We start from the raw sequence: 52,595 nt of genomic DNA, 5'->3' as shown, positions 1-52,595 counted from the left end.
TCCTCCGGCGCTTCGACGACCTCTTCGCGGGTGACCTCGTGGTCATCGAGACGCTTTTGCCAGTACGGCGACCAGTCGCCGGTCCAGCCTTCGTCGGTAAGGAGCACGCCGCCCTGATCCGGATTGCGGACCTTGGCGCCGGGCGTCGGTTTGATCAGATACTGCGGCACTCAGGCCTCCTCTTGCGGTAGGGTGATGGTCTGGGTCATTTCGGCGACACCGTCGGGCTGGCCGTCGGCTTCGGGCAAATCCCACGTGACTTTCATGGTGGTGAAGTCGTCGGTGAACTCGGCTTCCGGCTCGAAGTAGTCCGTCTCCAGCAGGAACGACGTCGAGAAGTGGATCGCCCAGACCGACGCCTTGTTCTCGACCATGAGGGCGGTCGGGCGAACCTGACGGATGCCTTCGAGCTGGAGCGGCGCGATCGACAGACCCAGTTGGTGATTGGACAGCAGCGCGATCGCGTCGCGGACCAGCTGATAGGCCCCGATCTCGCCGGGGATGCCGCCGACGCGCTGCGCCTGCTGGTTACGGCGGTTCTTGGCCGCCACGACCAGGATGAACGACGCGTTGAGCGATTCGCCGCGTCCCTGGACGAAGCCTTCGGAATCCCCGCTGGCGAAATAGGCCCAACACGCCGGAAACTTCCGGACGTTCTCATTGATCCATGAATCGAAGTCGGCCGGATAGGTAATGGCCGACTTGTATTCGTAGCCCAGCACCTTGGTGTTACCGGCGGCCTTCAGACGGTTGATGATCGCTTCTTCGACTTCCCTGAACATCAGGCACCGCCCGGTGCGAGGTAGTCCTCGGTCAGATCGTAGATGGTCGACTGGTCGCGCTTGCTCAAGCCGAGGAACGGCCGGGCGATGACCTGAATATTGTACGCTCCGGACTCGAAGGCCACCGACCGGGCGCGTTTGTGATTGGCACGGGCAAAGCGCGCGAGGTTCTTGTTCCTGGACTGGCGCATCAAGGTGCCGTCGGCATTTTCGCGCAGGCGAACGTTCCCCTTGCGAGAGGGCATCTTGATCGTGCCGCCCGTCTGAAACAGCCGCGCCTGGACGGCATTGGTGCCCCAGCGCGCCTCCTTATCCGTGGCCTCGGCCGAGAAGGTGTTGTCGCGCATGTGGTGCGTATCGAGCAGGGTCTTGCGCTTGGCAGCCTTGGCGGCCTTCGACGGCACCCACGGTGTGCCGTCGGGAGCCTGCTGTTCGTCAAAGCGATCCTTGGTCGACTCCAGCATCGTCTGGGCGATCGCCAGATTGAGCGGGCCGAGGTGATTGGCGCGCTCGACCATATATTCGATCAGGCGCTGCGCTTCAGGGAGGTTGCGGGTGTCCGTCGTGATCGAGACCATCAAAAGCCTCGCATCGACTGGCGGCTGAAGACACGCTCCGGGCCGTCGAACAGGATGGTGTTTTCAGCAGCGGGGGCCTCGGTGACCACGTCCGTGCCGTTGATCTGGAGCGTGACCTTGCCGGTGGACAGTTTGGTCAGCCAGTCCTTGGCGTCGTCATAGGCGGTCTGAACGCGCTCCGGCGCCGAGCCCTTGTAGAGAAAGTACCGGGCGATCTCGCAGCAATACCGGCGCAATACCTGCGGGGTTTCGGGCAGCGGCAGCTTGTAACGACCGAGATAGGAGTCGATCTCATAGGACGCGTCCGACAGCGCGGCTTCGACGATGGCCTGACCGATCGTGCCCGCGCCGTCGGGATCGGAGAGCTCAAGAAGCTCTTCGGCGTCGAAACGCGTGATCATGTCGGCAACGGTGGCGTACATCGGGGTTTAACGGGCTCTTAGAGGGCGGTTAAGACGGTGGAAAACAAAAGGGCGGCGACGGATCGCCGCCCCTTACTTTTCAATAGTCGGTCAAAATCAGGCGGCGTAGGCTTTGGCCTGTCGCTCGGCTTGGAAGGCGACGGCGTAGACCTTAGCCAGTACATTGGAACGATAGACGGCGGCGGCGATCGACAGGCCGATGAGGACGGCGACTGCGATCAGATAGGCCAGCACCGACATCGGATGTTCACTGACCGGTGTGGCGACCAGGCGCGGCAGGAACAGCGGGGACGACACGACGGCGAAGGCCAGAGCGGCGAAGGTGAAAAGGAAAGTGAAGAGTTTCATGTGGCCTCAAAAAAACCGGGTGGCGGCTCGAACGCCACCCGCAGTTACAGGGAGGAAAACCCGGCCCAGAGTGCCGGGATACGCTTACTGCCCCTTGCGGGGTTTGGTCGCGGGCGGCGGTTCTCCCTCCGCCGCCTCCGGTACCGGAACGCTCCCGTCCGTACCGGCCGCGCCACTTTCGGACGCGGGCGTATCGATCACCGCTGACGATGCGGTGGCGGCAGCCTTGAGCAGGTCCGCCGTGAAGCTGTTGAGGCGCTCGATCTCGGCCTTGAGGTCGGTGATTTCGCGCTCCGATTCCTTGCGGCCTTCGGCCAGACCTTCGGCGTTGCCTTCGATATAGCCACGCTGATAGGCCTCGTTACCGGCTGCGACCGAGGACGACAGGAGGCTTGCCGTTAGGCCGCCCGGCTCGCCTGTCGTCAGGCTGTCACGGAAGCGGCGGATGTCGTCGATCGACGGGCCGATGACCCATTCTTCGGTACGCGGGTCCAGAAACTGAACCTGCGTGAACGGGTCTTCCATCGCCTTGACCAGTTCGGCGACTTCTTCCGGGCCATCGCGCAGATCGCGCTCGGACCACTCGGCCCCGGCGACGCCCGAAAGGCGGACGCGATAAAGATAGCTGTGCATGTGCGAGGCTCCTTAAGCCAGACGGGTGGAACCATCGATCAGATTGACGTCTTTCCAGTAGATATTGGACGCGCCGCCGTCCTTGTTCTGCGCGTCGATCATCGTCTTCGCCGCCGCGCGGTTGGAGGCGCCGTAAACCAGATCGGTCGGCTTGAAGCCCAGCGGACGGCCTTCGGCGTCGGTCAGACTGGTGATGGCCGCATAGGCGGCCGCGTAGTTGGCCGCATTGATCGGGCCGTCGCAGCGGTGAGCGAAGTGTGGGAAGGTATAGCCCGCAACACCGCGCGCGAAGGAGCCCATCGGCAGCTTGCGGTTCTTGTGGACGTAGGAGTCGTTGAGGTTCGTGACCATCGTGAACTCAGGCTTCTTGCGCTCCTGGTACATGAAGGGTTTGATCGCGGCGTTCTGGACGAGCAGGAACCACGGCTGACCGGAACCATCGCCGGAGCGGTTGGAGAAGACGGCGTCGCCGTCGCCGACCGGATGGTTGGCGCTGAAGAAAGGCTGCCCGTCGTAGCAGAGGTTGACGTGGCCGTTCTTCATGGCTTCGGCGATCTGGATCTCGATCAGCTCGCTGGAACCACCGTTGCCCCACGCGGAGACGATATTGCGCCAGATGCCGAGATTATCGTCCTCGATCTGGTCGATCGGCAGTTCAGCGCTCTTTTCCCAGGGCTTGTTGATCAGGACGTAGACGAGTTCAGAAAGCGCCTTGTAGCGGCGCTCGCCGAGGAATTCGCGCCACTGCGGCAGCGCGGCCATCCACGCATAGGTATTGGTGGCCGTGGACGACGGCACGATTTCCGCCAGCGCGGCGAAGGGTGTAGGTGCGCCTTGCAGGGCATTCGCGAACAGGGTGCTGAACCCGGTGCGCAAAGCATCGACAAGGGCCTGAGTTACGACTTGAGACATGTTCGTTCCTTGACGGGCTTAACGGAAATCGACCCACGGGCCGCGATCATCGAGATCGAACAGCTTCCCGGCGACGATGCGGGCATTGGTGTCGGAGGTTTTGGCGACGGTCTGATCGTCCACGAGGTAGACCTCGTTGCCGATGTCGGCGATCGTCAGGGCGTCGGCCGAAGCCGAGTTGCCGAGATTGGCAACGGTCTTGCGCACGGTGATGCGCTTGTCGCCGTTCGAGCCCGACGTGTTATCGACCGTCTCCTGCGCAATCCCTAGCACCTTATCGGTGGTGCTGGTGCGGCCCGGACGGGCGTAACCGGCCGAGGTGCGGACAACGACCGTGCCCTTGTAGATTTTGACACCAGCAGCCATAGGCGGCTTCAGATATCCGCCGTCGCGGATGTCGGTTTTGCGTTCTTTGGTGGCGGCAGCCATTACTTCTTCCCCTTTGCGTATTCTTCCGGGGTCATGTTCAGTGCCGACGCAGCGACCAGTTCGTCAGCCGATAGGCCGAGCGCCGGGTCACCGGCCGGGATTTTGCCGGGCAGGTTCGAGCTGGCCGGAACAACTTCCACAGCCGTCTCCAGCCATTTGCTGAAGGCCTTGAAGTCTGCCTTCGCCCAATCCAGCATGGACTGCTCTGACTGCGGCGGGATCTTGCCCGCCTTCCGGCCAGCGGCGACCACCTCGACGATCTTGTCGTGTTCGAGCTGCGTCAGACGCGCGGCCATGTCGTTGAAGGCCGACGCCGCGACGATGATCTGACCGTCACCGGCGACCTTGGCCTGATCGACCGGCTTGAGGGTGGCGGCAGCGGCAACGACCGATTCATGGGGGTCACCGTCCTTGGCGCCGATGGCAGTGCGCAGATCCGCGATTTGTCGGGTCTGCGCCGTGGCAGCAGCGATCACCTCGTCCTCGGTCGCGGTCGCGCCAAGGCCGGGGAACACCGCCGCGATACGGGCGAAGCTCATTTTGGATTCCTGTTGGTGTTGGAAAAAGCGCGAAGCGGCAATGGCGGTCAGGCCGCCGATCGCCGGGTCGTTGGTCAGGCCGCCACCGTAAAGATTGGTGATGTCGCCCGTTTTCGAGGCCCCGAAGAGAGGGCTGAAATAGAGATATTCTTTGTCGACAATGGCCTGAGCGGCAGCCGCCGTCCATTCGACATCGTTGGCGTAGATGCCGTCGGGCTCCGCCGTGATCTTGGCCGGATCGATCCAGGCCGACGCCTTGGCCGTGCCTTCGTACTTCTTGGCGCTAAGGGTCTGGTGGTCGTAATCATACGACATCCGCTCGGCATTCCAGTAGCGGATCGCCGCCGCCACGATCTCGGCGGCATGGGCGACATCGCGAACGCGGTAAGGGCCGCGCCCGTCCTTCAGGCGAAACTCACCCATCGGCACCATGCGGATACGCGTCAGAGGCCGACCGCCCTCGGCGACCGGGATCGCCGAGGCGCAAATGATCAGTTCTTCATGGGAAGCCCCCTTGGACACGAACCTGAAACCTCAAAGCGAAGCGGCCCACATCGGGCCGTCTGGAGAGATTTCAGATTAGAGGGGGAAGCTAAGGCCTATCAGGCGGAACTATTTCCGCGTCAGGAGGCAGGAACGGGCTGGACGTCGAAGGTCCACGTGTCGCCGCTAAAATCCACAGTGACGATCTTGTCGTCAAGCCTCAATGTGTATCGCCTGACCAGACGCATCTTAGGTGCCGCGGGCGGTGGCTTGATCGACTGGCTGACATCGATTATCTTCAGGGTGTAACCGCCATCGTGCTTCAGGACGTTTGGATCGGCGGTCTGCATAGCTTTGCGGACATCGATCGTGGCGGCCCCTCGGAACAGGGTCACGGCCATCAACTGGCGGCGGCGCAGCTCTTCCACATAAATATATGTGCCAAGCATGTCGCGCTTCGCGTAAACGACCACGTCTAGGTTCTTCGCATTTCGCGAGCCAAGGCCCACAAAGTCCGGTGCCGAAACGATACGACCGACCTGTCCCACCATCGCCGGAGTAATCGCGATCTGACCGCGCAACGATTCCACAGCCGGATCGCCGTGGCTCTTCAGAATATGATTCACCGCGTACTGGTCGATCGCGTGCGAAGCCTTTTCGAGCTTCAGCCCGGCCTCACGCGCCGCCAGTTCGGCCAACCAGGGCCGCACCGGCTGATAGGTCACCTGCGTTGCTCGGCCCGTAACGACGTCGCCGATCGCCGCGACCGGGTCGGGCGGGTACATCGTCGGCACACGCGGATCGGCGGCCCATAACCATTCCAGCTCGTCGGGTTTTTTCAGCGCCTGGACGACGGCGGGCAGATGCTCGATCAGGTCCGGACGCGGTAACGCGTCACGGCCGTCGGGATCTCGGAACAGGTCGCGCCCGGCCACGATCGGCCAGCCGTCACGATCCTGCATGACACGCGCCTTCGACCCGCCAAGCTGATCGAGCGCCGCATTGATCCGGTCGTTGACCTCTTCTTCGGTCAGCTTCGTCGTCGCGCCGGGCGGCGGCGGCAAGGGGCGCGCGGTCAGAGGCCGGAGCGGCGCCTTGCCGACATTGTAGTTCCACGACGGGTCGATACCCGTCTCGACCTCGGTGACTTCCCCAGTGCGCGGGTTGATATAGGTCTTGAGCGGAAACTTCGGCGGGGTTTTGGTGACCTCGATCTTACGATCTTCCAGCATCCTCTGGCTGAAGGAGCGCGTATCGCAGCGGCAGCCCCAGCCGCAGGGCGGGAAGTGCGTGTCCCACCACGGATCATCGACGCTCAGGCAGACCAGATGCCACGCCGCGTGTTCCGGCCGGACGCGTTCGTCTTCTTTCGTCCAGTAGACTAGCCACGGCAGCGCGACCTTATTGCGCTCGATGCGCGACCAGTTGCCTGCGGCATAGGCCACGCGGGCATTGGTGTTGAAGATGGTGCGCAGCCGCCGATCGGAGCCCAACTGGACAAGCTTGATTTCGCCGGTCGCCGGATCGCCCATCAGCTGCTTGCCCCACCAGCCCGCCGCCTGAAGTTTCGGCTTTAGCGCTCGGCGGAACTGGTCGTAAGTCCAGCCCTCGGCGATGGACTGATCGTTGATGGCCCGCGTCTCCTCGAGGAGATCGCGGTTCATCATCTTGGCGACGGTGTAGGCGCGAGCGTGTTCGGCCTGCCAGACGTCGCGATAGTCAAACGACGTCTGAAACCCCTTCGACCGGAAGAAGGCCAGTGCGTCCTTCGGCGCAAGAGGTTCCAGATCGAGCGGCATGGTTACAGACTGGCCGTGTAGTTGATCCACGCAGCGATCGGCTCGACCACCTGCTGGCGCGTTACCCCAAGGCCATCCTCTGCCTCAGACGCCGGGTGGATATTGTCTGCGCCGCCCGCCGCTAGATCAGCCGATTTGAGACCGGTGACCGGGTCGGTGGCCGTGTAGGCGAGCGGATAGCCCGTTTGGTCGTTCATATGACCGACCGCCACGATGACATCGACCTTCGTGTCGCCACCTGCTTGCGCGCCGGCAACCAGAGCTTCGATCGCCAGCATGGACTGGTAACGATACTGCGGCCACAACGACTCGATGTAGCCGCTGAACTGATCCGTGCCGATAACGAACGAAATGTACGCATCGGGACAGGCCCGGCGACACTGCGTGTAGAAGACATTTACGCCATGCTCGATGCTGGCGAGTGTCGCGCTGAAGCCACCCACAACGCGCCACCAGTCGTTGCGGTCGAGGTCGATAGTGATGTGCGTAGGGTCCGGGAATCCGAAGCGATCGAGATAGAACCGAAGATCGACGATGTAACCGTTGTGAATGAAATGGTTCCGGTTGGCGATATCATCCGCGTCCGGCACCTTCAGCATCGGGTTGATGCCCGTTTTGGCTTCGTCGCTCATGGCCCGGTACGCGGCTTCGTCACCAGGTGTCAGCGGGACCATATAGTCGGTCAGCACATTGAGAAAGTCGGCGTAGGCGCGGCCTTCACGACCTTCGCCAGCGTAAGCTGGAGCCGTGTTCGTGCCACCGCCCGTGTTTTTCATCGTGCCGATCATTTCGACCGTGTGACCGCGCGCTTCCAGAATTTGTGCGGTTAGCATGGGTCGCTGGCGGTGAGTCAGGCTGTTACCCAAAAACAGCAGCCTGAGCAGCTCGCTACCGTTCTCCGGCCCGACGCAGGCCGTGATCTCCCGGCGCGAGCGATAGTCGCGGCCATCGTCACCCCGACGACGGATTGTCAGGTTGATGCGAGTGCCGACACGCACCGGATCGATTTCATAATAGTCCTCGAACCGCGCGCTGAGCGGCAAGGCTTCATCTGCTTTCGATTCGAGATGAAAGACCTGAGCCAGACCTTCGTTCAAATCCGGCATCAACTGCGTCGGATAGAAAGCCAGAGGGCGGCCCGGCATCAGGAACATACGTTTCGGATAATAGAAACCGAAACTTGCCGGTGCATCGATGACGCCTTTCTTGATTTTGGCGATATCGGTCTGCGCCGCCGTCATGTCGGTCGTACTGGCCTTGAACGGCAGCTGATCGAAGATGGCGCCGATGTCGTTCTCCGCGCTGGTCAGGTCGGTTTGCAGCGCGGGTACCTTTGCGGCCAGAGCCTCCGGTACCGCCTGAGGCAGGTCGTTACGACCGATCCACCACGCGGCCTGACCGCTGTTGTGGAATTGCGGTGCAGTGACGCGCAGATCGTGACCGGCCTCTTTTTGAGCGCCGATCAGAAAGTAACCGATATCGTCGGTCAGTGGCAGCTCGGTCGAGATTCCGTAATAGGCCACGTACGCATTGACCTTTTCCTCCAGCTCCAGACCGATGTTGGCCAGCAGCGCGCCGGATTTACCCCAGATAAAAATGCGCGGATCGGCGAAGTTATCGGCGGTGGCCGTTTCAAAGGCCGCGCGGAAATAGGCGCGCTGCCCCCCACGGGTGTCGGGGAAATCGAAACCGCAATAGACCTGACCGTTGGCCGCATCCGCAACACCGCGCACGATGCCTCGACCCGTCAGCGCCGCCTGTGTGAGATTGACGATGGCAGCTGTCTGCCACAAGCGCGGAACACCCCGAATATCGAGGCTGTGAGCGCACTGGTTGGAGACCAGCCCGCCCGGCACCGAACCGCCGACGATGGGGTGCGAGGTTTTCACCTGCCCGTTGCAGCTGGTGGCGAATACGACCCGGCCAAAGCCATCGACCATCCCTGCACCACCACCAACCGTAGTTTTGATGACCTGCGCATCGCCTCGGGCGGCTGCCAGAGCGTCGAAGTAATGCGTCGCCACAACGCTTGGCCCGGTAGAGATATCGATCTTCACCCATGCGGCGTTGTGCAGCGTGAAGCCATTCTGACCGCTGTAAGTGTAATGGGGCGGAATCCACAGCTTGCCACCCTCGACCACAAGCGGGCGGCGCAGGGTCAGGCTGACATCGGCCCGGTTTTCGAGATCGACAACCGGCCAGTAGCCTTTCGCATTATCGCCCCAGCCCGTGTAAATGACTTCGGTGGTCGCATTGGCCGCGTCCTCAAGGTCGATATCGCCGGTGAATTCGACCTTGCGATATTCGATCGCGTCGGGATCTGAGAAATCGAGCACCACACCGACGCCGGAGCCGCCGATGACGATTTCGACACAGCCGGGCATGACATCCGACTCGTCGTTCTCGACCGTGACGCCTTCGTTGAAAGCGCCGCGCGTGATGCGCAGGCTTCGCGGCAGGTAGAGCGTCCCGGCAGCTCCTCCGGCCACGCCGGTCATATCGCGCAGGATGACGCGGTTTTCGGCCACGACGAACGACCGCGCCAGACGCGCATCGACATCCGTCTTGTCGGCCTTGAGTAAGACCTGACCACCCGCATCATCGACGATCTCGACCCAGTTGCCGCCGACCCACAGCCCGTCTTTGCCCTGATTGGGATCGAAGACGGCGCCCTGAAGCTCGAATGTTTTACCGGTATCCTTTACCTTGACGCGAATACGATCCGACAGGATGTAGGCCGGGATATTCGCGATATCGGCATAGGTCGCGACGGTTTGTTGAGCGCCGCGAATTTGCGACACGTCGGCCGCGCGGAAATCGGCCGTGCGAATGGCTGAACCAAGTTGCGTCATGCGAAGGATACCCCTGCCTGAATGCCATAAATGTATTTTGAGATGAGACGCCAGCACGGCTTTGTGCCTGCGCCGGTGTTCGGCGCGGTGACCTCCGAGACCGTGAATACGTCGGTCAGAGCGTTAGGCAGGCCGAACATCGTCACCGACGTCGGCAGCTCAGCGTAAAGAGCCTTCGACACGATGATGCACAAGACCTTATTGGCCGCGAAGTCGTGAGCAAACCCGCGTCCAGCAACCAGTTCGGACAAAAGACCATTCGGGAAAACACCCTCGGCAGGTTCAGCGTTCAGAGCGCCCCAGTACTGGCGATGCTTCATAGTGAAGGCCGCCGCTGCCGCGATCGGCCTGAAGACGCCCGAGGCCTGATAGGTGAACTCGGTCGTTGCTGTGATTCCGGCAAAAACCTTCGACCGCTCCGATGCCGTCAAGGCGACAGGCTGAGCAGCGCCTTTCCGCAGTGAATGGGTGACCGGGTCTTTGGTCAGCGACTCGACCGACGCCGTGACGGCCACCGTCGCGCCGATCTCGGCTTCGTGCGGTGTCAGGATCAGCCCTGCGGGAAGATCGAACCGTGTGGTCAGTTCACCCTCGATGGCGGAGGCCCGGTCTGGTAGCCCGGCGATAACGTCAGGCAGTTCGGCTTCCGGGCCGACCGGTCCCTGAATGCCAGGGACGATAACTTTGACTGTCTTGATAATCTGATCGACCATCAACGACCTCCCACGACTTTGAACGGCCCGTAAGCCAGTGTTTCCATGTTGTCCCCGATCAGGCGCGCCAACTCGTAGCGGTTCGTTCCGGCCGGGATCGCATCGCCCTGTGCGACCGTGAGCGGAAAGCGGACGATGTTGTCGCTGTCGGGATCGACCTCGGTCGAAAGACACAGCCCACCGACCGCGTCGTAAACGACCAGGCGAAACCGCGAGCCGGTCATGTCGAGCGCTTCATCGGCATTGACGCCGGTGAAAAAGCCGAAGTGCAGCGGATTGACCTGACCTTTGAAGATTTCGAGCGGATAGGCGTTGGGGATCATCGGTTATCCTCCGAATGCAGCGCGCCGGTCTCTCCGGCCAGACGCGCGGTGAACAGCGTCCGACCCAGCAGATCGCGGACCTTGGCCGGGTCGCCGTCGGCCAGAACGCTCAAACCGTCCATAAATTCTTCGTAGCTCGATGATGCCGCCGCCAGCGCCTCGATCGGGTCGATCTGGGGTGCCATGACCTCGGTCCACTCATCGGCGGCGGCGTCGATCAGATCGTCGATATCGTCGCGCAACGTACCCGGCTGAAGGTGGGCAGCACTCAAAGCCGCCGCCGCGACCGCGCCTTCGTCCTTTAAGCGCGTTTTAGCGGCTTTTAGTGGCGTTAGCGGGGCCTTCGGACCCTGTTTCGGTACATCGGGGGCGGTCGGGTCTTCTCCCGGGTTTTCTGCGGCAGGATTTTCAGGCGCCTTGGATCGCGGCTTCAGCAGCTTGATCGGCTTGTCGCCGGGCTTCGCCTCGGGCGGTTCGGGGAGGTTGAGGCGGTCGCCGACGACGGTCGCTTCAACTTCGCCGCCCATCTCGACGAACATGGCGTACATTTCCATGTCCTCTTTAGTGATGCGCAGCTTCTGGCCGATGATGATGCGCGGATAGTTGCCGTCAGCAGGGACGCCGTGGTTCACATCGATGATCGGTCGGACGAGGTCGCGGTTCAGCGTCGCCGCCAGCATGACCGCGTCGAACAGTTGGATATCGCGGCGGACCTCGTTATGGACCTGACCCGAAGAGCCGAACCCGCCCGTCGTCGCGTCGGTCGTTCCGGTCTGACCCAGAACCGCCTTCGAGATCTGCATGTCCAGATAGGCGCAGAGTTCCGAGAAGACCTTGGCGTCACCCGCCACACCGGCCTTGATGAACTCGATGATCATGCTGTCGGGGATGATCCCCGCCATGTCGGTGCCGATCGACTGCACCGCGCGCATCAGGATGCGCTTCTGTTCCTCGGTCGCTTCTGGGCCGTATTTGCCGAGTCGCACGGGATGGCCGTAGACCTCGGCGAAGATCACCCAGTCTTTGAGGCTGAAGTTTTTGAACAGGTACGCCCACGCGATACCACGCGCCAGACCGCCGCGCAGCGGCAGGCCGGTCTTGGCCGGATGGTTGTGGTAGATGAAGGCCCGCAAGGGCAGCGGCGTGGCTTCAGCGCTTGTGCCGTCCTTGCCGCCCTTCAGCAGCGGGATTTCCTGAGTGACCCGGTCGAACTCGAAGAATCGCTGGTCGCGGCGCTTCAGCACAACGGGCAGCCACGGCAGGCGCGAATGGTCCCATTCGATTTCGGTGAAGGACACGCCCTTGCCGATCGCATCGAGAATGTCGAACAGCTCCAGCTGGAGTGTGTCGCGCTTTAGCCAGGAGCGGATCAGATCCGCGTCCTTCTTCTTCTCCGGCGTGTCGTCGAACGCTTCGACGCTGATATCCAGCCCGGCGACCGCGCGTTTACGCACGCCCAGCACGGCCTGATAATGGAGGTCTTTCTCCTCCATCGCCTCGGCCAGCTCGAAATAGGCGTCGGCATTGCCGTCGGCCGCCGCGTTCATGATGCTCAGGACGCGCTGCGGCGTCAGGCCGTTGGTCGGGTCAGGCGATAGCGCCTGACGCACACCGGCCACCGTCGGCGCGGCAATCTCGCCGTTAAGGCTCTTGATGTCGGCGGCGCTGAAGGCCAGCTTCTTGCGGTCTACCATCCACCACCTCCCTGAGACATACCGTGGCGGGTCATGCCGCCGTCGTGGTGGCCGTGGCCGAAGGCGTTGGTGTCCTTATCGGCGTTAGAGTTATGAACGGGCGTGTAATCGTAAAGCGCTTCACCGGCTTCGGCAGCTTCACAGGCCAGCGCCAGCGCCCAGAAGCGATCCGGGTGCATCTCTTTGCCTTCGACCAGAGCAAGGCCATCCTTGCCTGCGCGCTTCAGCGCCATGAGATCACGGCGCAGAATCGAGTCGCGCGGGATGCGGATGGTGCCGTTTTCAAACCGGTCGCGTAGTATTGTCGCCAGCCTGAGCCGTTGCGGCCCGGTCAGCAGTCGGCCCTGACATTTCGTGGCGCCGTACTTCTCTTGCTGAGTTTCGACGACGGCTTCGCCCATACCCGTCTGGTCGATCCGGATGGCCGTCACACGATAGCGCTTATCCATCGCGGCTAATGCGTCGGATTGTTCCTTGAACTTCTTGTTGACCTCTTCCCAACGCTCTCGGAGCCAGAGGATGATGCCGACTTTTTCCAAGGCGTGGATGATGATGCCATCATTCCGGCGAGCCACGTCGTAACCGACATAGGTCAGTCCGCCCTGGTACAGCGTCGGGATCGCAGCATCAGCGTGTTCACAGGCCGTGATGTCGGCGGCATTGATCCACGAACCTGAGCCCTGTGACGGAATGCAGTCGAGTTCTTCAGCGGCGTTGTCACCGTAGAAGCTGCGGACATCGGCAATATAGTCTTCCTTCGACAGCTTGGTCTGGCCGCACAGAAGCACCCGCTCATACAGACCATCGGCGATCGCGTCGTCAAACGTGATCGTCAGAACTTCGCCGCGCTGTGTACCTGCCTTGATCTTCTCCAACATTACATTGAAGGGGTTATCGATACCCAGATGCGTGCTGACAACGATAACGCGACCGCCCCAGATGATGAAGGCCATTGCCGCCTTCAGAACGCCTTCGAGGTCGTTATGGAACGCAGCTTCGTCGATGAAGAGAATGCCCTGCTTACCGCGCAGAACACGCGGCACGGAGGGCAAAGCCAGTACATAAAAGCCGGAAGAGAACGTAATCCGATAGATCGTAATATCTTTGTCGGGTTTGTCCGGATCGCGGAAAATCTCCTCACCGACTTCACCGGCCAGCAGGTTGAAAGCTTTCGCCCACATGGCCACGTAGTTGATAAACTCGCGGGCCATCTCCTGCGTATAGCCCATATAGAGAAAGTTATTTCCACTGGCCGCTTTCGACGACGATGCCGTGAGAGCTGCCTCTGAGGCTATCCCAAAGGTCAAACCGATACGGCGCGACTTATCAACGAAGAGCAGGCTGGTGCGCCAAATTGCCGTCAATGTCCGGCTCTGATAACCGAGCAGGATATTCTCCAGCGCTTCACCTTCAAGCGCCTCCGGAAGCTCGGCCTTATTTTCGATGGCGAAGGTCATGGTTTCACCACGCCGAGAACAGCCTCACGGAACATGCGGGCGCTTTCAGGCGTCAGGCCCTGGCTGCGCGATACGGTATCGACGGCCTTCGCCGCCTCCTTCGCCAGTTCCGCCTTGATCTTGAACATCCGGTCTTCGTCGGTCTTTTGCGCGGAGGTCAGCGAGCGCAGCGCGGAGGCCAAATAGTTGACCTGCTCCGGATCGAGCGTGACGGGCATGGGCTCGCCTTCCTCGTCCGTCGTCTCGGCGGTCATGACATCGAGGATGAGCGTATGCATCATCTCAAGGTTCATGCGAGCGACCTTGTTGTCCGGCTGATCGCCAAAGCGATCGACCAGGGAAGCAGCCATATCGCGGCTACGGCGCATCCGTTCGCCCAAAACGGCCAGCTTCTTCACATGCCGCCCCAGTGCCGAACGCGACACCTCAACGTCCATCGATTTCAGATGGTCGTTGATTTCGTCGATCGTCCGCCCCTGAAGACGCAGCTTCCCGATAAGCGCTTTAGTGTCTTCGGGCAGGATATCGATGCTGGACGGCTGGCTGCGCTTGGTCACAATCAGCCCTTCTTCGTCGGGCTTTCGACGCCCGTCGCCGTCGCGAACCCTCTGGCAACGTCCTCGCCATAGGCCGTAAGTGTGGCCATGACGACGCTGGTGCTCAGTTCTTCGCGTTCGACCAGACCGCGTTGATGCAGCCAGTCGAGATAGCCGACGATCTCTTCCCGAGAGGCGCGGACGCCGGAGTGGCTACGCAAGCCGATCTGAATGACAGACTGGTTAGCGGTCTTGTTCGACGCCTCGGTCAGGACGCGCAGGATGCAGAGACGAATGTTTTGCTTTTCGTATTCAGCGAAGGGAATCATTTTCCACCTCTTAGGTAGGTTTCAAGGCGGTTGACGGCGGCATCGACGTTCTCGGTCGCGCGGATACCTTCCGACGCACGAATGTTGACGATCTTTTCCAGACCCTCGACTTCTGCTTTCAGACGGGAGATGTCGGCCTTTGTGGCCAAGCTTTTTTGCTCGGCCGCGATTTCAGCCAGACGCCGGTCATGGTCGCTGAATTTTGCAGCGACGCTCTTGCCGTCGTCGGTATCCTTCCAGCGGCCCGCGCGCATGAATGTCGCGAAGGCAACGCCTAAAGCCGCCAACGAACAGATCAGCGATGCCGTCGCGAAGAAGATAAGAAACGCTTGTGACATTACGCCCCCCGTCCAAGATGGCCGCGACGCTCGGCGGCTTGCTGACAGATCAGGCAGCGGCGCGCCGACGGCTGCGCTCGGCGACGGGCCTCCTCGATCTCAGAACCGCAGCCGACACAATCGTCGGTGCCGGGCATCGCAGCCGCTACACGGATGCCCGCCAGTTGCGCCGCGACGGCCTCACTGTTCAGCTGCTCGCCCTTAGCCTGAGCGGCGTCCATGTCGTCGATATCAGCCACGGCAGGCCTCCTGCGCGCCGCTCAGGCGATCGCGGAGCCCAGCCGCGTAATCAAGCACCGCCGTCAGCCAGTCCTGACCGGCCAGATTGCCCTTGATCACCGCCGCGTCCGGAACGACCGGCGCATTAGGCAGTTCGGCCTGCACCTCTGGGGGGCAGGCCGTAACCGTGACGATGCGCTCTTTGATGACCGGCTCAGTCGGGACCGGCTTGGGCACGGTCGCGCAGGCACCGAGCGTCACACACAATAAGCCCATCGCCGTCGCGAGGCGCAGTCTGAATGATACGGGCATTCCGGGTCTTTCGTTGTTCGGAGTTACGAGCCCGCGTCTCAGCGCGGGTTATGGCGGCGGCCTGATCGGCCTGAAGGCGCGCGAGGTCATCCAGCGCAACCTTGCGCTCGATCACCACTTGCTGGACGATCCCGGTGCAGTGGATGGAGACTGAATCGGGACCACCGGTAAGGGCGTCGTCACAGGCGTCGGCGGCACGCGCCCGATCAACCAAAGTGACCAGCACCGGATGACAGGTTTTCTTGTCGGTCGGGGCGGGCTGCCCGTAGACCAGAGCGGCGGTGCAGGCATCGCGAGCGGCGAGACCCTTTTTCGCAGCCTGAAGATCGGCGCACTGGCCGACGGCCAGCAAACCACCGACCGCGAGCGTGAGCAGAAGCACCTTGATGATATGACCCTGTGTCGTCACTGGTCACCGCCTTGCGCCCGGGCGGCGATGTGCTTTTCATAGGATTTCGCAAAGATGTAGACCGTGACGGGCGTCGAAAGTGCGACCAGATCGAGCAGCGACAGGCTATGGACCGGGACGCCGAACATGACCGCGATCGGATTGACGATCACCTGAATGGCAATCCCGACAACGATTACCGCGATGAACGCCGTGCGGGCGCCCATAGTTTCGCCCTTAAACATGGCCAAGCCTCCGGGCGCGCTTGACCCAGCCGTCGAGAAAGACGACCTGCGTCGAGTCGAGACGGACGAGCTCGTTGTAACGGGCCTCGGCTTCCTGACGATAATTGAAGATCAGCCGGTTCATCTGCGGCTTTGCCGCGAGGACGCGCTGCTTGGTCTTCGGCCCCAGATTGCCGTCAACGACCAGATCGGCCCCGATCACCAGCCGGTTCAGCGCCTTTTGAAGCATCTTGACAGAGGCGACGATGCCGCCGTTGACCGCTTGGTCCAGCACGGCGCCGTCGATCGGCTGCGGAAGATCAGCCATCTCCGCGCGATTCCAGAAACAGCGATAGAAGAGGTTGCCCGCTTGAACCGGCGTCAGAAGGCGAATATCCGCCCCGTCGATATCGCCGTCGAAGTCGAGATCGAAGTCGGCGAAGCCGTCGCTGTTCAGGTCGATCTTGCCTTCCAGCTTCAGGAAGCGAAGGCTAATACCGTAATTGGTCTCGCCGCCCTTGTCGGCAGCGTGGTTGGCGTGACCGCCCTCGATACCGAGGACGTCCTTAGCCAGCCGCGCAAAACGGCCACCGACCGGATACATCGGCTTATTGAAATTTGAGATATTCGGGGCGGTGTCCATATGCCCACTTTGCGCGGGCGCGGCACTCTAAATCAGGCGGAACTATTTCCGGGGGAGCGGATCACCTACACGGCCAAGTACGACTTGGTCAGGATAGATGCTGCCCGACACAAAATCATGAGCCCGGTCGCGGGGAAGTATTTCTAAGGCTCTCGATTTGAATGCAGCCGCACACCCCATACGCTCGTCCCCATATTTCACACGATCCCAACGAAGTGCAGTCCAGTCCTCTTCTGCAAGGAAGAGGTATAGGTCGTCACCTTCGTTCTCCATTACAAACCAAATGTTTTGGTCGAGATCGTTCACAGCAGCCTCATCTGATCATCGGCTTGGACGGTGCGCGCCTTCAGATAGCGCACATAGCGATCAGAAATATAATACTTACGCGCCACGTCAATAGTGGTCATGCCCGCCGCCACATCACCGAGGATCAGGCCTTGCTTACGGGCCGACGCCGGAAGGGTCAGCGACTCGCCGCCGAAGCGCTGCGACAGCGCCGCCGACGCTTCCGCCCCGATCGCAGCGGTGATGACCGTATGTTGTCCGGCCGACTTCGGTACATAGAGCCGCTTGCCCCCAAGCTCGGACAGCAGAAGGCCATAGGCGGCATCGCCTATGACCTCGCGCACTTCGGCTAGCAGACCGTCATCTGCGGGGATCAGCTCTTTCGTGTCGGCCTTAATCGTTCGGATCATTTCAAACCTGCCCGGCGCATCAGGCGCCCAAAATGCCCCTCGGCCTTAAGGCGCGCTTCGTTGGCCTTTAAGAGCGCTTTAATGCGTTCGGTTTTCCTGCCCGGAGGCGCGCGGCGCACCTCGCGCTGTGCCTTAGCGTGGTCTGCCGAGGCCTGCACCACCGCCGCCCGCGCGTCCTCGATCTCCGCCATGAGGTCACGGCGGGCCTCTTCCTGCTCGCGGCGGGCGTCGGCATCGGCAATGCGGGAGGCGTGAGACATTGTTCAGGCCTCCAGACCGTGAATATCGGCGGCCAGTTCGTCGATCTTCGCATAAAGATCACTCGGACGGTTCCACGTGTAGTAGGCGGCAGGCTTGTCCCGTCCGAGCTTTTTCAACTGCGCCTCATAAAGGCGGGAAACCAGCGCATCGGTGCGCGCCTTCGGGTCTTTCCAGATACCGGTATTGAGAAAGACTTGCGACCAACCGGCGCGCTCAGCCATCGCCTTCAGCGCCTCGATCAGCTTGTACATCTGTTGCTGGTCCGCCCAGATCATCGTCTCGACCTTGAGCTGCTTCTTTGCGAAGGCCTCAAGCGCCTTTTCCGAACGATCGCGGACGACGCCGAGCTGCCACAGTGAAATCCACAGCGCGCGGGCCTTCTTCGCCGTCGGATGCTCGGCGACCGGGCGCGCCTTGCCCTTCGATCCTGCTTTCTTGCCGCCCTGGATAACCGTTGGGGTCCAGCCGTGCTCGCGCTTCAGCACGTCCAGCACTTTGCCGATCTGCGCGTCGGTCAGGCCTTTGGAAGACCGGACGCCGACCGTCCGCTCAAGGATTCCGCGATAGTCGTCGTCGTGAAGCCCGATCTGGCGCTTGGCGATCTGGAGGGTTTGTAAGGCCTTGCTCATAGCGGTGGAAACCTCTTATCGACTCTGATAATCGAGCTGAACTTGCAGCGGTTGCGCACGTAATGAGCGCGATAGGTCAGGGTCAGCTTGTTGACGGTGACGGTGTAGGTTTTGGGCTCTTCGCCGTCCTCAGGCTTAAGAAGCCCTTCGGCCTCGAAGAACAGCCTTGCCTCCGGAGACCACGGACGTCGGATCGTCTTGCCGTGCTTGATGCGTCCGTATTTCATGCCGACGCTCCCGGCTGATAGGTCAGGGCCAAGCGCTGACGCGGTTCGACGCCATAGGCCAGACGATGATGCGCGGTGCAGTAGCTGGAGCGGTAGGCCTTGCCGCCGCCACACAGCCGGTGCGCGGAATAGAGTCGACCGACCGGCCACTGACAGCCGTCTACCTGATCAATGCCAAAGGCGGTCTCAGCGAGACGCTTACGCAGCGCCTGAGTGAGAGACACCTTTTCAGGAACCTTTACGACCGGAGCCGCCTTGGCCGTATCCGCCTTGACAGCGACCTTACGGGTGCGTGGTTCACGCCAAGGGTGGCTGTTGCGGTTGACTTTCTCGACCGGAAGCTTGCAGCCCTTCAACTGGAGGCCCATGCGCGTGGCCTTGCCGATCACGGCATTGCGCGTCACGCCGCCCATGATCTTGGCGATCTGCGACGCCGAATGCCCCTCGGCGACCAACGTCTTCAGCTGCTCGATGCGTTCGTCGATCCAGCCGAGATTACTCGTAGACATCGCCATTACCTCCGGTCGAAAGCAGGTTGCGGATTTGGGTGAAGGTCGATTGCGCGGCGGTCAATTGCCGTTCGAGCTGCGCTACCAGCGCGCTCAGATCGGGCGTATGGGCCGGGAGAGTTTTGCGGTTGACCGCATCGATAAGGGTCGCTGCACCCAAATGGCGCGCGTTTCTGATCATCTGGTCTGTAAGGTCACGAACTGAGGGAAGTTGTTCGCGGCAGCGCGTGGCGAAGTCGATGGCAACCTGAACCGAACGGCGGTCGGCATATCCGAAGGCCTCAGCAAGCGCGGGCTTGCTGAGGTGCGGGCACAAAGCCTTCATCACCCAGACGGCCAGCCACTTCTGCCGGGCGCGGGTTTGGTTGCCGACTTTCGGGGGCAGGTCCGATAGGGCCTCTTCGGTCAGCATTTGAGCGAGTGCGACGGAGGGTTTCATGTCATTCCCCTCAGTAGTCGGTGCCGGGGCGCGGATCGGCGCAGCGGGTCGAGCCGTCACGGCCCTTCACGCAGGTCCAATGCGAGCGGGTGCAGACATAGTCGCTGTGCGATTCCGTCCGCGTCGAGCAGTTGCCGTTCGTGCAGGTGGTCACCGGCACATACTGCGTGTGCCAGTAACCGGCATCGCAGACCGACCGCCACGATGCCCGGCTCGGCCAGATGGCTTCAAACAGAAACCACGCTACGACGATCCAGAAGAGAACCACCAGAACGAGGATGGCCACCGATTGAGCTTTGCTCCAGTCAAGCGCGCGCCTCACGTTCGCACCGCCAGAGGCGTGGACGCCAGTTCTGCGCGCAGGTTGCGGCTCATGATCTCGCCTTCGACAGGCGTGTCCGAGACCGCAAAGCCGCTGCCGCGCAACAGGTCAATGAACGACTGCTGACGGCGCTTCCATTCTTTTTCGAGCAGGCGGTGGCAATCTGAAACGTTCGCCCAATGGGTGGCTCCCAGATTGGCAGTCTGCTCCTCATTGACTGCTTCAGATAACCAGAACAGCGCTTGAAATTGCGCTGTCGTCAGGACGTAGGGAAGCGCCGCGTGCAGGCTCATGGTGCGCAGAAGCAGGTGATGAGCCAGTTCTTTTCCTGGTTGGACCATCACAGCCACCCCTGAAAGCGCGCCAAGCCCAGCGCACTCCCGACGATCATGACGACGGCGACCCAGAACAGCGGCTGGTGAATGAGACGACGCGGCGCCCGGCACACCTCAAAGGTGCCGGGGCCGGTCGAGCGGACATATTGACGGGCCTTGCGCATCAGGCGGCACGCGCCCCAGCTGGATCGAGAACGATCTGCTGGAAGTCCTGGTTGAGGTTGGCGCGGCGGTAGACGCGAACATAGCGCTTCGAGCCGATGATCCGTATCGAGTCGTCGATGGCGACCATAGCCTTCTTCCAGCGCGGATCGTCGATGTTCAGTCGCCGCAGGCTGAGGAGTTCGCCCTGGTTGATCTTGCCTTCCTTATCGACCTGAAAGGCGCGATCGACCAGCGTGCGAAGCTCGGCCCGCGCACCGTCGGTCCATTCGCGCAGGCACTCGTCAACCAGCGCCTTTGCGGCCTCCAGCTCAGGGCCGAACGTGATGCGATCGGCGATCGCGACCTTGACCTGCATCAGGCCATCGACCGTGGTCAGTGTGCGATTGCCCTTCGAGCCGCCGAGCGCGACGCCATACTGCTCGGCGACAATCCCCAGCAGGCTATCGACGTCGTCGAAGGAGTGCTCGCGAAACCGGGCAATCTGAGCCGAGAGCGGTTCGGCATACCCGACGATCTTGCGCACGGTCTGGTCGATCAGCTTGTCGATCGGGCGGACCTGTTCCACCGGGACCAGACGGCCCTTGGTGTCCCGCATATAGGCTACGCCGCCGATGGTCTCGATACCCTCATCCAGCCCGGCCTCGGCGAGCACGTCGTTGACCGCCGCCAGCTCGGCATTGTGGCGGTCGAACTCTTCGGCGGCGCGCTCGAAGACGTTCTTGTCGGTATGGTCGTTCATGGTCTTAAGCTCCGATTTCAGTGTGGGTTACGGGGGGAAGTTCGCCGGGAAAATCGGGGCGGCGCACCCCATAGGTCAGGGCGTCCAGCACGTCGAAGAGGCCGTGCGCAGCGGCATTGATCACGTCGACCGGCACCGGCTCGTTGTTGGCGTTAATGGCCGCGACGGCGAGGCGTTCGGTCAGATTGCTGGCGTTGCGGTAGAGCCGCTCGGCATCGTCAGCCGAGTAGCGCGCGGCGCCTGTCATTTCGACGCCGGGCGCGCGCTCAAGGACGCGCTCGACCATCTCCAACCCCATAGCCGGGACGCGCAGGGCAACGACCCACGTGCGCAGCTGAAGGGCGGTGACAGGCTGGCCAGAAATGGCGGCCTGTTCGATCCAGTCCGCGACGGTGCGGACCTTGTCCGAAGGTTTGTAAGGCTTGGTCATGACTATTTCTTCCGCTTGAGCTGGACGAGAAGGCCGTGGTGCGCGGCCGCGTGTTGAATGAAACCGATATTGAGCGGCTGCTCGGCTTGCCTCGCCATCATGGAGGCGTACTCCAGCACCGTGGTCATGGCGCCGAGCGCGCCGAGCCCCGGCATCAAGCCGATCTCGGCCATAAAGCTGCGCATGGCCGAGTCGGTGACACCCCACGCATCCAGCAGCGCGTTCACGTCGGCGGTGTCCGGCACATCGATCGTCACGCGCGAGGCCGTGCGGCGGCGCAATTGGGCGCCCTTGATCGCCCCCGCACCACCGGCGATGACATCGCGTTGCCCGACTAGGGCGATACCGACGCCGGTTTCGTCATGGATAGCGCGCAGCTCTTCGATCGCCCCGTCCTTTAGGAACTGGATTTCATCGACGATGATCAGCGCACCCTTGTGCTTCACGTAGTCGCGGATCGCGATCGTCATGTTGTCGAGGCCGACGCCATAGGTTCGCACAGGCAGGCGCATGAGCGTGACCAGGCGCTTGAGGATCGCCAGCGTGGTCGAAAGTGCGTCTGAGCCGGTGACGATCCAGACGTTCGTGCGGGTTTCGGCGTAGTTGACCAGGGCAGACGTCTTGCCGACGCCGCTGTCGCCGGCGACCGTGGTCATGTGCCCGGCGTGAGCCCACGCCAGTTGCGTGTGAATCCGGCTGGACACTGTGTTCTTCATGAAGGCGGGCTTCGCCACCTGCATGAAGGTCGCCTTGTCCTCGAGCGTCCGGAAGTAGGTCTCGACCTTGGCGGCGGTCTTGTCGTAATTGCCGAGGTACGTGCCCTTGATCCAGTCGCGCAGAGTGCTTTCGCCAAGGTCCATTAGCTTGGCATAGGCCGCAACTTCCTTGCCGACATGGGCCTCGGCCTTGCTGCGGAGCGCGGCGTAACGCTCGGCGTCGATCGCCTTGGCGTTTTCCGGCTTGTTGATATCGTCAAAACTCATCTAATAAGCTCCTGTAACTGCTGTAACTGTGGTTCGTGGAGGCCGTTGATCGGCCTTCTGACGACCGGCGCGGACGGCAATCCGCGCCGGTCGGTTAATCCGAAGAAGACAATCCCCCTTCGAAAACTTGGAAATTTGGACGCCCGGTCTCGGTGGCCCGCTCGACGGCGGCGGCGAAGAGCGCCTCGTAATCGTGTTCGGGAGCGTCGTTGGCGGGGGCGACTTCGACCAGCTGGACGGCCACCGAGGTATGGCGGTGGCGAACAGGGCGAATGACCTTCGGCTCGCGCTTCGGGGCTTTTTCAGGCGTCTTGATGGGGGCCATGTTCGCCAGCTCATGCGCGCTGAGCAACTCCATCGCCGCGATCATCGCCTTGAGCTTCTTGCGGTGGTCGGAAACCAGACGCGCCTGACGCTGGGCACCCTCCCGATCGAGGAAGCCGACGGCGGCGATCACCGGCACCTTGGCGATAAACTGACCGGCCTGTGTATAGACACGGATGTCTTTGAGCACGTCGTCCGGATCGAAGCGCAACGTCAGGCGCTCACCCTTGTGCGCAATAAGGTCGTCGGACCAGAACCGGTTGCCGAACAGTTCGACCGCGCCGTTGTTCTTGTCGGCTTTGACCTGCTCGGCCACCAGCAGCGCCATCGCCAGTTGCTCCGGCGTAGCCTTGCCGACAACGGCCCCGGCATCGATCGACGCAGCGAACACCGCGTCGAAGCTTTGACCGCCGTTCTTGCGCGACATTTCAGCCGTGCGGCCGGTCTGCGCGTTGTGCTTGGCGATCTGTGCGACCAGCAGCTCCTCGAAGACTTCGAGGTCCACCACCGCCTTGCCCCAGTTCTCCGGCTTGCGGTCGATGTGGTTGCCCGTATAGGCCCCTTCGCAGATCGGATGACGCCCGACCTTCTCTTCGAGATCCCGGAAGGCGCGCTCGATCGGCTTGGCCTGACCGTGTCCCGGCGTCGCCCAGTGGATGCGGATGCCAAGCGAGGTCAGCAGCCCGCAAGGATCGGTGGGCAGCACCTTGCCGCGATATCGATTCTTGACACCGCCTGAGATCATCTTCGACGCGAAGGCCCGACCGTTATCCATCAGCACCGCTGCCGGAATACCGTGCAGTTCCAGAAGATCGGCGAAGGCCATCTGCGTGAGCTCCGAGGTCTCGGAGCGACCCGTGCGGCAGGCCATGATGCGGCGGCTATAGGCGTCCTGAAGAACGACCGAGGTCGGGCGACCGACCCATTCCGGCAGGCCGTTGGCGGCGGGGAACCGCACCATGACGTCCCACTTGTGGCCATCGACGACGATCAGCTCCATCGCTGACATCCCCGCCACCGTGCGTTTCTGGGGCGGCAGCGACTTCATCGCCTCGGCCATGCCGTCGCGCTTGGCGATACGGACTTCGACCGGCACTTCTTTTTCGTAGCGCCGCACTACGGTCTTGATCGGCGGCAGCTCAGGTAATCCGTTCTCTGACGCATAATCGACGGTCTCGCGATAGGCTTCGGCGAAGCCGGACTTGGCGTTGCGCAGCACCCAAGAGCAGAAGAACTTAAACGCGGCGGGGTCGATATCGACCTGAGCGCCGCCGCCCTTACGCCGTGCCGCGATCGCGGGCAGCCGATCGGCGGGCTTCACCCCGTTGATCAGGGTAAACCAGTTGTAGATCGACGCCTTAGAAGCCTTGATAAAGGTCGTTGCCTGCGCGACCCGCGCCACCGCAGCGTCCTTCTTCAGGCCCGCCTCCAGCAGCTGCTCGACGGCCTGAATGACCTTGAGACGGCGAGCGGCTTCATCCTTGACCTTTTGGGTCTGAGCATCAAACCAGCCCCAGCCCGAATCCTGATCGTTGGCGGCCTTGGGCGTCTCTAAGGGCTCGCTAACCGGCGCGTAATCGGCCCCTAACAGGCCGCGCGCGATCAGCTCCAGCCGCGTCGAGATCGGCAACAGCGAGACGTGGTACTCCACCCCGCCACCGCGCCCGGCGCGCGCCCGGCTGAGCGGGTTACCGGCGGCGTCGTGACGATCGCCCCAGCCACTTTCCCGGGCGTAGTGCGCCATCCGCGACCGCTCGACCGGCAGGCCGGGCAGCGCCAGCGCCGCCAGCTCCGAAGGCCCGTACCAGATTTTCTGTGAGACCCCCGTCTCCCCGCAGTACGCCATTACTGAACGCGCCTCCCGTAGGTCGAAAGCTTGGCCGCGAGAACGGCATCCTGCATGTCGGCAATGGCCGTCATGAATGGCTGATCGGCGCAGGCCGTCCGCTCCGCGATATCGCGCGGGGACAGGCCGTTCATGGCGCCGAGCATGACGTGCTTCAGCAGGGCCTTCGCCGCCGCCGTCAGCAGGTCTTTGGTCATCAGGTCGTTGCCGCCGCCGATCAGCTGGAGCGTCAGTACCGAGCCGACATCGTCCATCGTGACGATCAGGTCGAACCACTGGTCTTCGACGAGGACGCGGCGGGAGTCGCGGTTGACGGTCTGCCTCATTTGCCACCGCCGATCAGACCGATCAGAGGGGCCTCTTGCTTCAGGGCCTTGATCTTCTTTTTGTTGATTTCTTCCTGCCGGATCAGGTGCCCCAGATGCGCCGTATGAGCCTCTTCGCCGACCAGTACCGTGGCCCCGATCTTAGCCGTCAGCATCCGCAGGACGTCGTAACGGCCCGTGACCGCGACCAGCACGAGGAAGCGATGGAAGCTGATATTGTAGGTGTCCTTGGCCGGGGCGGCGTAGGCATCGAGCATCGACTTCGTGACGTCGTCGCCATCGAGGACGCGGCTCATCGCCGTTGCGATATCCCACCGGCTGTCGCCTTCCTTGGCGGCATCGACCAGGATCAAACCGACCGCGTCGGCCACAACCCGGTCAAGCCCGCGCAGCGCACCATCCGACGTATAGCCGGTCTCCGGCGCGTCGAACGTGAAGCCGAGCTGCTCAGGATTGAACGATTTCCGGCGCTTACCGTTGCCAGTCTTAGACATGCGGCACCACCGGCACGAACGTTTCGCCCCACATCGTGATCCAGCCTTCGAAGCGGCTCCAGTCACCGTGCGTCTCGCGCCAGAACTGGCGCAGGTCCGCCCAGTCCCCGAACCCATCGGCAACCGCAAAGGCATCCAGACCTTCCACCGAGCTGATGATGCGGGTACCGCCGCTCAGCCTGAGCTTGATCCACGCGTCGTCGAAGAACAGATGCACCGGCCCGCTATCCACGCACTGCGCCGCCCCAAGCCGTATCGGCTTGAAACGCGACCCGTGGAAAAATTGGAGGCTGTCGCCCACGCGCGAGTTACGACGACGGGCATTACGGATGGTCTGGGTCTTGGTGCGCGCTTCGATCAGTGGCACAAACCGGGCCTTGAAATTATAGGCGACCATCACGCACCGCCTTCGCGAAGCGCGTCGTACAGCGCCAGTGCGTTCAAACGACCCTGAACACTATTTGTGCCACGCCCAAGTGCCCGCGCGATTTCTGAAATACGTAGCCCTTGAATGCTGAGTTGCTGAAGCCGCGCGTCTTCCTCAGGGGTAAACGCCCGAACGACACGACCGTTCCGAACGTAGTCTCGACCAACGGTCTGGATACGCCGGGTGCGGGCAGAGATAGCGCCCTCGCGCGTACACCACCAATTGACGGTGCTTTGCTTCAAGCCCACCTCGGCGGCGATAGCGTCCAGTTTCCAACCTTCCTCGCGCAGCGAAACGATACGCTGAGCGATGTCGGGGGTCACCTTACGGCGCGTATTGGTCCTTGGCTTCGACCAGTAGCTGACGGTCCCTAAAGGGAGGTCGAACTCTATGGAAATAGCCTTAAGGGTATGGCCAGCCTTTCGCATTCTAGCGATCCGCGCGCCGGTTTCCGGGTTTACCCTGCTCATACCAGCACCTCAATCAGCAGGGCGACCAGCATCAGCGCACCGATAATCATCTGCGCGACGGCGTCTTTGTCGGATTTCGGGGCAAGCCAGGTCATTGGTCACCGACCTTCTTGGCAGCGGCGACCACATCGCTGACGGTCGGATAGGTCTCGCGCGGCTTGACCTCGCGGACCTCCCAACCCTTCGGCAGATCGGGCTGGATCAGTCGCAGGAACTCAGCCTTCTGAGCCGGGCTCAGGCGCGAGAACATGCTGTGCGCACTGGCGACCTGTTTGACCTCTTTGGGCTCGACCGCCTTCTTATCGACGATGGCCAAAGCCCCTGCGACTGTGGTCGCCTTGCCCGCTTTGAGTTGCCCGGCGCAGAGGAACTGCCTGTCGTCATCCAGCTTGGCGAACGCTCTAAGCTGTGAAGCGTTGTTGGCTATGGCCGACTGCCGCAGCTTCTCGACATAGGAGGGCTTGATCGCAGCCAGCGCCAACTGGCGACCAACTTCCTGCCGGTTCCATCCCAAACGAGCGGCAACTACTTCTTGAAGACCTCCGAACGATTCGCGCAAATTGCGCACATCGTTATCGATCTGTTTTTTATCGAATTTCTGGGAACGATAGTCACCGTTAAGCGCTCGACCATCTTTGCCGTCAGCGATGCCCCGCGCCACGCGCTCGGCCTGTAACATCTCGGCGACAAAGATCGCTTTGTCGATCGGCGACAGTTCGTTGCGGAAGAAGTTCTCGTGGATTTCACGGTCCTTCCGCGCAGCGACCTCATTGGAGCCGATCTTCACGCGGATCGTGGACCACCCACACATGCGAGCCGCCGCCAGACGGTGACCACCGTAAACAAGCTTGAACGGCCTGCCGCTGCCGAGGTTCGGCAACTGGCAGATGTCGATCGCTGTGAGCTGACCGATCTTCATGAAGCTGGCGGCAATTGCCTCAGCATAAGCCGCGTCGATCGGGCGCATTCGCTCGCCATCGTCGATATCGTCCAGGGCGACGTGCCATTCGATATTGACGGTCTCGGCGACCATGTTCGGGGAGGCGCTCTCGGCCACTTTTGCAACAACTGCGGCCATGTCTATTTCGCCCCATCATTTAGACAGTGATTTTCCGAAAAATCGGATATAGACTTTTCGCAAGTCCCGGGTTTCGGACCGGCTTTGATCGAAGTTTCGGAAATGCCGAGGCTTTGTGCGATAACCTTGAGCGTGGATTTGGATTTTCCACGGAGAGCATCGTTAGTGGCGCCACGGTTCAGCCCGTTCGCTTCTTCAAACGCCGTCATGGAGCCGTGGTTAATTCGCAGACGCGCTTTAACTTCTTCGGGATGTAATTTTCTCTTGGCCATAAATTCCGAAATGTCAGAAAATGAGTTCCGTAAATTCGGATAAGATATCAAAAAACACAGAAGGTCAAGCGTCGGATATCCTGAAAAGGGAGTTTTCCACGCGCCTTAATCTGCTTTTGGAAGAGAAGGCTTGGTCTCAGACACGACTTTCCGAAATAACGGGCCTGAGTACGTCCAAAATTTCGGAATATGTAAGAGGCAAGGTCATGCCGAATGCCGAATCGGTCATCTTGATTTCAGAGGCATTGGAGGTTCGTCCAAATTGGCTAGTGCTGGGACGTGGTGCGCGCTCTGAAAGCGCGACTATCATCGCGGCGGCAGAGGCGGCGCCGCGCTTTATAGTGCCACTGCTCGACACCCGACTATCAGCGGGCGCCGGGGTATTGGCCACCGAAAACCAGATAGGCGAAATTATCCTTCCGCCAGAAGTCATGGCGCAATTGCACAGGACGGATACCAAGGGCCTGTACATGTTCGAATCGACGGGCGATTCTATGTATCCGACCATAAGTGATCCGGCTTATGTGCTGGTCGATACGAACCAAAATCGTATGGGCGAAGCCGTTTATGCGTTCCGCATGGTCGACGATTTGAGAATTAAACGTCTGCGTCGTGTTGGATTGGGAGACATCGAAGCCATGAGCGACAATCCAATGTACCCGCCGGAGCGGATCGAAGGGCCAGAGAAAGAGCACTTTGGTTTAATCGGTCGCGTCGTTTGGGCAGGCTCTGTTCTTTAGGGGGAGTTATGAGACTAAAAGTCATTTCTGCTTTATTAGCGGGGGCGATGATGCTCGCCGGGTGTGAACCTCAATTTGACCCACAAGGTAGAATTACGAATGTTGAAGAAGATGCCGATTTGAACGCCACCTTTGTGACGGCCACCGTATTGCCCGACACGGAAGCAGAACGGCAGCTTTCCGAATCGGTAGCGATAATTGCCTATGTTGTTCGTCGTCAACGAGATAGCACGGCATTAGCCGTAGATGTTAATGACCCCTCTGTGGCCGACACACCGTTTCTATGGGTCAATTACAAAGCTGGCCCCCGACAGGGATCAACAGACGCGGCCCTTTTGAATGAGGCTGATATGATTGGTTTTTCGCATAAAGGGCGGTCGGCATTTCTTTCGTGGTGTAATAACCGTCTGAATGAAACCCGTGAAATTTGCGGTCGCGCGCTTCAGACGCCAGCTAGCGGAAAATAATAAGATCGGTCATTAGACCAACCTGAACTACTCGATTTCATAATCCAGTTTGCCGCCGCAACTACCGCGCTCGCATTTCAAACTATCGGTTAAGTCCCAGAGTGTCATTTCGCCAAGCCGCTGTTCCAACAGCGCCGCGATGGATTCCGTGCGCTCTAACCCGCAGTCAGGACATACACCGCGCACTGTAGCCTCTCGCGGGAAGGCCTTTACTAACCGGGCGCCATCGCGCCACCGGTCTTCGAGCGAGGACACCAGCGCCTCGATTTCTGGAAGCTGATCACCCCACAACAGCTCGTTAAACGACTTGGCCGCGCCCATCCCCGTACCCTCCTAAGCAATTTCCGTTCTGGAATGTTCCCATTTTGTTCTTTAACTGAAGCCTGAGTCAAGGTACGAATGCACCGCGCCGTTAACTTTTTAACCAGCGTTATCTCAACCGCTTGATTCATTGAGAAAAGGTGCGATCCATGATCATCGACTTCCTCGGCAGCCACATTGACGCCTCACGGATCGTCTCGATTGGCGAGGTCGCCATCGGCCAGAGCGGGTTTTCGGTAACCTTCGACACCGGGCGAACCTTTGGCTTCGGCGTGCGCGACCACCATCCGAATTACCAGCTTTTGCTGACCGATCCCGACAAGTACGAGGCCCTCAAACCGTTCAACGTCGCCTGCCGCCACCGCAACGATCTGGCCGTCCTGGTCGCAGGCCTGAAACAGATTCGGCGCCCGCCCGCGCCCCATGACTTCAACGGCCGCACGATCGACCTGTCGCAGCTGCTGAAGGTCGGAAATATCGAGGTGAAGGAAAACCTTTTCTGGCGGGCGGGCAAAAAGAGCCTGACCATAACCCGCCACTACTGGGTCCACCTCGAAGACGAAGCCTTTCCCATGAACCATGACCTCGAAATCCCTAAGTTCGTCGATCGCTACACCACCGCCCACGCCAACCTGATCAAGGCATGGACAGAGCTTCATTTAGCGCCCATGCTCGCCGATCAAACCGGAGGCGAGAATGTGTAACCGATACCGCAATGACAGAGCGACGGCCGCCCTGTTCTCAGACTTCGCTAAAATCGAAGAATTCTCGGATCACGGTCGCAACATGCCATTCAAAACGGAACTGTTTCCCAACTACCCGGCGCCGATCATCCGACGCCAGTCTGAAGGCGGCTTAGTCCTGGACGAGGCGCTGTGGGGGATGCCGACGCCGCCTGAGTACCTCGTTACCCCAACCGGCAAGCCGAAAAGCTACGACTCCGGGGTCACGAATATACGCAATCTCAAGTCGCCTCACTGGCGCCGCTGGTTCGGCCTTGAGCATCGTTGCCTTGTGCCGTTTACAGCCTTCTCTGAAAACCACGATGTGACGAAGGCCTATCACTGGTTTGGCTTCACTGCCGAACCACCCGCCACCGCTTGCTTCGCCGGTGTTAGCGACGTGCTGGACCGTCAGATCAAAGCCAAAGACCCGGCCCCGACACAGGGACGCTTCTACGCCTTCCTGACGATGGAGCCGAACGACGTGGTGCGCCCGGTCCACAGGAAGGCCATGCCGCTGATCCTGACAACTCCTGAAGACTGCCGTGCCTGGCTAACCGCACCATGGGCCGAGGTCGCTCAGTTTCAGAAGCGTACAGTAACCTCTGACGTTCTGGTCGAGGTCCCGCCACCCTTCGCCGAGAGTACACTGCTCTAGGGTGTTAATCACCAATTCGAGTGAGCCATTTTTTGACATCATTAAATTTGAAGGACGTTCTGTCGTCGTTGACTGGTTCAACACGTTGGCCGCTGTCGGTCTCCCAATACGATGCCCCTGGTGCTTCCCTAAACTGAGTGCCGCCCTTAAGAGGCGAAAACGGGATTGCTTTACTCGGCTCCCTGACATGGAAGACGGCGACCTTATAACCTTTCTCGTCGGCGAATAATCCCTCTCTTGTCTTCAACGCATTCATGTTATGGCTCCACAAAGACGCGCACAGTTCACGACAGCATGTCGGAATCGCCGCTGAAGACACTATACCACAAAGCTTTATTTTACAAAGAGTTGCAAACTGTGCGCCAATTTGCCCAACTGTGCGAGCTCGCGCACAGAAAGCAAAGGCATTTCAGAGTGGGTATGATACCCGCTTTAGCGCAATCAGCGCCGACGCCGACGCCCTCAAAGTCATGAAATCCTTATTAGCGGCCATTTAAGGGGCCTTTAAGAGCCCCTTAGCACCTTAGCGCCTAAAAACGACGAAGGGCCGCCCGGATCGCCCGAACGGCCCTGAATGATGTCTAAAACGCCATTTACTCTAGACACAGCTTTTTCAGAGTGCGAAAAACCGAAATCGCCGCAAGGCCCAATTTTTTAAGGGTTTCATCCCACCTTGTCCCGGCATATCCCGCGATATCCCACACCAATTAGCACTCTAAACCCTTCTGTCCCCTTACAGCCAATGGTCCCCCTCCCCGCGCAAGCGCAGGGAGGTATGATTTTAGATAGCTAGACTGAGTTGCTGCGGTTCGGGGCGGGCATCGTTCGCCCCTAAGGACGACAGCGTCACCCCCAGCAACCGGATGCCTTTGGCCAGCGGGAAGACGCCGTCGAGCAGGGTGCCCGACACGCGCGACAACTCGTCCTTGTCGCCCACCGTGGCATTGGCCGTATGGCTGCGGGTGATCTGCTGGAAGTCGGTATATTTGACCTTGAGCGTCACCGTGCGGCCGCGCGTGCCGTTCTGCTCGCAATAGCGCCAGACCTTCTCGACGATCGGCTGCAAGGCCGCGCGGGCCGCGTCGGGCGAGAAGATGTCCTGAAAGAAGGTATTCTCCGCCCCGACCGACTTACGCACACGGTCGGACCGTACCTGACGGTGGTCGATGCCGCGCGCGATATTGTGGTAATAGTCGCCCGACACGCCGAAGTGCTTTTGCAGAAACGGCAGAGACTGGGCCCTCAGATCGGCCCCGGTCATGATCCCCAGCCGGTTCATCTTTTCCTCGGTCGCCGGACCGATGCCGTGAAAGCGCCCCACCATCAGGGTCTCGACGAATTCCGGCCCCATGCGCGGGGTGATGACGTAAAGCCCGTCGGGCTTGCGGTAATCCGACGCCATCTTGGCCAGGAACTTGTTGTACGATACCCCCGCCGACGCCGTCAGGCCCGTCGCCAGCTTGATGCGGGCGCGGATTTCCTGCGCGATCAGGGTTGCCGAACCGACGCCCTTATGGTTTTCGGTGACATCGAGATAGGCCTCGTCCAGCGACAGCGGTTCGACCAGATCGGTATAGTCCTCGAAAATGTCACGGATCTGCTTCGACACGGCCTTATAGGCGTCGAAGCGCGGCTTGACGAAGATCAGGTCCGGACATTTGCGCCGCGCGGTCACCGACGGCATGGCCGAACGGATGCCGAACTTGCGCGCCTCGTAACTGGCCGCCGCGACGACGCCGCGCTCCATGCCGCCGACCGCGACGGGTTTACCGCGCAATTCGGGATTATCGCGCTGTTCGACCGAGGCGTAGAAGGCATCCATATCGATATGGATGATTTTCCGGAGAGGATGATTTTCGATCTCGTCCATGACACAGGTTCCGCGACGTTATGAGAACATACAAAGAACTTAGCACAAAAAGAGAACGAATCAAGTGGTATGAGTCACGAAGAGAACGGATAGGCCGTGGCGGCCTTGATCCATTCGTCGACGCTGAGGGTGCGCGTCACCGGTGGGGCGGCGCGCTCCCGACAGTTCGGACGTTCGCACAGGCGGCACATTGGCCCGACCTCGATGGCGGCAGGGTTGGCAAGATCAAGACCGCGTGCATAGACCAGCTTGTCCGCGTGTTTCAGCTCGCAGCCCAGCCCCAGCGCCTGTTCGGCAAACGCCCCGCCGTCCCAGCCGCGCAAACCGCGATCCAGCGTCCGCGACAGGGTAAAGTAACGCGCCTTATCCGGCGTCTCGATGACCTGCGTCAGCACACGGCCCGGCGACTGAAACGCCTGATGGATGTTCCAGCGCGGACAGGCCCCGCCAAAGCGTGAGAACGGAAACTTGCCGCCCGCAAAGCGTTTCGAGACATTGCCCGCCGAGTCGATCCGCATCAGGAAGAACGGCACGCCGCGCTGTCCCGGGCGCGACAGGGTGGTCAGGCGGTGCGCGGCCTGTTCGAAGCTGACCCCGAACGGGGCGCGCAGCAGTTCCAGATCATAGCCGCACTGTTCCGCCGCCTCGTGAAACCGCGCATAGGGCATGAGCGTCGCGGCGGTCAGGTAGTTGAGCAAGGCGATCTTGAACAGACGACCGGATGCAAGGTCCGGCGCTTTCGCCCGTTCGACGCGGGCGTTCAACGCTGCGCCGTGCAGCGACAGGGCCAGTTGATAGACGATGGCGAAAGCGCGCGATGACGGGCTTAAGGATTCCGACAGCATCAGCCTGCGCCGGTGCGGATCGTAGCGCCGCTCATAGATCAGCATGACCGAGGCGGGCATAAAACGCACGCCGATGCCGAAATCGCTTTGGAGCTTGCGTTCGGCGGCGGCCTCCAGGGTGTGCGGATCGCCACCCAAAGCCTCGAACAGCGCCTCGCCCAGCTCGTCGAATTCCGGGAAGAAGTTGTGCGCGGCCTGAATCTGGTCGCGCACCCAGTCCGACGGCGACTGTTCGTTGAGGATTTCGGCAGAACTGAGGTCGATCACCTCGCGCGTCCGTCGTTCCTTATAGGCGCGGTAAAGCCGCAGCATGGCCTCGGCGACGGTCGGCGAGGCAGCGACCAGATCGGCGATTTCGCGTTTCGGCGCGCGCAGGTCCTTGAACAGCGGATCGGCCAGCACCTCGGTCAGGTCGGCCTCGCCCGACGGATCGGCGTCCGAGGTAAAGGTGCGCATGTCGAGGTCGTAGGTCGCGGCCAGCTTCAGCAGGACCTGCGCGGTGACCGGGCGCTGATTGCGCTCGATGTGGTTGAGGTAGGAGGCCGACACGCCGAGGTCTTCGGCCATCTTCGTCTGGCTGAGGTTCAGGTCGTGGCGCAGGCGTTTCAGACGCCCGCCGAGGAACAGTTTGCGATCGAGTTCGGACATTCATGTCTCCCTCCTCCCTGTGCGGAGCATGGGGAGGTGGCTCGACGCAGGGCGGCGAGACGGAGGGGGATTACGCCAAGCCATTCAGCGCGCGGCGATGTTCGGAGTCGTCCCCCTCCGTCTCCTCGTTTCACTCGGAGCCACCTCCCTACTGCGTAGGGAGGAGGGAGTCATTAAGTCACAATTTTACAAAATTGACAATGTCATGTTTTGCCAATTGACGCGGCAAACCACGCTCAAAAGCTATTTTTATCTCCGGTTTGGCGCTTTACTCGTCTTATCAACCCGCGGCCATTCGCCGCCAGAAAGGAGACATATTATGACAAATTCACCCGCCCCTACACCGCTGATGTCGCTGAGTCCCTTCGACTTCGCCACGGCCTACATGTCTTCGCTGGCCCTGTGCGGCGCGGGCATGTCGCGGCAGGCCGCCCTGATGGCGCACCGCGAAGACCTCAACCGTCTGCGTCAAACCGCGCAGCCGCAATCCCAGACCGCCCAAATAGCTTAAGTCCTTAACCTCCCCAAAGGATAACCCCATGACCACCTTCGAACGTTTAGTCCCCAACGCCCCGCCCGGCCGTTTCGACGGCATCACGCGGCCCTATAGCCCTCAGGAGGTCGAGCGCCTGCGCGGTTCGGTCGTTCTGCAAAACACGCTGGCCGAGCGCGGTGCTAACCGCCTGTGGGAACTGCTGCACGACGAGCCCTATATCAACGCGCTCGGTGCCGTCACCGGCAATCAGGCCATGCAGATGGTCCGTGCGGGCCTTAAGGCCATCTATCTCAGCGGCTGGCAGGTCGCCGCCGACGCCAATACGGCGTCCGCCATGTATCCTGACCAGTCGCTGTACCCGGCCAATGCCGCGCCCGAACTGTGCCGCCGCATCAATCGCACGCTTCAGCGCGCCGACCAGATCGAGCACGCCGAAGGCGGCGCAAAACGCGACTGGTTCGCCCCGATCGTCGCCGATGCCGAAGCCGGTTTCGGCGGGCCGCTGAACTCGTTCGAGATCATGAAGGCCTTTATCGAAGCGGGCGCGTCCGGTGTCCATTTCGAGGACCAACTGGCCTCGGAAAAGAAGTGCGGCCACCTCGGCGGCAAGGTGTTGATCCCGACCCAGGCGCACGAACGCAACCTGATCGCTGCCCGTTTAGCGGCGGATGTGATGGGCGTCCCGACGCTGACGGTGGCGCGCACCGATGCCGAGTCGGCGCAACTGATCACGTCGGACGTCGATGAGCGCGACCATCCGTTCATCGACCGCGACAACCGCACGCCGGAAGGCTTTTTCCGCCTCAAAACCGGCACCGGCCTCGATCACTGCATCGCGCGCGGTCTGGCCTATGCGGACTATGCCGATGTGTTGTGGTGGGAGACCTCGCACCCCGATCTCGACGACGCGCGTCGCTTCGCCGAGGCCGTCCACAAGCGGCATCCGGGTAAGCTTCTGGCCTATAACTGCTCGCCGTCCTTTAACTGGAAGGCCAAGCTGGACGAGGCGACCATCGCCAAATTCCAGCGCGAGCTGGGAGCCATGGGCTACAAGTTCCAGTTCGTCACGCTGGCCGGGTTCCACTCGCTCAACAACGGTATGTACGAGCTGGCGTCTGGCTACCGCGACCGCGGCATGGCGGCCTATTCGGAGCTGCAACAGCGCGAATTCGCCAACGAAGCCGCAGGCTACACCGCCACGCGGCACCAGCGCGAAGTCGGCACCGGCTATTTCGATGCCGTCGCTATGACCATCACCAACGGGCAGTCGTCCACGACCGCCATGAAAGAATCGACTGAAACCGCGCAGTTCGAAGCTGCCGAATAAGGAGAGACCACGATGAACACCTATACCCGCCCCGACGCCATCATCGACTTTTGTCTGGCCCCGCTGCAACTGAACCCGATGAGTGAGTCGACGCACGAGACGCGCCGCCGCCTTGAGCACGTCATCCGCACGTTCCAGCTCAAGGCCGCCCAGCCGGTCGCGGTGGACTTCTCGCAGATGCCGACCCTCGTCATCAACGAGGCCGCCCACGGCTACGAATAGACGCGCGATACCATAGATAAGACGCGCGTCCATCGCCCCTTCCGCATCACCCCCAATCGCGGAAGGGGCACTTTGTTTAAGAAGCAAGATACCCCTCCGTCACTTCGCTACGCTCAGCGCCACGGCACGGGCCGCCCCGCTCCCCGCAAGCAGGGAGGAGGGAGTATAAAACGAAGCCCACTTGCAAGTGCTCCTCCTCCCTAGCTTGCTGGGGAGGGGGACCGCACGAGACAGCTTTGCTGGCGAGATGTGGTGGTGGGGTTTCTTGCTTTAGTTCGACCTGCTACATCCGGAGGAATGTCCATGCCCCTCGATACCCTGATGACCCCTGACATAAAAATCACCGCGCCCATCACAAACCGCATGGGCGAAATTCTCACCGACGAGGCCCTGACCTTTCTGGCGCAGCTTCACCGCCGCTTCGAGCCGCAGCGTCAGGCGCGGCTGAAAGCCCGCCGCGAGCGCCAGAAAACGTTCAATTCTGGTGCCTTGCCCGACTTTCTGCCGGACACCCGTCACGTCCGTCAAAGCGACTGGACGGTCGGCGCGATCCCTGCCGACTTGCAGGACCGCCGCGTCGAGATCACCGGCCCGGTCGACCGCAAGATGATCATTAACGCCCTCAATTCCGGTGCCAAGGTCTTCATGGCCGATTTCGAGGACGCCAATGCCCCGACCTTTGCCAACTGCATCGACGGTCAGGTCAATCTGAAAGACCGCTGGGCGGGCGCGTTGTCGTTCGACGATCCGGCATCGGGCAAGGCTTACCGTCTGTCCGACACGCCCGCCACCCTGATCGTCCGCCCGCGCGGCTGGCGGCTGGAAGAACGCCACGTCCGCGTCGATGACGCCCCCATGTCGGGCGCGCTGTTCGACTTCGGCCTGTACATGTTCCATTCCGCGAAGCTGGCCATAGCGGCGGGCTCCGGGCCGTACTTTTATTTGCCCAAGATGGAGTCGCATCTGGAGGCCCGCCTGTGGAACGAGGTCTTCGTCTTCACGCAGGATTATCTGAAAATCCCGCGCGGCACGATCAAGGCCACGGTCCTGATCGAAACCCTGCCGGCGGCGTTTGAAATGGACGAGATTCTGTACGAATTGCAGGACCATATCGTCGGGCTGAACTGCGGGCGCTGGGACTATATTTTCAGCTTTATCAAGACCTTTGCCGAAAACCCGTTGTTCGTCACGCCGGACCGCGCCAAGATGGTGATGGGCGACGCCTTCCTGCGCGCCTATTCGCGGGAACTCATCAAGACCTGCCACCGCCGCGGCGCTTTTGCGATGGGTGGCATGGCGGCGCAGATCCCGGTGAAAAACGATTTGGTGGCCAACGAAGCGGCCTTTGCCCGCGTCCGCGCCGACAAGGAGCGCGAGGCCGGAGACGGTCACGACGGGACCTGGGTCGCGCATCCGGACCTCGTGCCGGTAGCGATGGAAGTCTTCGACCGCCTGATGCCGACACCGAACCAGTTGCATGTGACGCGCGACGATGTCGTCACCACGCAGGCCGATCTGCTGCGCGTCCATCAGGGCGCGCGGACAGAAGCCGGCCTGCGCGAAAATATCCGCGTCGGGGTACAATATATCGAGGCGTGGCTGCGTGGCAAAGGCGCGGTGCCGCTGTATAATCTGATGGAGGACGCCGCCACGGCCGAGATTTCGCGCACGCAGGTCTGGCAATGGATTCGCCACGCGGCGAAGCTTGAGGACGGCACGACGGTGACGCGCGAGCGGGTCGAGGCGTTGATTACGGATGAAATGGCGAAGCTGCGCGAGGTCTTGGGCGATGCGTTTGCCAAGGGCCGCTTCGAGGACGCCATCGGCTTGTTTACGGCCATGACGTTGAGCCACGCGTGCGGCGATTTCCTCACCGTACCCGCCTACGAGATGCTCGGCTAACGCCCTCCTCCCTACGAAGTGGGGAGCCGGGCGGCCGGTGCCGGGGACCGCACGAGCCACGCAGTGGTGAGATGTGGTGGAGGGGTATAACTCCGAATGCCTGAGCGCGGAACGCTCTGGCGATATACCCCTCAGTCTGCTCACTTCGTAGGGAGGAGGGAGTCAATCCTCACCCTTGAACGACGTATGTGCCCGCGTGTCCCGCGTGAACACGTACACCAAGAGCGACACGCCGATACAGCCCGAGACGTACCAGAAGAACGCGCTCTCGACCCCGGCCTGTTTCAGCCACAGCGCCACATATTCCGCTGTCCCGCCGAACAGCGACACGGCCAGCGCATAGGGCAGCGCCACCCCCAAAGCCCGCACGTGCGGCGGGAACAGTTCGGCCTTCACCACAGCATTGATCGAGGTGTAGCCGCTGACGATAACCAGCGCCGTCAGGATCAGCGCGAACCCCTGCCAGAAACCGGTCGCGCTGCCCAAAGCCGTCATGATCGGCACGGTCGCGACCGTGCCCAGAACGCCGAATCCAATCAGCAGCGGCTTGCGTCCGACACGGTCGGATAACGCGCCGAACAGCGGCTGCAAGCACATAAAGACGAACAGGGTGGCGGCGGACAAAAGCGTCGCCTGCGGCTTGGTCCAGCCCGCCGTATTGACCATGAATTTCTGCATATAGGTCGTGTAGGTATAGAAGGCGACCGTGCCGCCGAGCGTCAGACCGACGACCTGCAACGTCTCCCACGGGTGATGACGCAAAAGCCGCCAGACGCGGCTGCCGGCCAGTTTCTCGGCGTTCTGAAACGACGGGGTTTCCTCGATGTGGCGACGGATGAACAGCACGGCGACGGCCAGCAGCGCCCCGATAACGAACGGAATGCGCCAGCCCCAGTCGTGCAGTTGCTGTTCGGTGAGGAGAAATTGCTGAAAGACGACCAGCACCGCGAGGGCGAGAAGTTGCCCCATGATCAGGGTCACATATTGGAACGAGGAATAGAAACCGCGCCGCTTTTGCCCGGCCATTTCAGAGAGATAGGTGGCGCTGGCCCCGTATTCGCCGCCGACGCTGAGGCCCTGAAGCAACCGCGCAAACAGCAGCAAGATCGGCGCGCCGACGCCGATGGTCGCATAGCCCGGCGCGCAGGCAATGATCAGTGAGCCGAAACACATCAACAAAACCGAGAAGGTCAGCGCCGCCTTGCGTCCATAACGGTCGGCGAAAACGCCCAGACACCAGCCGCCGACGGGCCGCATCAGGAAGCCTACGGCGAAGATGGCGGCGGTATTGAGCAACTGCGCCGTCGGGCTGGACTCAGGGAAAAACACCGGCGCGAAATAGAGCGTGAATGCCGAATAGGTGTACCAGTCGTACCATTCGACAAGGTTCCCTGCCGATCCCCCCAGGATCGATTTCAGCCGCGACCATTCGGTTTTTGTCTGTTGCATAGTGCGAGCCTCACATAACGTCGGTTCGGGGTCAATTGCCTCTCATTCATACCTCCCTGCTTTGCGGGGAGGAGGGAGGCCGAAGGCCGGAAGGTGGGGAGTCTTTGATGCGTCAACGGCCACGGTTTGTGGAAAGTTCCTAAGGCCACCCCACCACCATTTGCTTCGCAAACGGTCCCCCTCCCCGCCAGCAGGGAGGTATGATTATTTGATTGGCATTTGACGCCCGCGCCGGGTTTCAGTAAGGCTTGTACCAACACCCACACCGAGTAAAACGTGGCCCAAATGAGCACCGAAATCCCGCCCCCCGAAGTCATCTATGTCGAAGGTCACAAGGTCGCCTGCAACGGCGGCGGCGGGGCGCTGGGCCATCCGCTAGTCTATCTCGAACTGGGCGCGTCGGGCGAAGTCGAATGCGGCTATTGCGACCGCAAGTTCGTCCATAAAGACCATGCTCACGACTACGCCGATCCGTCGCCGCGTCCCGAAGGCGCGCACTAACTTCCGTACGGAGGACAGGCCATGCGTTACCTGCACACCATGATCCGGGTGACCGATCTCGACGCCTCGCTCGACTTCTATTGCAAGGGGCTGGGGATGTTCGAGGTCCGCCGCAAAGAGTCGGAAAAAGGCCGCTTCACGCTGGTCTTTCTGGCCGCGCCGCTGGACTCAGCCACCGCGACCGTCAATGGCGGCGACCGCGCCGCGCCGCATATCGAACTGACCTATAACTGGCCGGACGAGAACGGTGTGGTCGAGGACTACGGCAATGCGCGCAATTTCGGGCATCTCGCCTATGAGGTCGACGATATTTACCGACTCTGCCAGCACCTGAGCGACATGGGGGTGGTGATCAACCGCCCGCCGCGCGACGGCAATATGGCCTTTGTGCGCTCGCCCGACGGGATCAGCATCGAACTGCTGCAAAAGGGCCCGCCGAAGGAACCGCAGGAACCGTGGCTGAGCGCGGCCAATGTGGGAAGCTGGTAGGCGTTATTTAAACAGTGCCTGTTTGCACTCGATCACCGCGTCATAGGAAAAGACAATCTCCGGGTCCGGCGTGTCGACACTGACCGTATAGGCCGGGCAGCCTATGGCGTGCAGCACGTGGCGGATTATATTGAGTCGCGCCTTTTTCTTCTTGTCGGTCTTCACGCAGGTCCAGTGGCCGACCGGGTGGTGCGAGCGGCGCAGCATCTCGTCGCGCGCGGCGGAATAGGCGTCCCATTTCTCCTGCGCCACGGCATCGAGCGGCGACACTTTCAGCCGCTTCAACGGGTCCGAGCGCCGGTCGTCGAGCCGTTCCTTCTGCTCGTCCTTGGAAATATCGAGCCAGAACTTGATCAGGACGATGTCGCTGTCGGCCAGCATCGACTCGAACGACACCACGTCGCGCAGGAAAATCTCCTGCTCGTGCGGCGTGGAAAAGCCCATCACTTTCTCGACGCCCGCGCGGTTGTACCAGGAGCGATTGAATATCGCCCATTCCCCGGCGGCGGGCAGATGCGCGGCGTAGCGCTGAAACCACCACTGGGTCTTTTCGCGATCGGACGGCTTGGGCAGGGCCATGACGCGCGTCTGACGCACCGACAGGTGTTCGGTGATACGCTTGATCGCGCCATCCTTGCCGGCGGAATCGCGACCCTCGAAGACGATGCACACCTTCTTGCCTTCGGCCTGCGCCCAGATCTGCGCATCGACCAGAGCCACCTGTAATTTGGCTAGTTCGGTTTCGTACTCGTCGTCGGTCATAGTTTTTCTCCCTATGACCAGAGCATGAACCGAATACCGTTCAGACTCAAGCGATCAGGCGGCCTTCGATGCTGACGAGACGCAGGTGCGCGGGCAGGGCCGGGGTATCCGCGGTCTGCAAGCGCGCCGATTTGAGACTCAAAAGCCCGGCGCGCGGCACGCCTTCGTAAAAGGCCTCAAGGCGGAAGGCGTCGGGCGGCGAGCCCAGCGGCTGATAGAGACCGACGAAGCGATCGATCAGACCGGCGCTGTTGCGCAAGGGCGTCAGCAGGATTTCGGCGCTGATCGTCTCAGCCCCGACCGACGCCGTCACACACAATAACAAAGGCTGTTCGCGATGACGCGCCGAGGTCAGGGCGACGATCAGCGGGGCCTGAAACGCCGGGGCGAACATCGCGGTGAAGTCGCGTCCCTTGAGACCGCCGCCATGTAGCTGCTCGATGAAGCCGCCCGCCAGCCGGAAAGTGAAGCCGCCGTTGCGGTCGCCCGCGGCCAGCATCAGCATCTGCGGCATCAGGCTTTTCATCCGCGTCGGATCAAAGGCGTCGCGGGCCGGGGCTTTCTGCGGCGTCTCTTGCAGGGCGCGCCACGCGTCGATGAACTGAATTGTGCTATTATGGGCCATGACGGTCTCCTTTGGCGAACAAGGAGCAAGAAACCGGCCCAAAACACGGTACAGGCGAAAATTCTTTCTCCAAAGGGGTTTGCGCTTAATAATGCGGCAAGTTTGCACCGGTATGGTTCTTGCTGAACCTCTCATCGAGCGGGTGTTCGCCGTGCCAGACCGGCACGTTTTGGGACATCTTGTTATAGAAATGACAGACCCTGCCGCCGAAACCGACAGCGCCCTGCGCTCAAGGCGACGCCGGATCAAATATGGAGCGTTGAATGCGCGTTAAGCCTGGAAAGACTTTTGCCGCCCTGATCGGGCTGGGCCTTTTGGCAATGGCCGGTCAGGCCGCCGCCGGTTGCGACAGCGGATGCAAGCCGCCCGCACCGCCGAGCCCCCCCTCGCACCCCGGCAAGCCGAACATGCCCGGTGGCGGTGGCTGCGGTGGTGGTCACTGCGGTGGTGGCAACAACGGCAATGTCAACGTCAATGTCAATGTGAACGTCAAGGCGGGCGCCAGCGCCAATGCTTACGTCGGTCCGGGTTCGTTCAACGGTTCGGGCTCCGGCGCTACCTATTACGGCGGTGGTTACGGCAACTGGTCGCAAACGCCGGGTACGCCGTCGAGCATGGGTCTCAATGTCGAAGGCGGCGAAGTCCGCGCCATGGAATCCTATTCGACCTCGCGCTCGCTGACCAAGATCATGATCATCGAAGCCGCCTGTATCGACGACAAGGGCGTACCGCACCCGGCTTCGCAGGTTTTCGGTGCCAAGGACGTCAACAGCGCCTATGCCGGTGAAGTCTATCGCTGCATCGCCGGTACGAAAATGCGCTACACCCTGACGGACAAGGACTCCCGCGACGGCGGCAAGTCGTTCGACTGCCGCAAAGGCGAAGCCCTGTGGTACGACCGCAACGTCGTCACCTGCAAGGTGCAGATCAATGAGCGTCAGTGCAACGAACGCTCGCTCCTGCGCAAGTTCGGCGCCGGTGTGAAGATACTCACGCTGGTCACCACCGAAAGCTATCAGGCCCAGCGCGAAGTCGTGAAGCAGTCGTCGGCGAGCTATAGCTCACAGATGGTCTTTGATGGCGGCGTCGGCGGGTTTGTTCAGTAAAACCCTCGCCCTGATGGGCTGCAAATAACCGTCTTTCGAGCTTCCGTTGCTCACGTACTCAAGTACGCTCCGCTACGGGTCTCGAAAACCAGTCATTTTCGCCTCATCAGGCCGGTGTTTTCCAAGAACAAACACGTGCCACGGTTTAAAACCAGAAACGCGGCTACAGACTAAAAAACCCTCGTCTCAAACCGAGACGGGGGTTTTTGTTTCTCCCTCCTCCCTACGTAGTGGGGAGGTGGCAGCGAGCGAAGCGATGCTGACGGAGGGGTACGACTTGGTCAGAATTCCAAACACCGGCATTTGAACATTCTGAAGCGCCACACCCCTCCACCGCATCTCATCGCTACGCGATTTCGTGCGGTCCTCCTCCCCACGCGGGAGGAGGGAGTGCGTTACGACTTCGGCTTTTCGGCGGCCTTGTCCGCCGGTTTCACCTGAATGCGCAGGGCCTTGTCCTTGACCAGCCATTTTTTCGCGGTGGTCTGGATGTCGGCCGGGGTCACCTTGAGCAGTTCCGCCTTGCGCGAACGGATCGCCGCCAGATCGCGCGGATCGGCCTGAATGCCCGGCAAGACGCCGATCCAGTAGCCATTGGTCTTGAGCTGCACGTCGTAGCGATCGAGGATAGGCTTGCGCGCGCGCAGCAGTTCGTCCTCGGTGATCGGCTTGGCGACCAGATCGGCGGCGATGAGCATCACCGAGTCGTAGAAGGTCTGGTCGGTATCCGGTTTCACGGTCGCCTGCGCCGCCAGATAGCCGTAGCCCTTGAACGCCGCCGACATGCTGGAGCCCGCCGACGAGCCGTAGGACGCGCCTTGCTTTTCGCGGATTTCCTCGGTCAGGCGCAGCGTCAGAACCGCCGCCAGAAGTTCGGTGTTGCGGGCCTCCTGCGTGTCCGAGAAGAAGTCCGTCGTCGGCCAGGCGATGAACGAGATGTTCTGATCGGCGCGACCGTTGTGCGTCAGAACCTGATGCAGGTTGGTGGTCGGGAAGGTGACCACGTCGGCGCCCTTGGCCGGGGTGACGGTTTCGGCGCGCTTGGGCAGCAGGGCGAAGGTCTTGTCAAGTTCCGCCTTGGCCTGATCGACCGTGATGTCGCCGACGATGGTGATTTCGATCGGCGCATTGGCCAGAATGCCGGTAACCAGCGCCTTGACCGTGTCGTTCTTGACCGCCAGAGCGGCGTCCTTTTCCGGCAGGCCGAAACGGGGATCGCCGTTGTGCAGGATGCGCGCGCCCTTGCTGGTAAAGATGCCGTTCGGCGTCACGGGCAGGGACTGGTAATAGTCCGGCAGGAACGATTTCAGGCGGTCGAGCGCTTCCGGGCGATAGGCGGCGTCGGTGATGAAGGCCATGAAGACCTGCATCTGAAGCGCGAAGTCGGTCGGCGTCGTGCCGCCCGACAGGGTCGATGATTCTTCGCCGATGCCGAAGCCCGCGCCGTAGATGCGACCGGCCAGCGTGTCCTTGATTTCCTCGGACTCCAGCTTGCCGAGGCCGCCATCGAACAGATTGACCCAGTTGGCCGCCGCCAGATCGACGCTGGCCGCCTGATCGATGGTCTGCATGCCGCCGCCGAAACGGACATTGATCAGGATTTCGTTGTCCTTGAAATCGGTCGGCTTGATATTGACCTTGATGCCGTTGGCATAGACCAGCTGGGTCACGCCGAGGTCTTCGAGCACGGTTTCCTTGACGATTTTGGCCGGGGCCGTGCCGAAGGACTCGTAGGGCCACGCCTTCTTGACGACAGCGACGGGCTTTTCGACCGTCTGCGCCATCAGAGCCTGATAGGTGGCCAGCATGGCGGGTTTGTCGAAGCCGCCGAGATTGTCGGCGGTGTGGGCGATCATCGGGCCGTCGCCGCTGAACAGCGTCTTGGCGCGTTCGGTAACGGCGGCGGTGGTCAGGCGCGGCTTGACCCTGGTGAAGAAGGCGAGGTTCTGCGACGGTGCGGTCAGAACTTCCTTGTCGCCCAGCGTGCCGACGATGCTGTTGACGATATTGCCGGTATTGCGGGTCTTTTCGCCCTTGGCGGCGGCTTCCTGGCTGGCGGTCCAGTTGGCGAGGACGCGGGCCACTTCGTCGTCGGTCGCGCCATAGGTCTCAAACTGACGCACGACCGTCAGGGCCTGCTGATAGGCTTCCTTGTCCTTGCCGGGTTTGGGTGTCACGCTCAGCTCGACGACTTCGGCGGTTTTGGTCACCGTGCCGTCGCCGACCGAGGCCGCAGCGAAGGCCGTGTCGGGCAGCTTGGCCAGACGCTCGAGGCGCTGGTTGACGATGGTAAAGGCCAGATCGTCGAGATAGCTGTCGAAGTTCTTGGCTTCGCTTTCCCACGACTCGTCGACCGGCTTGAACCAGCTCATCTGGATATTGTTGCGCAGCCCCGCCTCGACATAGGTATAGGCGTTAGCGGTCTTTTGCGGGCCGTAGGTGCCGTAGGTCAGTGTGTCCAGCGGACGCTTCGAGCGCGGCTTGAGGTCGGAGAACTTGGCCTTGATCATGGCCTCGATCTGATCCGGATCGATGTCGCCCGCGACGATGATGGTGGTCAGTTCCGGGCGATAGAAGTCGTTATAATAGTCGACGAAGGCCTTGGCCGGCGCCTTGGCGATGATCTCGGTCGAGCCGATCGGCAGGCGGTGGCCGTAGCTCTGACCGGGGAAGGCGGCCTTGGCCCAGTCGACATATTGCTTGAACGCCGGCGAATTGCGCGCGCGTTCTTCGCCGAGCACGACGCCGCGCTCCTTGTCGATGGCCTTGGGGTTGAGCGTCAGATTGCCCGCCGTCTCATAAAACAGGAACAGACCGGTGGCGATGGTTTCGTGGTCGTTCTTCGGCAGGTCCAGCATATAGACCGTCTCGTCGAACGAGGTATAGGCGTTGGTGTCCGGGCCGAATTTCAGGCCGTGGCGCTCAAGGATCTTGACCATCTCGCCTTCGGGGACGTTCTTCGAACCGTTGAAGGCCATGTGCTCAAGGAAGTGGGCGAGGCCGAGCTGGGCTTCGGATTCCATCATCGAGCCGGTGGCGAAACGCATGCGCAGAGACACGGCGCCCGGCGGGGTCTTGTTCGGATAGATGACGTAGGTCAGGCCGTTGGACAGGCGGCCGTAACGGGCCTGAGCGTCCGGCTTGACGTCCGAATGGGCTTGCGCGAACTCGACCGCACCGGGCAGGATGGCGGGCGCGGCGGCTTCGGCGGCCACGGCGACCGAGGTCAGCGGCGTCAGGGCGGTGGTGGACAGTGCCGCAACAGCGAGCGCCGTCAGGAGTTTCTTACGCATAAGCATGAAAAGGGTCGCCCTTCGAGATTGATCTGGGCAAGACCATTTCAAAATTTACGATCCGAATAAAGTTACGAAGAGTTAATGTAACGCGCACAATGTCGTGATTCAGCCCGCGAAACCGCCGCCGTCGATAAAGGCCTGCTCCGGCGCCGTCGTCACGCGGCCCAGAACGGGATTGCGATGAGGAAACCGTCCGAAGCGCTGAATGATGTCGCGGTGTCCTTCGGCATAGTCGAGCGACTGCCCGCCCAGGGGCCGCATCAGCTCGACCGCGCGCTCCTGATCGGTCAGGTTTTCCGAATGCTCGAACGGTAGATAGAGGAACGGGCGCAGGATGTCGGCGATGGCGGTGTCCTGCCCGGCATCCACGGCCTGACGTGCGAAGAACAGGGCCAGAGGATCGGTGGCGAACATGTGCGCCGTACCGCGAAAGGCATTGCGCGGGAACTGATCGAGCAGGATCAGAAGCGCCAGAGACCCGCGCGCGGTATCGGCCCAGTCGTCAAGCTGCCGCGCCGCCGCCTGCATGTGCAGGTCGAGGAACCGTTCGCGGAAATCGCGGTCGAAGGCCTCGTCCTTGGCGAACCACTTTTGCGGCCCGGCAGCTTCCCAGAAAGCGATGACGTCATCGATCATAGTGCGCTCCATTGAACTCGAATTTGACCGCAAGGCGCGGAGTGCGACGGGGACTGGCCCGTGCGATTGTCCTCCTATAGAATGGAGCGCATAAATGAACCACACTCTTTCCATCACCGAAGACCCGCGCTGGCAAGCCGTGCGCGACCGCGATCCGGCGCAGGATGGCGCCTTCGTCTATGGCGTTGCCTCGACCGGCGTCTATTGCCGCAGCGTCTGTCCGTCGCGGTTGCCGAAGCCGGAAAATGTGCGCTTTTTCGCCACCCCTGCCGAAGCGAGCGCCGCCGGTTTCCGTCCGTGCAAGCGCTGCAAACCGGACGAGATCGCCCTGCGCGACCGGCAGGCGCAGATGGTCGCCGACCTGTGCCGCGAAATCGAGAGCGCCGAGGTCGAACCGTCGCTCGACGATCTGGGCCGACGGGCGGGGCTCAGTCCGTTTCACCTGCACCGGGTGTTCAAGGCGGTGACCGGCGTGACGCCCAAGGCCTATGCCCGCGCCCACCGGGCGAAGAAGATGCGCGAAACCCTGAAGACCAGCGCCACGGTGACCGAAGCCATATACGATGCCGGTTTCAACGCCTCCAGCCGCTTCTACGCCGATACGAAAACGGCGCTCGGCATGACGCCGACGACGTTCCGCAAAGGCGGCGCGGACGAGGACATCCGTTTTGCCGTCGGGCAAAGCGCGCTGGGGGCCTTGCTGGTCGCCCAAAGCGGGAAGGGGGTCTGCGCGGTGTTTCTCGGCGACGATCCCGATGCCCTGGTCCGCGATCTTCAGGACGCGTTTCCGAAGGCGCGGCTGATCGGGGCCGATGCCGGGTTCGAGGAGACTCTGGCGCGGGTGGCGGGTCTGATCGAAGCGCCGGGTACGGGATTCGATCTGCCGCTCGATATCCGCGGCACAGTGTTTCAGCAAAAGGTCTGGGCGGCCTTGCAGGCGATTCCGGCGGGCGTGCGCCTCAGCTACAGCGAACTGGCCGAGCGGATCGGCGCGCCGAAAGCCGTCCGCGCGGTGGCCTCGGCTTGCGGGTCGAACACCATCGCGGTTGCCATTCCCTGCCACCGCATTGTGCGCAACGACGGCGCGCTGTCCGGCTACCGCTGGGGTGTCGAGCGCAAGGCGGCCCTGCTGGCGCGGGAAGGATAAAAAAAGCCCCTCCCGTTGCCGGAAGGGGCTTTGATATTTCTAAGCGAAACCGCTTACTTGCCGTTGCCGGACACGTAATAGGTCGCCGTATTGCCGATGGCCTTGGCCGACGACACGATCGCGCGGCCCGAGCCCGTGATATTGACATTGCTCGTCGCCGAGACATTGCCATTGTTGATCTGGGTGCCGTTGACGGTCATGTCCGCCTGACACTCCGAACAGGCATAGGCGTAGGCCGAGTTGCCGGTCGCTTCCGACGACACATAGGCGTCGTAGCCGTCGTGACCTTCGAAGCTGGCCTGTACGTCGATCGGACCGGCATTGAATTGGCCGACGTCGATATTGACGTACTTGTCGTTGTTCCCGGCGACCATGTTGTTGCCGACGCCCGAAGCGGACGAATGCGCTTCGCCGTACTCATAGGCCGTCAGCACGCTCTGGGCCTGAACCTGACCGCGATTGGTCTGATCCGTCGCCGTGACCAGCGATCCGCCGGTATTATACAGGCTGATCGTGTTGGCGGCGGCGTCCGACTGCGTGGCCATGTTCCAGGCATTGCCGGCATTGGCCGAGACGTAGGACTCGGTGCGTCCGGTCACGTTCTGCGTCACCACGTGTTCCTGAGAACCGCGATCCGTCGAATTGGACGCGTAGTAGTTGTTCTGCGCCGAGGCCGTATAGAGGTTCGGCGACGGCGAATAGTGCAGCACGACGCCGGTGCGGGCGCGGGCCTCGGCCTGCGAATCCTGCGCGGCGGTGGCTTCCAGACGGCCATTGGTCACCTGATAGGCCTGATGGTTGACGACGGCGACCGAATTGATCTCGCCCGACTCGTAGATAGAGTTGTTGGGCGAATTGACCTGATTGTCGGCGTGGACATTGACGGCCCCGGCGGCCTGATTGGTGTCGGACACCAGCTTGCCGTTCTCGGTCGTGAAGGCACCGTAGTTGCCGACGGCCTGACCGGTGATGTACAGCGGCGTACCCAGCGACTTCCGGTAATCTTCCGCCGCCGCCGTTCCGTTGACCGTCGCCGACGCCACGACGTTGCCGCTCAGCGTCTGGTTCGACGACAGGGTGGCGTCGACGGCCTTGTTGCCGCCGGCCATGCCATTGCCGTGCGCCGAGGTTTCGACCTTAAGCACGTCATAGTTCTCGACCACATTCAGGGTCTGGGTCGAAAAGACGTCGCCCAGCTGCACCTGATTGTTGGTGATGTCGAGCGACTGACTAGTAGCGGCCGTTGCCAGAGCTGCGGTTGCTAGTATTGTGCCAGCGGCTAGGATCTTCGCGCGTACCCGCATTGTTGGTCTCCAGATTGTCGTAGGCCGGGGTGTAACCGCCGGTCTTGCCCAGCGTGGCGTCATTGAGGAAGTCGTCTTTCGGGCTCAGGCAGATGTCCGGACCCGAAACGCCGTAGAGATTGGCCATGAACTCCAGCGTGGCGCGCTCGATGAGGGCGCGCACGGCCAGCTGCATGGGCTCAAGCCCGCCTTCGCCCGCCGAGACGTCGAAGATGTTGCCGTTGAAGAAGTCGAACACGCCCGCCTTGATTTCGCGGCCGATGATCTGCTTCTGGTAGGAGATGACGTCGACCACTTCCAGCGTGCGGGTGTCGACCAGACGCAGGTCCAGCGCGACGTTCATCACATAGAGGCGACCGTTGACGATACCCTTGGTGTCGCGGGCGTCGACATCGCCGACATAGGCGTCGATGCCCGACGAACGGATGTTGTAGTTCAGCTCGGTGATGCCGCCGACGATGTGGAAGTCGGAACCGGCGATCTGACCCGCCATGATGCGGCGATAATCGGCGGCTTCGCTCGGATTGGCGGTTTCGTTGTCGGTGATCAGCTTGTTGTTGGCGTATTTCAGCTCAAGTTCGGAAACCGAGGTGTCGAAACGCTCGACCTGACGGGCGCCGGACTTGGCCAGAGCCGTCATCGCCATCAGCGACGCACCCTGGGTGATCTTGCGGCCGCCTTCGTATTCCACCTTGCCGGTGTAGTCCGAGATACGGCCGACGGCCATGCGCGGCGAGGCCAGGTTGTGCTTGCGGGCATAGGAGCCCATGCACACCAGCGCGTCCGAATAGGCGGTCGGGTTGGCGGTGACCGGCGCATTGCCGATCGGCTTGGCATAGACGCCCGACGGACCGGCGACCGGCGACACGCAGGCCGACAGGGTCATGGCGCCCGCGGCCAGCGCGACAAGGCTGATGGCGCGGAGGCGGCGATTAGATTTCTTCATATCAGAAGCCATTGAGATTTCCTGTAATATCCGTGCCGGTTTCACCGGTAGCCGTTTGCTTGCCGTTGGTGGCGGTGACGTTGCCGTTGTTGATCTGGGTCGAATTGACGATCACGGTGTTGTAGTTGCCGTTGACCGTGACCGAGAGATTGTTGCCGATGGCGGTCGCGCCGCCCAAAGCCCCGGCACCGGAATAGCTGTCGCCCGCGCCATAGGTCTTGGACTGCGAATAGACGCTGTTGTCCGAACCGGTGACGATCACGCCGTCCAGCAGGACGCGGTTGCCGTTGGCGTCGCGCGTCGAAACGTTGACGGCCTGTTCTTCCTGACCGCGCGTGCGGCCATAACCGGTCTCGAAACCGGTCGAGGTCGTGCTCATCGTCTGGGCCGAGGCGGCCCCTCCGATAAGGCTTAACGCGCCGAACGCAGTCACCGCATAAATGTTGAACGACATGAGGGTCTCCTGTCAGGCTTTCGCCCTTCACTCGTGAGGGGAAAAGCAATTAGGATGCCAATGTCGCCATGAACCTTAAAAATTAGGTATATTTCGCCGGAAAAAGAGGTAAATGGATTAAAAATCAGGGTTTAAGGCGCAATCCGTGCGCTTTGAGCCACGCTTTTGGCGGTAATCCGATGCGGTTTACCTTAATGCGGGCGGACCATGTCGTGAATGAAATGAAAAAAGACGCCCCCAAGGAGCCTGTGTTCAATGCGCCGTGGCCCGCCGTGGGCTTAAGCGGGCTCATTTTGGCACTTTACGCCTTACAGTCTCATTTCGATACACGCGACGTCGTGCCATACGCCTTTGGCTTGAATCCGACGCTTCTGTTTTCGCAAGGGTCATACGACACGCTGGTCACCAGCATGTTCCTGCACGGCAGCTGGACCCACGCCGGGTTCAACGCCTTTGTCGCACTGGTCGCCGCATCCGCGCTGGTCAGGGCGTTCGGCACCAACGGGCGCAGTGTCGCACTCTTCTTTATATACTATCTTCTGGGCGGCGTGCTGACGGGCCTTATCTATTGCCTGCTGTTTCCTCAGCAGAACATCCTGATCATCGGGGCGTCGGGCGCGATCTCCACCATCCTGGGCGCGGCGATCCGCATCGGCAAGGGCCGGCTGTCCGGCACGGAAAGCCGCTGGGTCGCCGGCGTCACGATTTTCTGGATCGTCATGAACGGGTTCTATGTCGCGGCGGCGATGCAGCAGGGCGACATAGCCGTCGTGTGGCAGCTCCATATAATCGGCTTCTTGATCGGCCTGTTCAGCATCGGGGTATGGATGCGCCTGTTTCGGCCGCAGTTCTTTCGCGCCCCCGATGTTAACTAATCGCTTCACGTATATTTGACGCAAGGGTCAAATTTAAGCCTTGCCATGCGGGGCCGCTCGCATAACTCTGTTCCCTTTCCGCCAAGCGCGCGGAGTGACCATAGGGAGAAGGGTCATGCTGATCAATCAACTGCTGAACGCCAAGGGCCATCAGGTCTTTACCGTGTCCCCGGACGATACCGTCGCCGCGGTCTCGGCGCTGCTCCATACGCGTAAGGTCGGTGCCTTTGTGGTGTCGGACAACCTCGGTCGCGTGGTCGGCATTATATCAGAGCGCGACATCATAGGGGCGCTGGCGCGGGTGGGCGCGCAATCGCTCAATATGAAGACCGAAGAGATCATGACGAAGGACGTCATCGTGGCGCGCCTGGGTCAGACGGTTGACTCCCTGCTGGAGCTGATGACCGACCGCCGTATCCGGCACCTGCCGGTGATGGAAGGCCAGAAGCTGACCGGCATCATCTCTATAGGGGATCTGGTGAAGTCCAAGATCGCTCAGGCCGAACACGAAGCCCAGACGCTCAAGGCCTATATCGCGGCGGGCTGAGTCGCCGTCGGCACTTTTGCGGCACATAATATCCCCGAAACGCCTGTTTTGGCGATTCCGGGGATAAGTGTGAATTTTTTAAAAATAGGTGTTGCGCTCGACCGGCAGGATTGTCTATAAGCCGCACCTCGACGGGGCGCACCCGCCGGCGGTTGTTGAAACCGAAGGCACACAAGGGTTTGCTCAGTCAGTCATCCTTTTAAAATGGCCTGAATAGGCTGGCTCTTAGTTGAGTTGGCTTGGGTTGATTTTTTGACTTTGAATTGGCTCTTTACGGAGCTGGGGATAGTTTAAAAGAAAGAGTTGACAGGGTTTG

General features: G+C 61.3%; 69 protein-coding genes (1 of these 69 running past the window's edge). 14 read left to right on the top strand and 55 right to left on the bottom strand.

Annotated features, from left to right (window positions below):
• From AEYBE204_RS33335 to AEYBE204_RS40405, 43 genes are all read right to left on the bottom strand, one after another.
• Positions 1–170 carry the 5' portion of a DUF2635 domain-containing protein gene (locus AEYBE204_RS33335; protein ID WP_023462936.1) on the bottom strand. 55 nt of this gene lie to the left of the window's left edge, so the window shows 170 of its 225 coding nt (coding positions 1–170); the start codon lies at positions 168–170; its stop codon lies off the left edge, out of view.
• Positions 171–782 carry a phage protein Gp37 gene (locus AEYBE204_RS33330; RefSeq protein WP_023462935.1) on the bottom strand — a complete coding sequence of 204 codons (612 nt, stop codon included), beginning with the start codon at positions 780–782 and terminating at the stop codon, positions 171–173.
• Complete coding sequence (locus tag AEYBE204_RS39610; protein ID WP_023462934.1) at positions 782–1,360, bottom strand: phage virion morphogenesis protein; 579 nt, start codon at positions 1,358–1,360, stop codon at positions 782–784. The genes AEYBE204_RS33330 and AEYBE204_RS39610 overlap by 1 nt, the downstream gene beginning before the upstream one ends.
• Entirely contained in the window at positions 1,360–1,782 is a 423-nt protein-coding gene (locus AEYBE204_RS33325) for a gp436 family protein (RefSeq protein WP_023462933.1), read from the bottom strand. Before AEYBE204_RS33325 ends, AEYBE204_RS39610 begins: the two co-directional genes overlap by 1 nt.
• A 96-nt stretch (positions 1,783–1,878) precedes the next feature.
• On the bottom strand, positions 1,879–2,130 hold the full coding sequence (locus tag AEYBE204_RS33320; protein WP_023462932.1) for a hypothetical protein: 252 nt from the start codon (positions 2,128–2,130) through the stop codon (positions 1,879–1,881).
• Positions 2,131–2,214: 84 nt separating this feature from the next.
• Positions 2,215–2,763, bottom strand: coding sequence for a hypothetical protein (locus AEYBE204_RS33315; protein WP_023462931.1), 549 nt, complete (start codon positions 2,761–2,763; stop codon positions 2,215–2,217).
• Positions 2,764–2,775: 12 nt separating this feature from the next.
• Positions 2,776–3,675, bottom strand: coding sequence for a Mu-like prophage major head subunit gpT family protein (locus AEYBE204_RS33310; RefSeq protein WP_023462930.1), 900 nt, complete (start codon positions 3,673–3,675; stop codon positions 2,776–2,778).
• Positions 3,676–3,693: 18 nt separating this feature from the next.
• Positions 3,694–4,104, bottom strand: coding sequence for a hypothetical protein (locus AEYBE204_RS33305; protein ID WP_023462929.1), 411 nt, complete (start codon positions 4,102–4,104; stop codon positions 3,694–3,696).
• Positions 4,104–5,165 (bottom strand): phage protease, encoded by a 1,062-nt coding sequence (locus AEYBE204_RS33300; protein WP_023462928.1) that lies wholly within the window; start codon positions 5,163–5,165, stop codon positions 4,104–4,106. Before AEYBE204_RS33300 ends, AEYBE204_RS33305 begins: the two co-directional genes overlap by 1 nt.
• A gap of 101 nt (positions 5,166–5,266) precedes the next feature.
• Positions 5,267–6,925, bottom strand: coding sequence for a phage minor head protein (locus tag AEYBE204_RS39605; protein WP_023462927.1), 1,659 nt, complete (start codon positions 6,923–6,925; stop codon positions 5,267–5,269).
• A 2-nt stretch (positions 6,926–6,927) separates the two neighbouring features.
• On the bottom strand, positions 6,928–9,777 hold the full coding sequence (locus AEYBE204_RS33295) for a hypothetical protein (protein WP_023462926.1): 2,850 nt from the start codon (positions 9,775–9,777) through the stop codon (positions 6,928–6,930).
• Positions 9,774–10,490, bottom strand: coding sequence for a hypothetical protein (locus tag AEYBE204_RS33290; protein WP_023462925.1), 717 nt, complete (start codon positions 10,488–10,490; stop codon positions 9,774–9,776). Before AEYBE204_RS33290 ends, AEYBE204_RS33295 begins: the two co-directional genes overlap by 4 nt.
• Positions 10,490–10,813, bottom strand: coding sequence for a hypothetical protein (locus AEYBE204_RS33285; RefSeq protein ID WP_023462924.1), 324 nt, complete (start codon positions 10,811–10,813; stop codon positions 10,490–10,492). Before AEYBE204_RS33285 ends, AEYBE204_RS33290 begins: the two co-directional genes overlap by 1 nt.
• Positions 10,810–12,507, bottom strand: a complete 1,698-nt coding sequence (locus AEYBE204_RS33280) for a DUF935 domain-containing protein (protein WP_023462923.1) — start codon at positions 12,505–12,507, stop codon at positions 10,810–10,812. Before AEYBE204_RS33280 ends, AEYBE204_RS33285 begins: the two co-directional genes overlap by 4 nt.
• Positions 12,501–13,964 carry a terminase large subunit domain-containing protein gene (locus AEYBE204_RS39600; protein WP_023462922.1) on the bottom strand — a complete coding sequence of 488 codons (1,464 nt, stop codon included), beginning with the start codon at positions 13,962–13,964 and terminating at the stop codon, positions 12,501–12,503. The genes AEYBE204_RS33280 and AEYBE204_RS39600 overlap by 7 nt, the downstream gene beginning before the upstream one ends.
• Positions 13,961–14,521: a DUF3486 family protein gene (locus AEYBE204_RS33275; RefSeq protein WP_023462921.1), complete on the bottom strand. Its 561-nt coding sequence runs from the start codon at positions 14,519–14,521 to the stop codon at positions 13,961–13,963. The genes AEYBE204_RS39600 and AEYBE204_RS33275 overlap by 4 nt, the downstream gene beginning before the upstream one ends.
• A 2-nt stretch (positions 14,522–14,523) precedes the next feature.
• Positions 14,524–14,829, bottom strand: a complete 306-nt coding sequence (locus AEYBE204_RS40580; protein WP_023462920.1) for a hypothetical protein — start codon at positions 14,827–14,829, stop codon at positions 14,524–14,526.
• On the bottom strand, positions 14,826–15,167 hold the full coding sequence (locus AEYBE204_RS33265) for a hypothetical protein (RefSeq protein ID WP_023462919.1): 342 nt from the start codon (positions 15,165–15,167) through the stop codon (positions 14,826–14,828). Before AEYBE204_RS33265 ends, AEYBE204_RS40580 begins: the two co-directional genes overlap by 4 nt.
• Entirely contained in the window at positions 15,167–15,406 is a 240-nt protein-coding gene (locus tag AEYBE204_RS33260; protein ID WP_023462918.1) for a TraR/DksA C4-type zinc finger protein, read from the bottom strand. The genes AEYBE204_RS33265 and AEYBE204_RS33260 overlap by 1 nt, the downstream gene beginning before the upstream one ends.
• Positions 15,399–15,623 (bottom strand): hypothetical protein, encoded by a 225-nt coding sequence (locus AEYBE204_RS40420; RefSeq protein WP_155908431.1) that lies wholly within the window; start codon positions 15,621–15,623, stop codon positions 15,399–15,401. Before AEYBE204_RS40420 ends, AEYBE204_RS33260 begins: the two co-directional genes overlap by 8 nt.
• Positions 15,601–16,107 carry a hypothetical protein gene (locus AEYBE204_RS33255; RefSeq protein ID WP_023462916.1) on the bottom strand — a complete coding sequence of 169 codons (507 nt, stop codon included), beginning with the start codon at positions 16,105–16,107 and terminating at the stop codon, positions 15,601–15,603. Before AEYBE204_RS33255 ends, AEYBE204_RS40420 begins: the two co-directional genes overlap by 23 nt.
• Entirely contained in the window at positions 16,104–16,331 is a 228-nt protein-coding gene (locus tag AEYBE204_RS33250; protein WP_023462915.1) for a hypothetical protein, read from the bottom strand. Before AEYBE204_RS33250 ends, AEYBE204_RS33255 begins: the two co-directional genes overlap by 4 nt.
• On the bottom strand, positions 16,324–16,953 hold the full coding sequence (locus AEYBE204_RS0120505; RefSeq protein WP_023462914.1) for a glycoside hydrolase family 108 protein: 630 nt from the start codon (positions 16,951–16,953) through the stop codon (positions 16,324–16,326). The genes AEYBE204_RS33250 and AEYBE204_RS0120505 overlap by 8 nt, the downstream gene beginning before the upstream one ends.
• A 42-nt stretch (positions 16,954–16,995) precedes the next feature.
• Entirely contained in the window at positions 16,996–17,259 is a 264-nt protein-coding gene (locus AEYBE204_RS40415; RefSeq protein ID WP_155908429.1) for a hypothetical protein, read from the bottom strand.
• Positions 17,256–17,648 (bottom strand): hypothetical protein, encoded by a 393-nt coding sequence (locus AEYBE204_RS33245; RefSeq protein ID WP_023462912.1) that lies wholly within the window; start codon positions 17,646–17,648, stop codon positions 17,256–17,258. Before AEYBE204_RS33245 ends, AEYBE204_RS40415 begins: the two co-directional genes overlap by 4 nt.
• A complete protein-coding gene (locus tag AEYBE204_RS33240; RefSeq protein WP_023462911.1) occupies positions 17,645–17,908 on the bottom strand; it encodes a hypothetical protein in 264 nt (87 codons plus the stop codon). The genes AEYBE204_RS33245 and AEYBE204_RS33240 overlap by 4 nt, the downstream gene beginning before the upstream one ends.
• Before the next feature lie 3 nt (positions 17,909–17,911).
• Positions 17,912–18,538, bottom strand: a complete 627-nt coding sequence (locus AEYBE204_RS33235; RefSeq protein WP_023462910.1) for a regulatory protein GemA — start codon at positions 18,536–18,538, stop codon at positions 17,912–17,914.
• A complete protein-coding gene (locus tag AEYBE204_RS33230) occupies positions 18,535–18,765 on the bottom strand; it encodes a hypothetical protein (protein ID WP_023462909.1) in 231 nt (76 codons plus the stop codon). The genes AEYBE204_RS33235 and AEYBE204_RS33230 overlap by 4 nt, the downstream gene beginning before the upstream one ends.
• Positions 18,762–19,274: a GcrA family cell cycle regulator gene (locus tag AEYBE204_RS39595; protein ID WP_023462908.1), complete on the bottom strand. Its 513-nt coding sequence runs from the start codon at positions 19,272–19,274 to the stop codon at positions 18,762–18,764. Before AEYBE204_RS39595 ends, AEYBE204_RS33230 begins: the two co-directional genes overlap by 4 nt.
• Positions 19,261–19,713: a hypothetical protein gene (locus AEYBE204_RS33225; RefSeq protein ID WP_023462907.1), complete on the bottom strand. Its 453-nt coding sequence runs from the start codon at positions 19,711–19,713 to the stop codon at positions 19,261–19,263. The genes AEYBE204_RS39595 and AEYBE204_RS33225 overlap by 14 nt, the downstream gene beginning before the upstream one ends.
• Positions 19,714–19,723: 10 nt before the next feature.
• Complete coding sequence (locus AEYBE204_RS33220; RefSeq protein ID WP_155908427.1) at positions 19,724–20,035, bottom strand: hypothetical protein; 312 nt, start codon at positions 20,033–20,035, stop codon at positions 19,724–19,726.
• The gene (locus AEYBE204_RS33215; protein WP_155908425.1) at positions 20,032–20,379 is read right to left on the bottom strand and encodes a hypothetical protein; all 348 of its coding nucleotides are present in this window, start codon (positions 20,377–20,379) and stop codon (positions 20,032–20,034) included. Before AEYBE204_RS33215 ends, AEYBE204_RS33220 begins: the two co-directional genes overlap by 4 nt.
• Complete coding sequence (locus AEYBE204_RS40410) at positions 20,376–20,534, bottom strand: hypothetical protein (RefSeq protein ID WP_023462904.1); 159 nt, start codon at positions 20,532–20,534, stop codon at positions 20,376–20,378. Before AEYBE204_RS40410 ends, AEYBE204_RS33215 begins: the two co-directional genes overlap by 4 nt.
• The gene (locus AEYBE204_RS33210; RefSeq protein WP_023462903.1) at positions 20,534–21,274 is read right to left on the bottom strand and encodes a DUF3164 family protein; all 741 of its coding nucleotides are present in this window, start codon (positions 21,272–21,274) and stop codon (positions 20,534–20,536) included. Before AEYBE204_RS33210 ends, AEYBE204_RS40410 begins: the two co-directional genes overlap by 1 nt.
• A gap of 4 nt (positions 21,275–21,278) precedes the next feature.
• A complete protein-coding gene (locus AEYBE204_RS33205; RefSeq protein ID WP_023462902.1) occupies positions 21,279–21,704 on the bottom strand; it encodes a hypothetical protein in 426 nt (141 codons plus the stop codon).
• A gap of 2 nt (positions 21,705–21,706) precedes the next feature.
• Positions 21,707–22,687 carry an AAA family ATPase gene (locus AEYBE204_RS33200; protein ID WP_023462901.1) on the bottom strand — a complete coding sequence of 327 codons (981 nt, stop codon included), beginning with the start codon at positions 22,685–22,687 and terminating at the stop codon, positions 21,707–21,709.
• 94 nt (positions 22,688–22,781) lie between these two features.
• The gene (locus AEYBE204_RS33195) at positions 22,782–24,857 is read right to left on the bottom strand and encodes a transposase domain-containing protein (protein WP_023462900.1); all 2,076 of its coding nucleotides are present in this window, start codon (positions 24,855–24,857) and stop codon (positions 22,782–22,784) included.
• Positions 24,857–25,183, bottom strand: coding sequence for a hypothetical protein (locus AEYBE204_RS33190; protein ID WP_023462899.1), 327 nt, complete (start codon positions 25,181–25,183; stop codon positions 24,857–24,859). Before AEYBE204_RS33190 ends, AEYBE204_RS33195 begins: the two co-directional genes overlap by 1 nt.
• Positions 25,180–25,677 (bottom strand): hypothetical protein, encoded by a 498-nt coding sequence (locus AEYBE204_RS39590; protein ID WP_023462898.1) that lies wholly within the window; start codon positions 25,675–25,677, stop codon positions 25,180–25,182. The genes AEYBE204_RS33190 and AEYBE204_RS39590 overlap by 4 nt, the downstream gene beginning before the upstream one ends.
• Positions 25,670–26,074, bottom strand: a complete 405-nt coding sequence (locus AEYBE204_RS33180; RefSeq protein ID WP_023462897.1) for a hypothetical protein — start codon at positions 26,072–26,074, stop codon at positions 25,670–25,672. The genes AEYBE204_RS39590 and AEYBE204_RS33180 overlap by 8 nt, the downstream gene beginning before the upstream one ends.
• The gene (locus tag AEYBE204_RS33175; RefSeq protein WP_023462896.1) at positions 26,074–26,574 is read right to left on the bottom strand and encodes a hypothetical protein; all 501 of its coding nucleotides are present in this window, start codon (positions 26,572–26,574) and stop codon (positions 26,074–26,076) included. The genes AEYBE204_RS33180 and AEYBE204_RS33175 overlap by 1 nt, the downstream gene beginning before the upstream one ends.
• Positions 26,575–26,665: 91 nt before the next feature.
• Positions 26,666–27,652 carry a ParB N-terminal domain-containing protein gene (locus AEYBE204_RS39585; RefSeq protein ID WP_081724708.1) on the bottom strand — a complete coding sequence of 329 codons (987 nt, stop codon included), beginning with the start codon at positions 27,650–27,652 and terminating at the stop codon, positions 26,666–26,668.
• Between the two features lie 2 nt (positions 27,653–27,654).
• Positions 27,655–27,924, bottom strand: a complete 270-nt coding sequence (locus tag AEYBE204_RS40405) for a helix-turn-helix domain-containing protein (RefSeq protein WP_155908423.1) — start codon at positions 27,922–27,924, stop codon at positions 27,655–27,657.
• A 20-nt stretch (positions 27,925–27,944) separates the two neighbouring features.
• Here AEYBE204_RS40405 and AEYBE204_RS39580 point away from each other — a divergent pair, with 20 nt between their 5' ends.
• Both AEYBE204_RS39580 and AEYBE204_RS40400 read left to right on the top strand, forming a co-directional pair.
• Entirely contained in the window at positions 27,945–28,664 is a 720-nt protein-coding gene (locus tag AEYBE204_RS39580; protein ID WP_052019475.1) for a LexA family transcriptional regulator, read from the top strand.
• An 8-nt stretch (positions 28,665–28,672) separates the two neighbouring features.
• On the top strand, positions 28,673–29,131 hold the full coding sequence (locus AEYBE204_RS40400) for a hypothetical protein (RefSeq protein ID WP_155908421.1): 459 nt from the start codon (positions 28,673–28,675) through the stop codon (positions 29,129–29,131).
• Positions 29,132–29,158: 27 nt separating this feature from the next.
• On the opposite strand, the gene AEYBE204_RS33170 is transcribed toward AEYBE204_RS40400, so the two are convergent.
• On the bottom strand, positions 29,159–29,452 hold the full coding sequence (locus AEYBE204_RS33170; RefSeq protein WP_023462892.1) for a hypothetical protein: 294 nt from the start codon (positions 29,450–29,452) through the stop codon (positions 29,159–29,161).
• 149 nt (positions 29,453–29,601) lie between these two features.
• Here AEYBE204_RS33170 and AEYBE204_RS33165 point away from each other — a divergent pair, with 149 nt between their 5' ends.
• Together AEYBE204_RS33165 and AEYBE204_RS33160 are read left to right on the top strand one after the other, a co-directional pair.
• Entirely contained in the window at positions 29,602–30,156 is a 555-nt protein-coding gene (locus tag AEYBE204_RS33165) for a hypothetical protein (RefSeq protein WP_023462891.1), read from the top strand.
• Complete coding sequence (locus AEYBE204_RS33160; RefSeq protein ID WP_023462890.1) at positions 30,149–30,832, top strand: SOS response-associated peptidase family protein; 684 nt, start codon at positions 30,149–30,151, stop codon at positions 30,830–30,832. Before AEYBE204_RS33165 ends, AEYBE204_RS33160 begins: the two co-directional genes overlap by 8 nt.
• A 4-nt stretch (positions 30,833–30,836) precedes the next feature.
• Here AEYBE204_RS33160 and AEYBE204_RS33155 read toward each other — a convergent pair whose 3' ends face one another.
• The 3 genes from AEYBE204_RS33155 to AEYBE204_RS33145 all read right to left on the bottom strand — a co-directional run bounded on the left by AEYBE204_RS33155 (position 30,837) and on the right by AEYBE204_RS33145 (position 34,195).
• Positions 30,837–31,088: a hypothetical protein gene (locus AEYBE204_RS33155; protein WP_023462889.1), complete on the bottom strand. Its 252-nt coding sequence runs from the start codon at positions 31,086–31,088 to the stop codon at positions 30,837–30,839.
• A 525-nt stretch (positions 31,089–31,613) separates the two neighbouring features.
• Complete coding sequence (gene dinB / locus AEYBE204_RS33150) at positions 31,614–32,702, bottom strand: DNA polymerase IV (protein WP_023462888.1); 1,089 nt, start codon at positions 32,700–32,702, stop codon at positions 31,614–31,616.
• A gap of 74 nt (positions 32,703–32,776) precedes the next feature.
• Positions 32,777–34,195, bottom strand: a complete 1,419-nt coding sequence (locus AEYBE204_RS33145; protein ID WP_023462887.1) for a short-chain fatty acyl-CoA regulator family protein — start codon at positions 34,193–34,195, stop codon at positions 32,777–32,779.
• A 319-nt stretch (positions 34,196–34,514) separates the two neighbouring features.
• Here AEYBE204_RS33145 and AEYBE204_RS33140 point away from each other — a divergent pair, with 319 nt between their 5' ends.
• The 4 genes from AEYBE204_RS33140 (at position 34,515) to aceB (ending at position 38,142) form a co-directional block, all read left to right on the top strand.
• Positions 34,515–34,706 carry a hypothetical protein gene (locus AEYBE204_RS33140; protein WP_023462886.1) on the top strand — a complete coding sequence of 64 codons (192 nt, stop codon included), beginning with the start codon at positions 34,515–34,517 and terminating at the stop codon, positions 34,704–34,706.
• 28 nt (positions 34,707–34,734) lie between these two features.
• Positions 34,735–36,018, top strand: a complete 1,284-nt coding sequence (gene aceA, locus AEYBE204_RS33135; RefSeq protein ID WP_023462885.1) for an isocitrate lyase — start codon at positions 34,735–34,737, stop codon at positions 36,016–36,018.
• A gap of 12 nt (positions 36,019–36,030) precedes the next feature.
• A complete protein-coding gene (locus AEYBE204_RS33130; protein WP_023462884.1) occupies positions 36,031–36,240 on the top strand; it encodes a hypothetical protein in 210 nt (69 codons plus the stop codon).
• A gap of 303 nt (positions 36,241–36,543) precedes the next feature.
• Complete coding sequence (aceB, locus tag AEYBE204_RS33125) at positions 36,544–38,142, top strand: malate synthase A (protein WP_023462883.1); 1,599 nt, start codon at positions 36,544–36,546, stop codon at positions 38,140–38,142.
• Positions 38,143–38,304: 162 nt separating this feature from the next.
• Here aceB and AEYBE204_RS33120 read toward each other — a convergent pair whose 3' ends face one another.
• On the bottom strand, positions 38,305–39,591 hold the full coding sequence (locus tag AEYBE204_RS33120) for an MFS transporter (RefSeq protein ID WP_023462882.1): 1,287 nt from the start codon (positions 39,589–39,591) through the stop codon (positions 38,305–38,307).
• A gap of 285 nt (positions 39,592–39,876) precedes the next feature.
• On the opposite strand from AEYBE204_RS33120, the gene AEYBE204_RS33115 reads away from it, so the two are divergent.
• On the top strand, positions 39,877–40,092 hold the full coding sequence (locus AEYBE204_RS33115; RefSeq protein ID WP_023462881.1) for a zinc-finger domain-containing protein: 216 nt from the start codon (positions 39,877–39,879) through the stop codon (positions 40,090–40,092).
• Positions 40,093–40,113: 21 nt separating this feature from the next.
• Complete coding sequence (locus AEYBE204_RS33110; protein ID WP_023462880.1) at positions 40,114–40,581, top strand: VOC family protein; 468 nt, start codon at positions 40,114–40,116, stop codon at positions 40,579–40,581.
• 3 nt (positions 40,582–40,584) lie between these two features.
• On the opposite strand, the gene ppk2 is transcribed toward AEYBE204_RS33110, so the two are convergent.
• The gene (ppk2, locus tag AEYBE204_RS33105; protein ID WP_023462879.1) at positions 40,585–41,343 is read right to left on the bottom strand and encodes a polyphosphate kinase 2; all 759 of its coding nucleotides are present in this window, start codon (positions 41,341–41,343) and stop codon (positions 40,585–40,587) included.
• Positions 41,344–41,389: 46 nt separating this feature from the next.
• Positions 41,390–41,968, bottom strand: a complete 579-nt coding sequence (locus tag AEYBE204_RS0120480; protein ID WP_023462878.1) for a PAS domain-containing protein — start codon at positions 41,966–41,968, stop codon at positions 41,390–41,392.
• 263 nt (positions 41,969–42,231) lie between these two features.
• Between AEYBE204_RS0120480 and AEYBE204_RS33100 the strand changes: the two genes are divergently transcribed.
• Positions 42,232–43,074, top strand: coding sequence for a hypothetical protein (locus AEYBE204_RS33100; RefSeq protein WP_023462877.1), 843 nt, complete (start codon positions 42,232–42,234; stop codon positions 43,072–43,074).
• Between the two features lie 395 nt (positions 43,075–43,469).
• Here the strand turns inward: AEYBE204_RS33100 and AEYBE204_RS33095 are convergent, their stop codons facing one another.
• Together AEYBE204_RS33095 and AEYBE204_RS33090 are read right to left on the bottom strand one after the other, a co-directional pair.
• Positions 43,470–46,373, bottom strand: coding sequence for a pitrilysin family protein (locus AEYBE204_RS33095; protein WP_023462876.1), 2,904 nt, complete (start codon positions 46,371–46,373; stop codon positions 43,470–43,472).
• Positions 46,374–46,475: 102 nt separating this feature from the next.
• Positions 46,476–47,006: a DUF924 family protein gene (locus AEYBE204_RS33090; protein ID WP_023462875.1), complete on the bottom strand. Its 531-nt coding sequence runs from the start codon at positions 47,004–47,006 to the stop codon at positions 46,476–46,478.
• Positions 47,007–47,100: 94 nt separating this feature from the next.
• On the opposite strand from AEYBE204_RS33090, the gene ada reads away from it, so the two are divergent.
• A complete protein-coding gene (gene ada, locus AEYBE204_RS33085) occupies positions 47,101–48,153 on the top strand; it encodes a bifunctional DNA-binding transcriptional regulator/O6-methylguanine-DNA methyltransferase Ada (protein WP_023462874.1) in 1,053 nt (350 codons plus the stop codon).
• Positions 48,154–48,206: 53 nt separating this feature from the next.
• On the opposite strand, the gene hfaD is transcribed toward ada, so the two are convergent.
• From hfaD to hfaA, 3 genes are read right to left on the bottom strand one after another with little or no spacing between them, the layout of a single operon-like run.
• Complete coding sequence (gene hfaD, locus AEYBE204_RS33080; protein WP_235068212.1) at positions 48,207–49,457, bottom strand: holdfast anchor protein HfaD; 1,251 nt, start codon at positions 49,455–49,457, stop codon at positions 48,207–48,209.
• The gene (gene hfaB / locus AEYBE204_RS33075) at positions 49,384–50,403 is read right to left on the bottom strand and encodes a holdfast anchoring protein HfaB (protein ID WP_031230953.1); all 1,020 of its coding nucleotides are present in this window, start codon (positions 50,401–50,403) and stop codon (positions 49,384–49,386) included. The genes hfaD and hfaB overlap by 74 nt, the downstream gene beginning before the upstream one ends.
• 1 nt (position 50,404) lies before the next feature.
• Positions 50,405–50,857, bottom strand: coding sequence for a holdfast anchoring protein HfaA (hfaA, locus tag AEYBE204_RS33070; protein ID WP_023462871.1), 453 nt, complete (start codon positions 50,855–50,857; stop codon positions 50,405–50,407).
• A gap of 221 nt (positions 50,858–51,078) precedes the next feature.
• Here hfaA and AEYBE204_RS33065 point away from each other — a divergent pair, with 221 nt between their 5' ends.
• Positions 51,079–51,732, top strand: coding sequence for a rhomboid family intramembrane serine protease (locus AEYBE204_RS33065; protein WP_031230950.1), 654 nt, complete (start codon positions 51,079–51,081; stop codon positions 51,730–51,732).
• Between the two features lie 115 nt (positions 51,733–51,847).
• Complete coding sequence (locus AEYBE204_RS33060; RefSeq protein ID WP_023462869.1) at positions 51,848–52,279, top strand: CBS domain-containing protein; 432 nt, start codon at positions 51,848–51,850, stop codon at positions 52,277–52,279.
• Positions 52,280–52,595 lie beyond the last annotated feature (316 nt).

Source organism: Asticcacaulis sp. YBE204 (genome assembly GCF_000495855.1).
In the GTDB taxonomy this organism is placed as follows: Bacteria; Pseudomonadota; Alphaproteobacteria; order Caulobacterales; family Caulobacteraceae; genus Asticcacaulis.
Note: the sequence above shows the minus strand (reverse complement) of the source record. Positions and strands in the feature narration are given on the sequence as shown.

What these genes read in the sequence shown, in the direction of transcription:
- AEYBE204_RS33265 (WP_023462919.1), bottom strand. Translation starts at nt 15,167, where the DNA reads ATGTCACAAGCGTTTCTTATCTTCTTCGCGACGGCATCGCTGATCTGT.
- AEYBE204_RS33095 (WP_023462876.1), bottom strand. Translation starts at nt 46,373, where the DNA reads ATGCTTATGCGTAAGAAACTCCTGACGGCGCTCGCTGTTGCGGCACTG.
- AEYBE204_RS39610 (WP_023462934.1), bottom strand. Translation starts at nt 1,360, where the DNA reads ATGGTCTCGATCACGACGGACACCCGCAACCTCCCTGAAGCGCAGCGC.
- aceA (WP_023462885.1), top strand. Translation starts at nt 34,735, where the DNA reads ATGACCACCTTCGAACGTTTAGTCCCCAACGCCCCGCCCGGCCGTTTC.
- AEYBE204_RS33295 (WP_023462926.1), bottom strand. Translation starts at nt 9,777, where the DNA reads ATGACGCAACTTGGTTCAGCCATTCGCACGGCCGATTTCCGCGCGGCC.
- AEYBE204_RS33240 (WP_023462911.1), bottom strand. Translation starts at nt 17,908, where the DNA reads ATGTCTCACGCCTCCCGCATTGCCGATGCCGACGCCCGCCGCGAGCAG.
- dinB (WP_023462888.1), bottom strand. Translation starts at nt 32,702, where the DNA reads ATGGACGAGATCGAAAATCATCCTCTCCGGAAAATCATCCATATCGAT.
- AEYBE204_RS33230 (WP_023462909.1), bottom strand. Translation starts at nt 18,765, where the DNA reads ATGAAATACGGACGCATCAAGCACGGCAAGACGATCCGACGTCCGTGG.
- AEYBE204_RS33165 (WP_023462891.1), top strand. Translation starts at nt 29,602, where the DNA reads ATGATCATCGACTTCCTCGGCAGCCACATTGACGCCTCACGGATCGTC.
- AEYBE204_RS33315 (WP_023462931.1), bottom strand. Translation starts at nt 2,763, where the DNA reads ATGCACAGCTATCTTTATCGCGTCCGCCTTTCGGGCGTCGCCGGGGCC.
- AEYBE204_RS39600 (WP_023462922.1), bottom strand. Translation starts at nt 13,964, where the DNA reads ATGACCTTCGCCATCGAAAATAAGGCCGAGCTTCCGGAGGCGCTTGAA.
- AEYBE204_RS33205 (WP_023462902.1), bottom strand. Translation starts at nt 21,704, where the DNA reads ATGACCAAGCCTTACAAACCTTCGGACAAGGTCCGCACCGTCGCGGAC.
- AEYBE204_RS33140 (WP_023462886.1), top strand. Translation starts at nt 34,515, where the DNA reads ATGACAAATTCACCCGCCCCTACACCGCTGATGTCGCTGAGTCCCTTC.
- AEYBE204_RS33305 (WP_023462929.1), bottom strand. Translation starts at nt 4,104, where the DNA reads ATGGCTGCCGCCACCAAAGAACGCAAAACCGACATCCGCGACGGCGGA.
- AEYBE204_RS33110 (WP_023462880.1), top strand. Translation starts at nt 40,114, where the DNA reads ATGCGTTACCTGCACACCATGATCCGGGTGACCGATCTCGACGCCTCG.
- AEYBE204_RS33325 (WP_023462933.1), bottom strand. Translation starts at nt 1,782, where the DNA reads ATGTACGCCACCGTTGCCGACATGATCACGCGTTTCGACGCCGAAGAG.
- AEYBE204_RS33155 (WP_023462889.1), bottom strand. Translation starts at nt 31,088, where the DNA reads ATGAATGCGTTGAAGACAAGAGAGGGATTATTCGCCGACGAGAAAGGT.
- AEYBE204_RS33170 (WP_023462892.1), bottom strand. Translation starts at nt 29,452, where the DNA reads ATGGGCGCGGCCAAGTCGTTTAACGAGCTGTTGTGGGGTGATCAGCTT.
- hfaA (WP_023462871.1), bottom strand. Translation starts at nt 50,857, where the DNA reads ATGTCGTTCAACATTTATGCGGTGACTGCGTTCGGCGCGTTAAGCCTT.
- AEYBE204_RS33235 (WP_023462910.1), bottom strand. Translation starts at nt 18,538, where the DNA reads ATGAGCAAGGCCTTACAAACCCTCCAGATCGCCAAGCGCCAGATCGGG.
- AEYBE204_RS33285 (WP_023462924.1), bottom strand. Translation starts at nt 10,813, where the DNA reads ATGATCCCCAACGCCTATCCGCTCGAAATCTTCAAAGGTCAGGTCAAT.
- AEYBE204_RS33290 (WP_023462925.1), bottom strand. Translation starts at nt 10,490, where the DNA reads ATGGTCGATCAGATTATCAAGACAGTCAAAGTTATCGTCCCTGGCATT.
- AEYBE204_RS40400 (WP_155908421.1), top strand. Translation starts at nt 28,673, where the DNA reads ATGAGACTAAAAGTCATTTCTGCTTTATTAGCGGGGGCGATGATGCTC.
- AEYBE204_RS40580 (WP_023462920.1), bottom strand. Translation starts at nt 14,829, where the DNA reads ATGATTCCCTTCGCTGAATACGAAAAGCAAAACATTCGTCTCTGCATC.
- AEYBE204_RS33130 (WP_023462884.1), top strand. Translation starts at nt 36,031, where the DNA reads ATGAACACCTATACCCGCCCCGACGCCATCATCGACTTTTGTCTGGCC.
- AEYBE204_RS40410 (WP_023462904.1), bottom strand. Translation starts at nt 20,534, where the DNA reads ATGCGCAAGGCCCGTCAATATGTCCGCTCGACCGGCCCCGGCACCTTT.
- AEYBE204_RS33180 (WP_023462897.1), bottom strand. Translation starts at nt 26,074, where the DNA reads ATGGTCGCCTATAATTTCAAGGCCCGGTTTGTGCCACTGATCGAAGCG.
- AEYBE204_RS33120 (WP_023462882.1), bottom strand. Translation starts at nt 39,591, where the DNA reads ATGCAACAGACAAAAACCGAATGGTCGCGGCTGAAATCGATCCTGGGG.
- ppk2 (WP_023462879.1), bottom strand. Translation starts at nt 41,343, where the DNA reads ATGACCGACGACGAGTACGAAACCGAACTAGCCAAATTACAGGTGGCT.
- hfaD (WP_235068212.1), bottom strand. Translation starts at nt 49,457, where the DNA reads ATGCGGGTACGCGCGAAGATCCTAGCCGCTGGCACAATACTAGCAACC.
- AEYBE204_RS33160 (WP_023462890.1), top strand. Translation starts at nt 30,149, where the DNA reads ATGTGTAACCGATACCGCAATGACAGAGCGACGGCCGCCCTGTTCTCA.
- AEYBE204_RS33145 (WP_023462887.1), bottom strand. Translation starts at nt 34,195, where the DNA reads ATGTCCGAACTCGATCGCAAACTGTTCCTCGGCGGGCGTCTGAAACGC.
- AEYBE204_RS33100 (WP_023462877.1), top strand. Translation starts at nt 42,232, where the DNA reads ATGCGCGTTAAGCCTGGAAAGACTTTTGCCGCCCTGATCGGGCTGGGC.
- AEYBE204_RS33200 (WP_023462901.1), bottom strand. Translation starts at nt 22,687, where the DNA reads ATGAGTTTTGACGATATCAACAAGCCGGAAAACGCCAAGGCGATCGAC.
- AEYBE204_RS39590 (WP_023462898.1), bottom strand. Translation starts at nt 25,677, where the DNA reads ATGTCTAAGACTGGCAACGGTAAGCGCCGGAAATCGTTCAATCCTGAG.
- AEYBE204_RS33190 (WP_023462899.1), bottom strand. Translation starts at nt 25,183, where the DNA reads ATGAGGCAGACCGTCAACCGCGACTCCCGCCGCGTCCTCGTCGAAGAC.
- AEYBE204_RS33225 (WP_023462907.1), bottom strand. Translation starts at nt 19,713, where the DNA reads ATGAAACCCTCCGTCGCACTCGCTCAAATGCTGACCGAAGAGGCCCTA.
- aceB (WP_023462883.1), top strand. Translation starts at nt 36,544, where the DNA reads ATGCCCCTCGATACCCTGATGACCCCTGACATAAAAATCACCGCGCCC.
- AEYBE204_RS39605 (WP_023462927.1), bottom strand. Translation starts at nt 6,925, where the DNA reads ATGCCGCTCGATCTGGAACCTCTTGCGCCGAAGGACGCACTGGCCTTC.
- AEYBE204_RS40405 (WP_155908423.1), bottom strand. Translation starts at nt 27,924, where the DNA reads ATGGCCAAGAGAAAATTACATCCCGAAGAAGTTAAAGCGCGTCTGCGA.
- AEYBE204_RS33090 (WP_023462875.1), bottom strand. Translation starts at nt 47,006, where the DNA reads ATGATCGATGACGTCATCGCTTTCTGGGAAGCTGCCGGGCCGCAAAAG.
- AEYBE204_RS33065 (WP_031230950.1), top strand. Translation starts at nt 51,079, where the DNA reads ATGAAAAAAGACGCCCCCAAGGAGCCTGTGTTCAATGCGCCGTGGCCC.
- AEYBE204_RS33250 (WP_023462915.1), bottom strand. Translation starts at nt 16,331, where the DNA reads ATGTTTAAGGGCGAAACTATGGGCGCCCGCACGGCGTTCATCGCGGTA.
- AEYBE204_RS33060 (WP_023462869.1), top strand. Translation starts at nt 51,848, where the DNA reads ATGCTGATCAATCAACTGCTGAACGCCAAGGGCCATCAGGTCTTTACC.
- AEYBE204_RS33330 (WP_023462935.1), bottom strand. Translation starts at nt 782, where the DNA reads ATGTTCAGGGAAGTCGAAGAAGCGATCATCAACCGTCTGAAGGCCGCC.
- AEYBE204_RS33310 (WP_023462930.1), bottom strand. Translation starts at nt 3,675, where the DNA reads ATGTCTCAAGTCGTAACTCAGGCCCTTGTCGATGCTTTGCGCACCGGG.
- AEYBE204_RS0120505 (WP_023462914.1), bottom strand. Translation starts at nt 16,953, where the DNA reads ATGGACACCGCCCCGAATATCTCAAATTTCAATAAGCCGATGTATCCG.
- AEYBE204_RS39595 (WP_023462908.1), bottom strand. Translation starts at nt 19,274, where the DNA reads ATGTCTACGAGTAATCTCGGCTGGATCGACGAACGCATCGAGCAGCTG.
- AEYBE204_RS33245 (WP_023462912.1), bottom strand. Translation starts at nt 17,648, where the DNA reads ATGATCCGAACGATTAAGGCCGACACGAAAGAGCTGATCCCCGCAGAT.
- AEYBE204_RS33115 (WP_023462881.1), top strand. Translation starts at nt 39,877, where the DNA reads ATGAGCACCGAAATCCCGCCCCCCGAAGTCATCTATGTCGAAGGTCAC.
- AEYBE204_RS33320 (WP_023462932.1), bottom strand. Translation starts at nt 2,130, where the DNA reads ATGAAACTCTTCACTTTCCTTTTCACCTTCGCCGCTCTGGCCTTCGCC.
- ada (WP_023462874.1), top strand. Translation starts at nt 47,101, where the DNA reads ATGAACCACACTCTTTCCATCACCGAAGACCCGCGCTGGCAAGCCGTG.
- hfaB (WP_031230953.1), bottom strand. Translation starts at nt 50,403, where the DNA reads ATGAAGAAATCTAATCGCCGCCTCCGCGCCATCAGCCTTGTCGCGCTG.
- AEYBE204_RS33175 (WP_023462896.1), bottom strand. Translation starts at nt 26,574, where the DNA reads ATGAGCAGGGTAAACCCGGAAACCGGCGCGCGGATCGCTAGAATGCGA.
- AEYBE204_RS39585 (WP_081724708.1), bottom strand. Translation starts at nt 27,652, where the DNA reads ATGGCCGCAGTTGTTGCAAAAGTGGCCGAGAGCGCCTCCCCGAACATG.
- AEYBE204_RS33210 (WP_023462903.1), bottom strand. Translation starts at nt 21,274, where the DNA reads ATGAACGACCATACCGACAAGAACGTCTTCGAGCGCGCCGCCGAAGAG.
- AEYBE204_RS33195 (WP_023462900.1), bottom strand. Translation starts at nt 24,857, where the DNA reads ATGGCGTACTGCGGGGAGACGGGGGTCTCACAGAAAATCTGGTACGGG.
- AEYBE204_RS0120480 (WP_023462878.1), bottom strand. Translation starts at nt 41,968, where the DNA reads ATGGCCCATAATAGCACAATTCAGTTCATCGACGCGTGGCGCGCCCTG.
- AEYBE204_RS33280 (WP_023462923.1), bottom strand. Translation starts at nt 12,507, where the DNA reads ATGGTAGACCGCAAGAAGCTGGCCTTCAGCGCCGCCGACATCAAGAGC.
- AEYBE204_RS39580 (WP_052019475.1), top strand. Translation starts at nt 27,945, where the DNA reads ATGAGTTCCGTAAATTCGGATAAGATATCAAAAAACACAGAAGGTCAA.